We start from the raw sequence: 57,671 nt of genomic DNA, 5'->3' as shown, positions 1-57,671 counted from the left end.
TACAGGCGACAGTTTTCCTAGGTACATGACTTCGCTTTTTGAAGTGAAAGATGTATGTAGGCAAAAGGAGGAATAAATAAAAATGGCAGACGAAAAAAACTTAGTCTTACATGCTAATCAAGATTTAGGAGAAATCGTGATTGCACCAGAAGTGATCGAAGTCATTATCGGTATTGCAGCTTCTAAAGTCGAAGGGGTCTACGGAATGCGTGGGACTTTTGCTAGCAATGTCACAGAATTGCTAGGTCGCGCAGCGCATGGTAAAGGTGTATATTTAGTCAATGACGAAGAAGGTTTGAAAGTTGACTTATATTGTTATTTAGAATATGGCGTATCAGTACCAAAAGTAGCGATGGAAATGCAGGATCGTGTTCACCAAGAAGTGCTTTTCATGACCGACATTGCATTAGCTGAAGTCAATATCCATGTCGTAGCAGTTGTACCAGGAAAATTGGAACAACCAGCAATCGATGAACTTTTTGAGGACGAAGAGGAAGAAAATGAATAAAGAGTTATCAAGACACGAGATCCGCGAGATGGCATTACAGGCATTGTTCCCATTAGATTTTAACACTGATCTGACAAAAGAAGATGCGATTTTCAATGCGATCGAGTTGGACCATCAAGAGATGATCAATGAAGAGCAATCAGAATTTGTTCCAGTATATCTAGACACACTAGTTGGTGGCGTCTGTGCAAAAAAAGCATCGTTAGACACGATCATCGAAAAGCATTTAAAAAATAATTGGCGGATCAACCGCATTTCCAAAATGGATCTGATTATTTTAAGAATCGCGATTTTCGAAATGATGTACGTGGATGACGTGCCTGCAACTGTTGCATTGAATGAAGCAATCGAGTTAGCTAAAACATTCAGTGACGACCGTTCACGTAAGTTTGTAAATGGTATGTTATCGAATGTGTTAAAAGAATTAGAAGCTGGGGCGTAAGTCCTAGCTTTTTTCTATGATAGTTAGTAAATCTGGTTATGTTATAAGTGGTTTATATGGTAGAATGAAAGCAAAAATATCTGGGAGTGATCGTATGTCAGAATTGATGAATGGAAAAGAATTAGCAGAAAAAATGCAAGCAGAACTTGCGTTGAAAGTAAAAGAGCTTAACGAACGACAGATCAATCCCGGATTAGTTGTTTTATTAGTTGGAGAAAATCCAGCAAGTCAGGTCTATGTTCGTAACAAAGAACGAGTTGCGAATCAATTAGGTATTTATTCAAAAGTCGAGCGTTATAGTCAAAAGATCTCCGAAGATGAGCTTCTAAATGAAATTGAAAAATATAACAATGATCCAAGCTTCCATGGGATCCTTGTGCAATTGCCTTTACCAAAACATATTGATGAAGAGAAAGTGTTATTAGCAATCGATCCTAAAAAAGATGTAGATGGGTTCCATCCTTTGAATCTAGGACGTTTATTTGCAGGGAATCCTGATAAGATCCCTTGTACGCCTTTTGGGATCATGAAGATGTTTGAGGCATATGATATTGATTTGGCTGGTAAGCGTGCAGTAGTGATCGGTCGCAGTAATATTGTCGGTAAACCAATGGCGCAACTTTTGTTGATGGCTGATGCGACGGTCACCATTGCTCATTCAAAAACGAAAGACCTTCCAGCGTTAACTCGTGAAGCAGATATACTCGTAGTAGCTATCGGGCGTGGTCATTTTGTAACAAAAGACTTCGTTAAACCAGGTGCGGTAGTTGTCGATGTGGGGATGAATCGGGATGAAAATGGAAAACTGATCGGCGATGTCAAATTCGATGAAGTCGCTCCTCTTACAAGCTATATCACGCCTGTCCCTAAAGGAGTAGGTCCAATGACGATCACGATGTTGATGGCACAAACGGTCCAATCAGCTGAAGCAGAGCGAGGAGAGTTATGACGCAAGAATATTTAACAGTTACCACCTTAACTAAATATTTGAAACGAAAATTTGAAGCAGACCCATATCTGGAAAGAGTTTATCTAACTGGCGAAATCTCGAATTTCCGTATGCGAGCGAATGCGCATCAATATTTCAGTTTAAAAGATGATCACGCAAAAATCTCTGCAATCATGTTCAAAGGTGCTTTCCAAAAGTTACGTTTTCAACCAAAAGAGGGCATGAAAGTGTTGGTGATCGGTCGGATATCCCTTTATGAAGCCAGCGGTTCTTATCAAATTTACGTTGAATACATGGAGCCTGATGGTGTTGGTGCGTTGTATCAAGAGTTAGAAGAACGAAAAGAGAAATTGATGAAAGAAGGGCTATTTGCTGGACCTAAAAAGGCATTGCCGAGATTTCCAAAACGCATCGCCGTTTTAACAAGTCCTAGTGGTGCGGTCATTCGTGATATTATCACGACGATCAAACGCCGGTACCCAATCGCGCAACTTGTTTTGTTTCCAACTGTTGTGCAAGGAAACCAAGCAGCAGATGATGTCGTCCGCAATATCCAACGCGTTGAAGCGTTAGGAAATTTCGATACAATGATCATCGGACGTGGTGGTGGGTCGATCGAGGATCTTTGGCCCTTCAATGAAGAACGGGTGGCTCGTGCGATTTATCTAGCAAAAACACCGAGTATCTCTTCTGTCGGTCATGAGACAGATACGACGATTGCTGACTTAGTGGCTGATGTTCGAGCAGCGACACCGACGGCAGCAGCTGAGTTGGCTGTTCCAGTATTATCGGAAGAGTTGATGCGGATCAAGGAAAGACAAGCCCGATTAGAGCAAGGGTTTTTACGCCAAATCCAACGAAAACAAGAGCGGTTTGCCCGCTCAAGACAATCCTATGTCTTTCGCCAACCTGAACGTCTCTACGAGGGACAAACAATCAAACTAGATCAATTGCGGCAACGCTTGTATCAAGCAACGCAACAAATCTACTATGCAAAAGAAAAACAAACCATGACCTTAAGTCATCAGTTGCAACAAGTTGCACCAATTTATCGAGTGAAATCAGCCAAGCAAGAAACAAGCTACTTAGAAAAACGACTAGAAGAAAAAATGTACCAATATATGCAGCAACAGCAACAAAAGTTTCAACAGACGGTTCAGTCACTTGATTTACTTAGTCCTTTAAAAATCATGGGTAGAGGGTATAGCTACACCACGTTACATGATCAGGTGGCAAAAAGTGTCGATGAGATCCAAGTCGGTGATGAGTTAGTCATTCATTATGCAGATGGACAGGTCAAAGGCAAAGTGGAACAGATCAAAAAGGAGACAGAATAAGATGGCAAATCCAACATTTGAAGAATCATTGCAAGAATTAGAAAAAATCGTCATACAATTAGAGCAAGGAGACGTTCCTTTAGAATCAGCGTTAGATGCGTTCAAAAGAGGAATGGAATTAAGTAAGCAATGTCAAGATACTCTTTCTAAAGCAGAAGAAACCCTTACAAAAATGATGACTGAGACGAATGAAGAGATCACTTTTGACGAGAAAGAGGGGACACAATGAAACTAACCGAATTTTCTGCGACTCACCTTCCTTTGGTAGAAGAAGAAATGGTTTCTTTCATTACGGAATATACTTCGGATGAACGCTTGAAAGAAAGCATGATCTATTCGATCCATGCAGGAGGAAAGAGAATCCGTCCACTTGCTTTATTAGCAACCGTGGCTTCCTTTGATGCCAAGATCGATGCTTCTGCTTATCAAGTAGCAGCAGCATTAGAGATGATCCATACGTATTCATTGATCCATGATGATCTTCCAGCAATGGATAACGATGACTTGCGTCGAGGAAAACCAACCAACCATAAAGTTTATGGGGAAGCAATCGCAATTTTAGCAGGGGATGGATTATTGACGGGTGCCTTCCAGTTGATCAGCATGACCCACTTAGCGAACTCACCAAAATTGTTATTATTGCAACAATTGGCTGTTAGTGCTGGGACACAAGGCATGGTTGCAGGACAAGCGGCAGATATCCAAGGGGAAACGAAAGATTTGACGCTAGAAGAACTAGCATTGATCCATGAACGAAAGACTGGGCGTTTGATACGTTATGCTTTGCTGGCAGGTGGGATTTTAGCAGAACAACCAGAAGAAGTTTTGGTACAATTACAACAAATTGCCGCTCATCTGGGATTAGCTTTTCAGATCCGTGATGATTTATTGGATGTGACTAGTACGACAGAAGCATTAGGAAAAACAGCTGGCAAGGATGAACAAGCGGATAAAAATACGTATCCACGCTTATTAGGGGTCGAGCAAACAAGAGCTGCGTTGCAACGAGAAATCCATTCCGCCCATAGGATCATTGCCGAGTTAGAACAAGAAGTTTGTTCATTTGATGGAGAGATTCTTCGTCAGTTGGTCAAACGATTTGATGAGAAGTGAGGAAGAGGATGGAAAAAGAACGAGTAGATGTATTAGCCGTCAAACAAGGGCTATTTGAAACAAGGGAACAAGCGAAACGTTCCGTGATGGCAGGATTGATCTATAATGAAAAAAATGAACGTTTTGATAAACCAGGAGAAAAAATCCCCGTTAGTAGTGAATTAAAAATCAAAGGGAAAAAATTACCGTATGTTTCTCGTGGTGGATTGAAACTAGAAAAAGCATTAAAACAATTTGATCTAACAGTCAAAGATAAAGTATTGCTTGATATTGGGGCATCCACAGGAGGCTTTACCGATGCTGCCTTGCAAAATGGAGCAAAAATGAGCTATGCCTTAGATGTAGGCTACAATCAGTTAGCATGGAAAATCAGACAAGATCCAAAAGTGGTCGTGATGGAACGTGTTAACTTTCGTTATGCAAAACCTGAAGACTTTGCTCAAGGTGAACCAGAAGTCGCTGTCATTGATGTATCATTCATCTCTTTGAAGCTGATACTACCGCCATTACATGCAATTTTGAAGCCAGAGGGTGAAGTAATTGCATTGATCAAACCACAATTTGAAGCAGGTAGAGAAGCAGTCGGTAAAAATGGAATCGTTCGAGAAGCAACAACCCATCAACAAGTCATCGAACAAATTTTGACGTTTGCCACAGAGCAAGGGTTTGATGTATTAGATCTAAGTTACTCTCCTATTACAGGTGGAGAGGGAAATATTGAATTTTTAGCGCACTTAAAAAAAGTATCAGATAAAGGAACGATCTATGCGAACGTTGATCCAGCTCACATCGTTGAAATGGCTCATGAACAATTCACGCATAAGCGGTAGTCTAGAAATTGACAAAAAAGACTATGAGTTCTTCTTTATTAAGCGCTTAAAATAAGCTATCATTGAAAGAAGAAGGATTGGTGAAGGAGCGGATTGAGCATGAGAAAAAAAGATCGACATCGTTTGATTACTCGATTACTAAATGAACAAGATATACGTAAACAAGAAGAATTTGTTGAAATATTAAAAAATAAAGGGATTTCTGTTACACAAGCAACGATCTCAAGAGATATCAAAGAGCTTAAGTTGATCAAAGTTCCCGCAGTTGATGGTGGCTATCGTTATAGCCTGCCTGCTGAAACAAGTGAAGATGTGAGCACAAAGCTAGAAAAACTATTGAAAGACGCATTTGTAACAGTTGACCAGATGGAAAAATTTGTTATTTTAAAGACTTTGCCAGGCAATGCTTCTGCAGCTGCAAATTTAATCGATAAACGTTACAAAAAAGAATTATTCTCGATCATCAACGATGATGACAATGTGTTGATGATCACACGATTGGAAGAAGATGCTGTTCAATTAAAGAAAGATTTTCTGCATTACCTTTAATCTAAGGAGTGATTGCAATGCTACAAGAAATCAGTATCACCAATTTTGCGATTATTCCTGAATTGCGTTTGTCGTTTCATGAGGGAATGACAGCATTAACAGGAGAAACCGGAGCCGGTAAGTCAATTATTATTGATGCTTTGGGCTTATTAGCAGGTGGTCGCGGATCAAGTGATTATATTCGTCAAGGTGCCGATAAATGTATTCTGGAAGGGTTGTTTGAATGGCCTAAACAAGAAGGTTTTGAAGCTTTGATGGAAGAGTTAGGGATTGAGTCCGATGGTTCAAATCTGATCGTCCGTCGAGATATGTCTTTAGCAGGTAAGAATGTTTGTCGAGTGAATGGACATATCGTGACATTAGCGAATTTGCGACGCGTAGGTAGTTATTTAGTGGATATCCAAGGTCAAAATGAACATCAGGAACTATTGCAACCTGAATCACATCTTGTGTTACTTGATCGTTTTGGGGACTCGACATTCCAACAGAAAAAAAGAGCGTACCAAGAAGCCTATCAAGCGTATCGTGAACTTGAAAGAAAAGTGCGTAAAATCCAACAAAACGAAAAAAACTATGTCCAACGTATCGATATGTTGAATTTCCAACAAGAAGAAATCGCAGCTGCCCAATTAGAAGTTGGTGAAGAAGAAAAACTTCGAGAAGAGCGCGATAAATTAAGTAATTATCAAAAAATCGTTGATGGTTTAGCTACTGCTTATGGGGCGCTTAGTGAAGGCGAACAAAGCAGTCTTGATGGGGTGGGAACGGCTGTTTCCGAGATCCAAAGTATTGCCCATCTTGATTCAGAGTATGAAGCAATTTTTGATAATATCCAGAGTGCCTATTATTTATTGCAAGATGCAGTAGGGGACATGAGTAGACAAATCGATCTGCTTGAACTGGATGAGAATCGTTTGGAAGAAGTGACGCAACGCATGGAAACGATTCGTCAATTGAAGCGTAAATATGGCGATTCAGTTGAAGCTATATTAGCCTACTATGAAGAAATCACAGAAGAATTGGATTCATCTGATTTTACAGAAGGTCAACTTGATAAAATGAAGAATGAACTGACCCAAAAAGAAGAGTGGGCGTTTCAATGTGCAGAAGAACTCCATCAAGCAAGAAAAACGATCGCAAGTGACTTAGAACAGTCGATTATGCGTGAATTAAAGAGTCTTTATATGGAAAACACCGAATTTGAAGTTCGTTTTTCAACGCAAGCAAATGGACGCTTAGATGAGCAAGGTTTTGATATCGTTGAATTTTATATTACGACAAATCCAGGAGAACCATTGAAGCCTCTAGTCAAGGTAGCATCAGGTGGAGAATTGTCACGAGTATTACTTGCTCTGAAAACCATTTTTTCTTCTGGACAAGGTGTGACTAGTATCATTTTTGACGAAGTTGATACTGGTGTTAGTGGCAGAGTGGCACAAGCCATTGCGGATAAGATATTGAAAATATCCAAGTATTCCCAAGTACTTTGTATCACGCATCTCCCTCAAGTGGCTGCGGTAGCGGATTATCAATATTACATTGTAAAAGAAGTCGTCGGCGGAAGAACACAAACATCCGTCTCCGAATTAGCCGCAGCTGAAAGAGAAAATGAAATAGCACGAATGTTAGCGGGAAGTGAAATCACGCCTTTAACGATCGAACACGCCAAAGAGTTGTTACGTTTGGCGAAAAAATAAATAGAAAATAAAAATCACCCTTTGTCTAGATTGGCTAGGGTGATTTTATTTTGCTTTTTTAGGGAATAGGGGTAAAAAAACAGTTGAAATTTTTCCCAACAGAAAAAATAATTAGTTATTTTTATATTGTATTTTATTATACTTTTTTTATGATTTTGAGAGTAAGATTTTTAAATCCAAGAACTATCGATAGTTAGTCAATAGTTAATCCGATTACAAAGGCATATTTTTACTAATCATAAAAATTTTGGTCAATGATGAAAAGATAAATTCAGTACTAATGTTTTCCCATTTTTTGATTATGTTTGAAAAAAACACTACACATAAATTAGTTTGAACGTATGATTATTGAAAATAATTATTTTTTGAACACTAAGAATAGATACTTGAGGTTAGTAGGAAAATGATGTCATAAATAGTCTAAAGTATTTCTGTAGATAAACAAGGAAATTATAAAAGTTTTTTGTAAATGGGTGATTTAGGAACGTACACTTTTAGAAGCTTTTCTAAGAAAAAGGAATGGAATAAAACAAATACATAAAAATGCGAGGAGTGTAAGATATGGCAGGAATTGATTTCAGAGAAACAGGTGGAAAGTTTATTAATCGAATGCATGACGCTAATAAGACAAATACTCAAGAAGTTCTGAATAGATTAGCTATTCGCATAGGGAATGAATCACTAAATGTGAGAGCCAACCCAATTATTACTTATCTTTATTATCCGAAAGATATTCTTAAAAATACAACACTACAGCCGATTAATCAAAGGAATGATCGAGTTGTAGGAAATGCATGCACCTCATTTGGAGAAAGAAATCAAGAAAGTCCTTCGTAGATTTAAATACTACAGCAAATGCAACTCAAAGCTATCGTAATGTATTACAGAGAATTCCCCAAGCAGTATAGATCAAAACTTTCTAGCTTCAAATGGGCTAGCGAATGTGACAGGTACGGTTCCTAAACAATTTAGTAGTGAGTATGTTCCTAAAAAATTGAAATTTAAACGTAAAGAATCTAGTGAATATAAGGGCCATACATCTTGCAATACAAATGATGGATTGCAACAATCCCTAAACGGAAGTAGGCAAATTCATCCAAGATATCATCGTAGGCTCTCCAAGGAAGCTTCCTTTTTAATCAAGAAAGACACAAGTGCGTTACATGATCAGGTAGTAAAGAGTACGAATAGTACTCAAAAAGATGAAATCCCTCAGTCTGAAGTAAGATCATCCAGTCAGGAACAGACATTCCAAACAATAGAAAAACAAAATTCAGTTTTTGACTGGAGAAAAAAAGATAAACTAGCAAAGAATGTAGAAAAAAATCATCAATCTAAGGAGGCTTCATATTTAATTAAGAAAGATACAAGTGAATTACATGATCAGGAAGTAAAAAGTCTGAATACTATTCAAAAAGATGAGACTTCTTTTGCTTATGCAATCCCTAAGTTTGAAGCAAGACCATCCAAGCGAAATCAGGGAACAGACTCACGTAATCGAACAACCAATATGGAAAATGAGGAAATTTTAAAGGGATTTTTGGATGGATTACAGAAAGCCTCTTCATCCCAAACAAAAGATAATCCGAATTTAGAGGTCAGTTTTACAACTCATGGAGGAAAAGAAATTGACACAGTTAAACTGCGCAATCCCAATGATAATCCTGTATTTGAAGCAAAAAATGTAAGAGGTGAAAACGAAGAAAGCTTAACACACGGTGTAGTAGAAAGTCTAATTAAGTTCGGAGAGCAAACATACCCCTATCGTTTTAAGGCTGAAATATATCAACAGGCGATTCCTACTCAACCGTCTCACAGTAAATCACAGAATCTGTATAACAGCTTGGCGAATCAAAAAACTATTGATTTAAAAGATACGTCGACAGGTGAATATATTTTAAAAATGATAGAATCATCGGATGGACAGAATTTTCCCGCAGAATTGAAGGATTTTTTGAAAGATTTACAGCAAGTTCCTTCATCCCAGACGAAAGACATTCCAAATTTAGAGTTTAGATTGTGAGAAGAACAAGCGAATCAGTCCAAACAGTCAGTAGCCAGAGTTCAAAATGAAAATAAGAAAAGTTTTTCGATGCTAACAAGTGATGCGAGAGTAAAAGCCAACATAAAAATATATCGAATCAAGTAAGACAGCAACCAAGAACAAACAAAAAAGAGGTTAGTTTAAGTATGTAGTAACCAATGTGACAGACTCTTGATGATAATAATTAATAACAGGAAATGGAGGTTACGCCAAATTTGGCGCAACCTCCATTATTTTTACATGACACTGATTACAGCAGTTAGAACGACTGAGCCGATTGTCAAAATCAACATTGTCCAAATCACTAATTTTGTGACTTTCGCAAAAGTGCTTGTTTGTTTTTTTTCTCGCATCGTGATTACCTCGATTTATTATTGTTAAGTTGATTTTACATGCTTTTCATTGATTCTACAAGAGGGCATCTCTATAAAAACTTACCTTTTTTCAAATAATAAGTGGTCAGAAGTGAAATGATCACGGTCAATAGTATCAACCAAAGAAAAGCATCATCCCTTTCGGCAATTGGTAGTTTAATATTCATACCGTATATACTTCCAATGATTGTTGGAATCGTTAAGATAATCGTTAAAGAAGTTAAAATTTTCATAATATTATTTAAGTTGTTTGAAATGATGGCAGAGAATGTTTGGTTCATCTGTTCGACAAGCTTTAAGCGGATACGAGCGGTGGTCTTTGCTTGTTCTGTTTCGATAATCACGTCTCTGAGGTGATTCATCATCGCGTGATTATTTTTTACCGATTGGTTCTCGGCTAGTTGTTGTAACGCTTCAAGATTCGAGGCAGTCGCTTCTTTGAAATAAACTAAGCTTTTTTGGATATCCATGATTTGATACAATTGCTTATTTTCAGTTGAGACTTTTAGTTGTGTCTCCAACAGATCACATTGGGCAAGTAAGGTAGAAAGATAAGTGTTATAGGACTGAGTGATCTGCCAAAGTAACTGCATAAAAATATTTAGAGTGGTCGAAAGATCGTTTCTTTGAAACGTTTGATGAAAGACTTTTTTCAAAAAAAGTGGTTCGTGATTCGTAATTGTGATAAGCTTCTTTTTGGGCGTGAGAATAATCGAAAACGGATAAGTATCTACTTGGAAATATCCGCTAGGACTTGTTTTTGGAAAAGGATATTGTAATAATACCAATGCTGGTTTTGTCAGCTTTTCTTGATTAAATTCTTCTACTCGGGAGTTTTCTGCATCGTCTAAGACAGACGTGAGGTAATCTTTAGGTATTTGGAACTGTTTGATCAATTGATTGATTTCTTCTTCTGTGGGTCGCTCGACACAATACCAAATGGTTTCAGCCGTTTCTTCCATTGAATCAACCAATTTCTGGTCTTCAAGTGTAAAATACTTTATCATTGGGAACCTCCTCAATACTTCTTTCTTCTATTATAACCAATTCTTGAAAAGAACACATTGAAAGAGACTACCCACTGATCATCAATCTTGATTTGTCAAAAAACGGCTGCAACAACATAATAAAACAGTATAAATTTAAACTAAATGAAATCGTTGTGTAAACTAAATTACGTATACTGAACGCAACGATAAAAAAGGAGATTTGTCGAATGGGCAGTTTTTCACCACTTGTATTGTTTTGGTACATCTTTCCGGCAATCGTGATTTTTGGTTGTCAATTTCTAGTAAAAATATTTGCATTGACTCGGCGTTTCAAAGTCAAAGCACCTGATTTAGCCGTTCCTTTTTTGTGGGGAGGCATCCATGCATTGTCTCGTAATACCGATACGTCTTCATTTTTGCCCTTTTTATTGATCACCATCCTTTTAATGGCAATCTGTATCGCGTTATTCCAAGCTTATTATTATGACGAACTTGTGTATTCACGTTATTTCAAAATGACTTGGCGTCTTACTTTTTTGGTAACCTTAGTCATGTATATCGTTTTGATCGTCCTAAACATCCTTTCGTTTCTCTAGTATGGCGCAATCAGGCTGTTAAAAGACTTTAAAAAATCTTTTATCAGCTTGATTGTTAAAATTTTTTTTACTAATCAAAAAGTTATTCTCAGATTTCCCATAAAAGGTGGTAGAAAGTGGGGGATTGTGGTAGACTGATTTTAGTTAGTGGAGGATTGGGGGTAGTTTCGATGTTAATGGGCGAATTTCGGCATAATATTGATGCAAAAGGTCGCTTGATCGTGCCTTCAAAACTGCGTGAAGAACTAGGCGAACAATTCGTGTTGACTCGTGGATTAGATGGTTGTCTTTTTGGCTATCCGATGAGCGAATGGAACGCATTAGAGTCGAAACTCAATGATATGCCTCTAGCAAAGAAAGATGCTAGAACCTTTGTCCGTTTTTTCTACTCAGCAGCTACAGAATGTGAGTTGGACAAGCAAGGACGTATCAATATCCCTAATACATTAAGAAACTACGCAACTATAACGAAAGAGTGTGTCATTGTTGGAGTGTCAAACCGGATCGAAATTTGGGATGAAGCCAAATGGCAAGAATTTTCAGAAGCTGCGGAAGAAAACTTTAATGAAATCGCTGAAAATATGATTGATTTCGGATTATAAGAAATAGGAAGAGGCTGACCAATGACTGAAACATTTCAACACTATACAGTCATGTTAAAAGAAACGGTAGATGGACTTGCAATCAAACCGAACGGAATTTATGTGGACTGTACACTCGGCGGAGCCGGACATAGCGAATACTTATTAAGCCAATTGAATACAGAGGGTCATCTTTATGCATTTGATCAAGATCAGATCGCAATCGATTACGCAAAAATCCGTTTGGCTGAGTATGTCGAAAAAGGTATGGTCACTTTTATCAAAGCAAATTTCCGTGAGCTTGAAGAGCGCTTGACTGAATACGTACCTAAGGTCGATGGGATACTTTACGACTTAGGCGTATCTTCGCCACAGTTAGACGAAGCAGAACGTGGATTCAGTTATCATCAAGATGCGCCTTTGGATATGCGAATGGATCAATCGGCACCTTTGTCAGCATATCATGTGATCAACGAATATCCTTACAACGAATTAGTAAAGATCTTCTTTCGTTATGGAGAAGAAAAATTTTCAAAACAAATTGCCAGAGAAATTGAACGGGTGAGAAAAGATCATCCGATTGAAACAACCGGGGAATTAGTAGAAATCATCAAACAGGTGATTCCTGCCCCAGCAAGACGAAAAGGCGGTCATCCTGCAAAACGCATTTTTCAAGCTGTGCGAATTGCAGTCAATGATGAGCTAGGTGCGGAGCAAGCCTCCTTAGAGCAAGCAATCCGCTTATTGAAGGTCGGTGGCCGGCTCAGTGTGATCACTTTCCACTCATTAGAAGATCGGATCGTCAAAAACATGTTCAAAGAATATAGTACGATCAAAGATTTACCACCAGGGTTGCCGGTCGTACCTGATGAGTTTCAACCTGAATTAAAAGTGATAACGAGAAAACCGATGTTACCATCTGAAGAAGAAGTGGCAGAAAACAATCGTTCTCGTAGTGCAAAATTGCGTATCGCTGAAAAAATACGAGAGAAAGAGGAGTAGAAGAATGGCAGAACTAAAGAAAGTCCAACAATATCCATATGATTTACAAGAAATTGAACTACCAGAGCAACCTCTGCCAGATTCACCCTCAGAGAAAGAAATTGTTCTTCCTCAATCTCCAGCAAAACGTTTGAAGCAAATCTCTATTTTCGAAAAGCTTGCCGTAGTGTGTATTGCTTTTTCTGTCATCGCACTTTGCGTATTAACAGTGATGTTACGAACCAATATTAGTGGTATGGAAAAGCAAATCGGGGCGCTACAGGTTGAATATAATGAAAAAAATCAAGAAAAAATCAGTTTGGAGCAAGAGAAAAGTGAACTTTCTCGTACCGAGCGTGTTAAAAAAATCGCAGAAGAAAAAGGGTTGTCAATCAATGACGACAATTTAAGGAAAGTGAAGTAAATGAGTCTTAAAAATAAATTCCGGCGGTTTATGGAAAAGAAAAATCTAAATCCGATGAACAATCGCAAAAAAGTAGGTATCATTTTATTTGCTACGAGTATTGGATTGTTCTTTTTATTTGCCGTTCGTTTTGCATACATCGTGATCGGTGGACATGTGGCTGGCACATCACTAGAAGAAAAAACGAACCAGCTTTATCAAGGTAGTGAAGAGGTCAAGGCAAAACGAGGCACGATCTTTGACCGTAATGGGGTGGCACTAGCAGAAGATGCCACGTCTTACTCGATCAAAGCAATTCTTTCCGAAACATACACGACTGGAAACAAAAAATTATATGCACAAGAAAAAGATTTCGATACACTTGCGGATATTATCAGCAAAAACCTTTCAATGGAAAAAAGTAAAGCCTTGAAGGTACTACGCGATGGAGCCGAACAAAATCTCTACCAAGTAGAATTTGGGAATTATGGACGTAATATCACCCAAGAGACGAAACAAAACATCGAAGCAGAGATGAAAGCGGCTGATGTTAATGGGCTTTATTTCGATAATCATCCTGCACGTATGTATCCTAGTGGGATATTTTCTTCCCATTTTATTGGCTATGCGGTACCGGATGAAGAAGAAAATGGTCTGGTTGGCCGACTTGGGATCGAATCTGCTTATAATGATATTTTGAGTGGACAAAACGGAAAGATCTACTATCAAAAAGATAATTTCCAAAATCCATTACCAGGTACTGTAGCAGAAGAAGAAAAGGCAACAGACGGTAAAGATGTGTATACGACTCTTGATAGTCGTCTGCAGAGTTACTTAGAAACATTGATGGATCAAGTCAATGAAGAATATCAACCTGAAGAATTGACTGCGATATTGATGGAAGCTAAAACTGGTGAGATCACTGCGATGAGCCAACGCCCGACGTTCAATCCTGAGACGATGGAAGGGTTGACTGGTGAAGATGCTGTGTGGCGTAACATCCTTGTACAAGATTCTTATGAACCAGGTTCAACAATGAAAATCTTCACGACAGCAGCAGCGATCGAAGAAGGTAAATTCGATGAAAATGAGACTTTCCTATCTGGACAGATCAAAGTAGCTGATGCCACGATCAATGACCATGACTTTGGTAAAAAAGGAATGCTGACCATGCGCCAAGCTCTTTCATGGTCTAGTAACGTGGGTATGGTAATGCTGGAACAGCGTTTAGGTGGCAAGTGGTTTAACTATTTGCAAAAACTAGGATTTGGGCAAAGTACCCACTCTGGTTTAGATGATGAAGTTGCGGGTGCTTTACCAACTGCTAATATCGTTGACCAAGCGATGAGTGCGTATGGTCAAGCGATTGGTGTCACGAATTTCCAAATGATGAAAGCTTTCAGTGCGATCGCCAACAACGGCACTATGATCCAACCACGTTACATTAGTAAGATCGTTGATCCAAATACTGGAGAAGAAGTCTCTACTGAAACGGAAGTGTTAGGACAGCCATTTTCGAAAGAAACGACAGAAAAAGTTCGTGAGTATATGCGAGATGTCATAGAAGATGAAAATTACGGTAGTGCTTACGGAGTATATAATGTTCCGGGATACAATATTGCAGCTAAAACAGGAACAGCCCAGATTGCTTCTGATACAGGAGGTTATCTAACAGGTGATACCGCGTATCTGTATTCGATCGTCGAAATGGTACCAGCTGAGGATCCCGAATATGTCCTTTATCTGACAATGAAACATCCTAAGACATATGACCGCACGGCTTTAGCAAAAATTGCGAACCCCTTACTGAAACGAGCAATGGATTTCAAAGAAGCTGAAACAGCTACGCCAGAAGAGAAAAAGACGGAAAATATCACTGTTTCTGACTATCGTAATTTAAATCCTGATATTGCCGCTGCTGATGCACAAAAGAGCGGTTTGCAACCAGTAGTCATTGGCGATGGAAATAAGGTAGAAGCGCAATCCACAGCAAATGGGGATGAGCTGATATCGGGAGAAAAATTGATTCTATATAGTGGTGGTACTGCATTGATGCCTGATGTGACAGGTTGGTCAAAGGCGGATATCATGAAATTAGGAAAAATACTTGGTGTCGAAGTGACATTCCACGGTGATGGTTACTGTACAGAACAAAGCCTCGCACCTTATGAAAAAATATCTGACGAAACATTAAGTTTCCATCTAAAAGAATAATAGGAGAGAAGAGAGCATGGATTTGACACAAACATTAATTCCCATTGCGAGTAGTTGTGCAATGACGATTGCAACAATGCCGTTATTTATTGGTTATTTTCAAATGAAAAAACAAGGCCAAGCCATTCGTGAGGAAGGACCTAAATGGCATAATGTAAAAGCCGGAACTCCAACGATGGGGGGATTGGTGTTTTTAATCAGTGCGCTCTTGACTGGTATCTGGGTAGGCGCTTGGCAACAACAGTTAACGCCTACTCTTTTCATCCTACTTTTTGTACTTGCCCTATATGGAGCAATTGGTTTTTTGGATGATTTCATCAAAATCTTCAAGAAAAGAAATATGGGATTGAACTCAAAGCAAAAATTGATTGGCCAAATTGTTGGGGGAATCATCTTTTATCTCGTTTATCGTGGTGAAGGATACCCTGGAACACTGAATTTTTTTGGAATTGCTCTTCCATTAAGTTGGTTGTACGGATTATTCGCGATTTTCTGGTTAGTTGGCTTTTCCAATGCTGTTAACTTAACAGATGGTATTGATGGCTTAGTAGCTGGATTAGGAAGTATTTCTTTTCTGACCTACGCAGTTATCGCTTGGCACCAACAGCAGTATGATGTCTTAATTATCTGCTTGAGTGTTTTAGGTGGTTTACTAGGATTTTTCGTCTATAATCGCAAGCCTGCCAAAATATTCATGGGGGATGTCGGTTCCTTAGCATTAGGAGGATTGTTAGCAGCAATCTCGATCATGCTCAATCAGGAATGGACATTACTATTGATCGGTCTGATGTATGTCATCGAAACAGCTAGCGTGATGTTACAAGTATCTTCTTTCAAATTGACTGGTAAAAGAATCTTTAAAATGTCACCGATCCATCATCATTTCGAGATGAGTGGTTGGTCTGAATGGAAGATAGATACTGTCTTTTGGATAACAAGTGTAATTACTTCATTGATCACATTGTGGATCGTATGGTAGGAGATGACGAGAATGAAAAAAATAACAACTTATGAAAATAAAAAAGTCCTTGTATTAGGATTAGCAAAAAGTGGATTTAGTGCGGCCAAGTTATTACATGAACTGGGCGCACTTGTCACCGTTAATGACGGAAAACCGTTTGATGAAAATCCTGAAGCCCAAGAATTGCTTTCTTTAGGGATCAAAGTAGTGACTGGTAGTCACCCAATTGAATTATTAGATGAAAAATTTTTAATGCTGGTCAAAAATCCAGGTATTCCTTATACACATCCATTAGTTGCAAAAGCTCAAGAAATGGGTATTCCGGTAATTACGGAAGTTGAACTGGCTTACGAAGTAGCGGAATGCCCAATTATCGGCATAACAGGCACCAACGGAAAAACGACGACAACAACAATGACTGGGTTATTGTTGAATGCGGGGAAATCAGCAGGTATCACTCGTTTAGCTGGTAATATTGGCTTTCCTGCAAGTAGTGTGGCACAAGAAGCTAATCCGGAAGACAAGATTGTTATGGAACTTTCAAGTTTTCAATTGATGGGAATTACTGATCTTCGTCCCCATATTGCAGTGATCACGAATATCTATGAAGCACACATCGACTATCATGGCTCTCGCCCAGCCTATGTCAAAGCTAAATGGCATTTGCAAAAAAACATGACGTCAGAGGATTATCTTGTACTGAATTGGAATCAGAAAGAATTACAGGAACTAAGTAAAAAAACAAAAGCGAAAGTGTTACCTTTTGCGACAGATCAAGTCTTAGCGACAGGTGCTTATTCTTTTGAGGGAGTTATTTATTACGACAAAGAAAAAGTCATGGAGATCTCAGAAATAGGTGTTCCAGGGGCGCACAATGTTGAAAATGCGTTAGCAGCTATTACTGTTGCAAAACAATATAATGTCTCAAATGAAGAAATAAAAGAAACATTGAGTCATTTTCATGGCGTACCACATCGTACACAATATGTTGGAGAGGTGCAAGGACGTAAATTTTACAATGATTCGAAAGCCACAAATATCTTAGCAACTAAGATGGCATTAAGCGGATTTCAACCAGAAAAATTGATTTTGATCGCCGGTGGACTTGATCGGGGCAATAGCTTTAATGAACTCATTCCATCACTTGAAGGAGTGAAGGGATTGATCACTTTTGGTGAAACTAAAGAGAAATTAAAGGATGCTGGTGAAAAAGCGGGCATACCAACGATCTGCACAGCAGAGTCTGTGGAAGCTGCGGTTCCTGTAGCTTTAGAAAATAGCGAACCAGGAGATGTGGTTTTATTATCACCAGCCAATGCAAGTTGGGATCAATATCCTAATTTTGAGATCCGTGGTGATCGCTTTATGGAAGCCTTTAGAAAATTAAAAATAGAAAAGTAGAAACGAGCGATAATAACTATGAAAATTTTGGTAACAGGTGGAGGAACCGGTGGACATATCTATCCCGCGCTAGCCTTCGTCAATTATGTGAAAACACAAGAGCCGAACGCCGAGTTTATGTATGTAGGTGCAAAACGTGGTTTGGAAAACAAAATCGTTCCAACCACTGGGATTCCTTTTCATACCTTAGAGATCCAAGGATTTCAGCGAAAGTTTTCACTAGCTAATGTCAAAACGATCCAATTATTCTTAAAAAGTATCCATCAAGCGAAAAAAATACTAAAAGAATTTCAACCAGATATCGTGATCGGAACCGGTGGTTATGTTTCTGGGGCAGTTGTGTATGCTTCTGCTAAGTTAGGGATTCCGACAATCATCCATGAACAAAATAGTGTACCGGGGATGACAAATAAATTTTTGAGTCGTTATGTGAATCGAATCGCGCTTTCTTTTAAAGATGCAGCAACCTTTTTCCCAGAGGACAAATCAGTTTTGATCGGTAACCCGCGAGCACAAGAAGTTGCAGATACGATGAAAACAGATATTCTAAAAAAATTTGATCTCGATCCTAAGAAGAAAACAGTCTTGATTTTTGGAGGAAGCCAAGGGGCATTAAAAATCAATCAAGCTGTTACTTCTTATTTGGATACATTTGAAGCGACGGATTATCAGATCCTTTATGCATCAGGAGAACGTTATTATCAAAGTATTAAGGAAAAGTTAGGAGAAACAAAAGCAAATATCAGTATTCAACCTTACATCAATGAAATGGCAGCGGTGATGGCGGCAAGTGATCTATTGGTCGGACGAGCAGGGGCGACCTCCATTGCTGAGTTGACCGCACTTGGGTTACCTGCGATCCTTATCCCAAGTCCTTATGTGACAAACGATCATCAGACAAAAAACGCGATGAGTCTCGTTCGAGTTGGGGCGGCTAAGATGATTGCGGATGGAGAGTTGGATGGTGATTCCTTGGGTGCCACGATAAATGAGATCATGACAGATGAAACACTACAACAAAATATGTCAACTGCCTCTAAAACATTAGGTATCCCGGATGCGTCTGAGCGTTTGTATCAACTAGCAAAATCGTTAATCATAGAATAAGGTGGTGGTCATAGATGAGTAAGAAAAAAGAAACAAAAAAAACGCCTGAGAAGTCAAACGATGAAAACTCGCTGACGCCTTGGCAAATGGCCAACCGAAAATACTTAGAAGAACATAAAGAACACACAGATCATCAGACAGGAACAAGTGAAAAAAGCGAGCATAAAGAAGAACAAAAAGAACCTACACCTCCTAAAAAAGAAGAACTACTTGTTGAAGAAGATGATTTATTAGACTATGAAGAAATCGAACATAAGAAAGACGGGGGACCGTATAATGGTTCGTTTATTGATCGCTTGCCTAATTTAAAAAATTATCGAAACAAAGTTTTATACAAAAGGCTGAGTTTAATCATTTCCATTCTTTTGATTCCTTTGTTATTTTTGATTTATTATGTTTCCCCGTTGAGCAAATTAGAGGGCGTTTCTGTTTCCGGAAATGAAGTTGTTTCGAAAGAAGAAATATTGAAGGATACGCAATTAGCATTGAATCAGCATATTTGGGGACAGTATTGGCAGCGCCAAAGTTACATCGATCATTTGAAAAAAGAGCAGCCTCGAATAAAATCTGCTACGATCGGTTTTAGTAGTGTCAATACATTTGATCTGTCTGTCACTGAATATAAAGAGATTGCTTTGATTTTAACGGACGGAAAATATAGTCCTGTGATCGAAGATGGAACAGTGTTGGATGAGATAGTTGAAAGTCCAACAAAAAATCTTCCGATCCTAGAAGGATTTACTGACTCAACAAAAATCAAAGATTTAGCAAAAGAATATAATAAACTATCGCCAGAGTTACAAAAAGCCATTTCGGAAATCAAATATACGCCACGTAATACGAATCAGAATTTGATCCAGCTGAATATGAACGATGGGAACCAAGTGATCGTCAATATTACTAACTTAGCAACGCAAATGAATTTTTATGCGCAAGTAGCTAGCGAAATGGAAGAAAATGGTGTCATCGACATGGAAGTAGGGATTTTTTCTTACCCTTACTCAAATAATAGCGAAGAAGCGCAAGAAGAAGGATCAGAAGAAAGTACAGAGGCAAGTGCGCAAAGTACGGATCAAACTTCTACTTCAGAAACGGGCGTTGATGAGCCTCAAATAAGTGAGAATCAAGGCGAAATGAATCCAACAAATGAAAATACGACCCCATCTTCGTCAAGTTTAGATGAAAATTAAGAAAACCACTGTAAAATGTGATAATCTACTTTCTAAAAACTGGTAATTTATGGTAAAATTGGAAACAGTGAATATATCTATTAAGTATATTTTTAAAACGGACGTTATTGGTTCGCATGTATATGGAATAGTTAAGTAGGAGGGAATCCCATTCATGGCAAAAACAGGAATGTACGTAGGCCTTGATATTGGAACGACATCTGTCAAAGTTGTCGTGGCTGAATATATCGACAGCCAAATGAATATTATTGGAGTAGGGAACGCAAAATCAGAAGGGATTAACCGAGGCATCATCGTTGATATCGATAAAACAGTACAAGCGATACAGCGAGCAGTGCGTCAGGCAGAAGAAAAAGCCGGCATTCAAATCAAAAGTGTAAGCGTGGGTCTACCAGCAAACATGCTTGAAGTAGAAAACTGCCAAGGGATGATTGCAGTAAACGGAGATTCAAAAGAAATCACCGATGAAGATGTCCGCAATGTGGCTTCAGCTGCACTGGTTCGTTCAATACCTCCTGAACGTCAAATCGTGTCAATTTTACCACAGGACTTTACGGTAGATGGATTCGAAGGCATCAAAGATCCTCGTGGGATGATCGGTGTCAGATTAGAAATGTATGGTCTATTATTTACTGGACCAAAAACAATCATTCATAACATTCGTAAATGTGTTGAAAATGCGGGATTGATCGTCAATGAATTAGTGATCACACCTTTAGCGTTGACTGAATCAATTCTTTCGGATGGAGAAAAAGATTTTGGTACAATCGTTATCGATATGGGTGGCGGACAAACAACAACAGCTGTCATGCATGACAAACAGTTGAAATTCACGAGCCTAGATCAAGAAGGTGGCGAATTTGTCACAAAAGATATCTCCATTGTTTTAAATACTTCCTTCAACAATGCAGAAGCATTAAAAATAAATTACGGGGATGCATATCCAGAACGTACCTCAGAGCAAGAAGTATTTCCGGTAGATGTGATCGGCCAAACAGAACCTGTTCGAGTCGATGAACATTACCTATCAGAAGTAATCTCTGCTCGGATGGAACAAATCTTCAATAAAGCAAAAGAAGCGTTAGATCAAATCGAAGCGTTAGAGCTGCCTGGCGGTATTGTCTTAACTGGTGGGGCAGCAAGCCTTCCAGGTGTCGTTGATTTGGCACAGGAAATATTTGGCGTAAATGTGAAGCTTTATGTACCAAATCAAATGGGTCTAAGAAATCCAGTATTTACAAACGTGATCAGTATCGTTGATTACTCTGCGAATTTAAGTGAAGTATACCAATTAGCTAAAATCGCTGTTATGGGGGAATCAGCACCTGTTCATTATACAACCAATGAGCCGGAAGCTCACACATCTTATGAACAATACGATGTGGCAGAAGAAACAACGTATAACGAAGAACCAGAAGAAAAAAATTCTGGCGAAAACGTAACAAGTAAAATCAAAGGATTTTTTACCAATATATTTGATTAATCATCGTGGGAGGAAAAAAACATGGAATTCTCAATTGATAATAACATCAATGACGGCGCAGTCATCAAAGTAATCGGCGTCGGTGGCGGAGGCGGAAACGCTGTAAACCGTATGATTGAAGAAAACGTTAAAGGTGTTGAGTTTATCACTGCCAACACAGACGTCCAAGCATTAAAAAATTCAAAAGCTGAAACAGTGATCCAATTAGGACCTAAATACACACGTGGTTTAGGTGCAGGTTCACAACCAGAAGTTGGCCAAAAAGCAGCTGAAGAGAGTGAACAATCTCTACGTGAAGCATTAGAAGGCGCAGACATGATCTTCATCACTGCTGGTATGGGTGGTGGAACTGGTACTGGTGCTGCACCGATCGTTGCTGGAATTGCTAGAGAATTGGGTGCATTGACAGTAGGTGTTGTCACTCGTCCATTTACATTTGAAGGACCAAAACGTGGCCGTTTTGCTGCGGAAGGTATCGCACGTTTGAAAGAAAACGTAGATACATTATTGATCATCTCAAACAACCGACTTCTTGAAGTCGTTGATAAAAAGACACCAATGCTTGAAGCATTCCGCGAGGCAGATAATGTCTTACGCCAAGGTGTGCAAGGTATCTCTGATTTAATCACTGCACCAGGTTACGTAAACTTGGATTTTGCTGATGTGAAAACAGTGATGGCAAACCAAGGTACTGCTTTGATGGGTATCGGAGTAGCAAGTGGTGAAGAACGTGTGATTGAAGCAACGAAGAAAGCAATCTCTTCTCCATTATTAGAAACATCGATCGATGGGGCAGAACAAGTCCTATTGAACATCACTGGTGGCTTGGATATGACGTTATTCGAAGCACAAGATGCTTCAGATATCGTAGCAAATGCAGCAACTGGCGATGTAAATATCATCTTAGGGACATCGATCAATGAAGAAATGGGCGATGAAATCCGTGTAACGGTCATTGCTACAGGTATTGATGAAACAAAAAAGGAACGGAAGTCTAGTCGTCCAGCTAGACAAACGTCAACTCAAACGCAATCTTCTGCTCAAAGCAATCGATTAGACATGGACCAAGCAAAACCAATTACTGCTGAGGATGAAAGCAGTTTTGGTGATTGGGACATCCGCCGCGAACAAAATGTTCGTCCAAAAGTGGATGAGTCTAATTACGAAACTATTGAGAAAAAAGAATTTGATACATTCAATCGTGAAGAAACAAAAACAAAAGGTGACGACGAATTGAATACACCGCCGTTTTTCCGTCGTAAAAAATAAAAGGAGGAAGAGCACATGATTGCTGACAACTTGCAGAATATCAAGCAAGACATTCAGGATTCGTGTGCTCTTGTTCATCGTGACCCGAAAGAAGTGACATTAGTAGCTGTTACAAAATCTGTAGAGTCACTCCAATCTGAAGAATTAATCAATGCTGGAGTCACACATTGTGCAGAAAATCGTGTCGATAAATTGTTGCAAAAAAAACAAGATTTGCTTAAATATTCTGAAGTGAAGTGGCATTTAATTGGTAATTTACAACGCAGAAAGGTAAAATTGATTGTAAATGAAATTGATTACTTTCATGCGTTAGACAGTTTGAAATTAGCAGAAGAAATCCAAAAAAGATTAGAAAAACAGCTAGCTTGTTTTGTGGAAGTCAATGTGTCTGGTGAAGTATCGAAACACGGTATCTCACCAGCGGAGCTTCTACCTTTCTTAGAATCTTTAGCAGCCTATCCAAATATACAGGTAGTGGGACTTATGACTATGGCACCGAAGGACGCTTCTGCTGAACAAATTCATAAAGTATTTGAAACGCTGAGAGAATTGCGTGATCTTGCCCAATCAAAACAATACACACATGCACCATGTACCGAACTGAGCATGGGGATGAGCCAAGATTTTCAACTTGCAATTGAAGAAGGAGCTACATTTATCCGTGTAGGAACAGCGCTATTCAAAGACGAGGAGGAAGAATAATGCCACTTTTAAACAGGGGAGCAATTGCTAATTTTTTCGGATTAGCGGATGAAGAAGAGTACGAATACGAAGATTATCCTGAACAACAACAGGTTGCCAAGCAACCAACTAAATCAAACACACAGCATCAACAACATTCTCCAGCTGTTTCACAGCCGATTGAAAAAAAACAACGTCCAGCGATGACATCTCGTCCGGTTGGTCGTGAGAATGCGCCGATGAACGAAACAAAAAAAGTCATTGAATTACATCAAACTTCTACAAAAAATACGCAAAAAGACCAACGACAAACGAGACCATCTGTTCAACCTAACACACAGTTAGCAGGAAAAATCACAGTGATGGAACCTCGTGCCTACTCTGAAGCGATGACGATTGCTAAAAGGATCATTGCGGGAGAAGCAACATTAGTCAATTTTCGATTAGTAGAAGAAAAGCAGGCTCGACGTATCGTGGATTTCCTAACAGGGACAGTCTATGCGTTAGACGGCGATATTAAACGAGTAGGTGATGAGATTTTCCTTTGCACACCTGCTGGTCTGGAAATCGATAGTTCAACGGCTCAATCTTTCGCAGATGGCAGTATGTTTGATCTGTAAAGAGGAGGAGTAAACATTTATATTCTTTTTATGTTACTTAATTTAATTTCACGTGCTGCATACTTTTACAGCATGATTCTAGTAGTTTATGCGTTACTATCTTGGTTTCCTGGAGGGTACCAATCTAGTCTTGGACGTATATTAGCAAAGATTTGTGAACCATATATCAGCCTATTTGATCGTTTGCCGTTAAGATTTGGACCAATTGATTTTACGATCTTAGCATCGATTTTGATTTTGAATCTTGCCGTACAAGGATTGCAGCATATCGTTTTATGGATGATTACGTTCGCTATTTAGCGTAGAATAAACAGGGAGTTAGGAGGGGATCAAGTGGATGCGAATGTATATCAACATTTCCGAGTAGATGAACGTTCTTTTATCGACTCTGTCGGAGATTGGATTGAACAGGTCCAGAGTCAGTATGCACCATATCTGACAGAATTTCTTGATCCGAGACAGTGCTACATCTTAGAGACCCTGATACGTCAAAATAGTGACTTGCGTTTTCAGTTATATGGTGGGTATGAGCAAGCGGAACGGAAAAGATGCTTGATTTTCCCAGACTATTATGAGCCTGTTGATGAAGATTTTGAAATGTCATTATATGAAGTCCATTATCCCAGTAAATTTGCCAGTTTAAGCCATGGGAAGATCCTAGGTACACTAGTTGGTACAGGGATAAAACGTTCATATTTTGGTGATATTATTTCAGATGATGAACGATGGCAAGTTTTCATTGCAAATGAAGTCGACCACTTTGTCGTTAATCAAGTGACTAAGATCGGAAAAGTAGCTGTACGCTTAGAGGAAATCAAGTATACAGATATGGTCTTGCCAAAAGATAGCTGGATGCAAGAAAGAGGAACGGTCACTTCACTTAGACTGGACACTGTGATATCGGAAATCTATAATATATCCAGACAACGTTCGAAGCAATTGATCGAAGCAGGTAAAGTAAAAGTCAATTGGACAGAAAATACAAAACCGGACTTTCTACTTGAGTTATTGGACATTGTTTCGATCAGAGGGTATGGTAGAATACAGATCCAAGACCTTGAGGGGAAAACGAAAAAAGACAAGTGCAGGGTGTTGTTTGGTGTATTACGTAAATAAAACAAGAAGGTGGTTTACTCATGGCTTTAACTCCATTAGATATTCAAAATAAAACATTCCCAACAAAAATGCGGGGATACAATCAAGACGAAGTAGATGATTTCTTAGATTTAGTTGTTCGTGATTACGAAGAAGTAACACAAAGAAATCGTGAATTAGAAAAAGCAGTAAAGCATTCGGAAGAAAAACTTGAGTACTTCAATGAATTGAAAGATGCGTTGAATCAATCGATCATTGTGGCACAAGATACAGCTGACAAAGTAAAAACAAGTGCAAGCAAAGAATCAGAAGTGATTGTTACTTCTGCACAAAACAAAGCGGACGAAATGGTCGCAAATGCTGAAAAACGTGCGCACCAATTAACTACAGATGCTGAAGAAAAAGCACGTCGTATCTTGACAGATGCGACTGAAAAAGCAAGACAATTAGCGACAGAAACAGAGGACTTGAAGAAGAAAACTCGTGTATTCCATCAACGAATCAGCTTGATGTTGGAATCTCAACTTGAACAAGTAAAAAGTCCAGAATGGGATGAGATCCTACAACCATTTTCTAGTTATGTAACAGATAGCCATGAAGTAATCAAAGAAGTTTTGGCAAAACAGCTTGACAATGAAAATGAAAGTGATGTACACTCTGAAACAGGAGTATACGAGTCTCCAGTGACTGCTTTTGATACGCAAGCAATCGATCTTTCGATCATTCCTGGAGAATACGAAGAAGAGTAGAACAGAAAAGCATTTTGACATTCTTAAAGCGAGCCAATGACAGTGTAAGATTGGTAAGACCCTGCAAAGTGAAAGATCCTCTACTTGATTTATTTCTGAACACTAGTAAGAAATAGCGGTTGACCTCGTTATCGGTCTTTGAGAGTTACGATCGTAACTAAATTTGGGTGGTACCACGGCATGTTCGTCCCTAGGATGAGCATGCTTTTTTGCGTTCTGTAAACTATAGTTAAGGAGTGTTTGTATGAAAATGAAAGAAACCTTACAACTAGGAAAAACAAGTTTTCCTATGCGTGGGAATTTGCCAAACCGTGAAGGTGAATGGCAAAAAGAATGGGAAGAAAATCAAATCTATCAACAAAGACAAGCGTTGAATGAAGGCAAACCAAGCTTTATTCTTCATGATGGTCCTCCATATGCAAATGGAAATATTCATTTAGGTCATTCGTTAAACAAAATCAGTAAAGATATTATCATCCGTTCAAAATCAATGTCTGGTTTTCGTGCGCCGTACGTTCCTGGCTGGGACACACATGGCTTGCCAATTGAGCAAGTGTTGACGAACAAGGGAATCAAGAGAAAAGAAATGACGATGGCTGAATACTTGGAAAAATGTCGTGAATATGCCCTTTCACAAGTAGACAAACAGCGAGAAGACTTTAAACGTCTAGGCGTTGCTGGTGATTGGGAAAATCCTTATGTCACTTTAGATCCTTCCTATGAAGCTGCACAGATCCGTGTGTTTGGTAAAATGGCTGAAAAAGGATATATCTATAAAGGATTAAAACCAATTTACTGGTCACCATCTAGTGAATCCTCATTAGCTGAAGCTGAAATTGAATATAAAGATGTAAAATCTCCGTCAATCTATGTCGCTTTTACTGTGAAAGATGGCAAAGGTCTTTTGGAAGAAGATACTGCTTTCGTTATTTGGACAACTACACCATGGACATTGCCAGCTAACCAAGGGATTGCTGTAAATCCAACATTTACGTATGTCTTAGTAGAAGCTGATGGTCGCAAATTTGTCGTTGCCAAAGATTTGATGGAAACGGTACAACAAGCAATTGGCTGGGAAGCAGTCCAAGTCTTAAAAGAATTTGCAGGACAAGAGATGGAATACATGACAGCGACACATCCATTCTATGATCGTGAATCTTTAGTGATCTTAGGAGATCACGTGACGCTGGATGCCGGTACTGGATTAGTTCACACTGCACCTGGACACGGGGAAGATGACTATATTGCAGGAAATCGTTACAAATTACCTGTTGTTTCTCCCGTTGATTCTAAAGGTGTATTTACTGATGAAGCTCCTGGATTCGAAGGAATCTTTTATGACAAAGCAAATCCAATGATCACGGATCTATTAAAAGAAAAAGGTGCCTTGTTGAAATTGGATTTCTTCACCCATAGTTACCCACATGACTGGCGTACTAAAAAACCTGTCATTTATCGTGCAACACCACAATGGTTTGCTTCAATCAATGATTTCCGCCAAAACATTCTTGATGAAGTGGAAAAAGTTGATTGGATCATTCCATGGGGAAAAACACGTCTTTACAATATGGTACGTGATCGCGGCGATTGGGTCATCTCACGCCAACGTGCTTGGGGCGTCCCACTACCAATCTTTTATGCTGAAAATGGTGAAGCAATCATTACACCTGAGACGATTGAACATGTCGCTGAATTATTTGCGGCCCATGGCTCAATCATTTGGTTTGAAAAAGAAGCGAAGGACTTACTACCTGAAGGCTTTACGCATCCAGGATCACCAAATGGCGAATTTACTAAAGAAACAGATATCATGGACGTATGGTTTGATTCAGGTTCTTCTCATGAAGCAGTTTTACGTCAACGCCCTGAGTTATCTTTCCCAGCAGATATGTACCTTGAAGGCTCCGATCAATACCGTGGTTGGTTCAACTCAAGTATCACAACAAGTGTCGCGATCAATGGTGTTGCGCCATACAAAGCAGTTCTATCACAAGGGTTCACGTTAGATGGCGAAGGTCGAAAAATGAGTAAATCATTAGGCAATACGATCGTTCCAGATAAAGTGATCAAACAATTTGGTGCGGATATTCTACGTCTATGGGTATCTAGTGTGGACTACGAAGCAGATGTTCGTGTGTCTATGGATATTTTAGGTCAAGTTGCTGAAGTTTATCGAAAAATCCGAAATACGATGCGTTTCCTATTAGCAAATACGGATGATTTTGACCCTAAGAAAGATGCAGTAGCGTATGAAGATCGTCGTTCAGTTGATAAATATATGACAGTTCGTTTAAATCAAGTCATCAAAGAAATCCGTGAAGAAGGATATGATAAGTATAACTTTATGCAAATCTATCGCACAGTGATGAATTTCTTAACAGTTGATCTTTCTTCTTTCTATCTTGATTTTGCAAAAGATGTTGTTTATATTGAAGCAGAAAATGATCATCAACGTCGTTGTATGCAAACTGTTTTTTATGAAACAGCTGTTTCATTAACAAAATTACTGACACCGATCATTCCTCACACAACAGAGGAAATCTGGTCCTTCTTAAAAGAAGAGGAAGCTTATGTTCAATTAAGTGAGTTACCAGGATATGTTGAATATCCTAACCAAGATGAGTTATTAGATACATGGGCGGCCTTCATGGATTTCCGTGATAAAGTCTTAAAAGCACTAGAAGAAGCAAGAAATAGTAAATTGATCGGAAAATCATTAGAAGCAAAATTAACGATCTATCCAAATCAACAGGTGAATCAATTATTGACAGCAGTTGCTGCTGACATTCCTCAATTATTGATCGTCTCACCAGACTACTTTACGGTTATGCCAGAAAACACTGAAGCGCCTGAAAATGCTTTAGTCTTTGATGATGTAGCGATTTTAGTCGAAAAAGCAGAAGGTGAAACATGTGATCGTTGCCGTCAAATCCGTAAAGATGTTGGAACTGATGAAAAATTACCACACTTATGCGGACGTTGCGCACAGCTTGTTGAAGAATTCTATCCAGAAGCAGTCGTAGAAGGTTTTGAATAGAAGTTAGTAAAAAACAACCAAACACATCTTGTGTTTGGTTGTTTTTATTACATCAAAGAGTATTTTTAAGCGAATAGCAAGTGATTGGTCACTAATCCAATTTACCACGTTCACGGTACCAATGATCTGGTTGCCAGATCCATTCGAACCCGTCTTTTTCTAAAAGCTCGAATGCTGCTTCAGGACCCATAGAACCAGCTTTATAATTCGGGAAATCCGGTTGTACTTGATCCCAAACTTGGCGGATCACGTCAACGATATGCCAAGATTGTGCGACTTCTTCCCAATGAGAGAAGTTTGTACTATCACCGTTCAATGCATCTAACATAAGCTTTTCATACGCTTCAGGACTATTTTCGACCATTTCAGCACTATTGCGATATTCCAGTTTGATTGGATCGGTGGCGAAGCCTTGACCAACTTTTTTTCCATTTAATGTAAATGAAAAACCTTCTGTTGGTTGAATATAGATAGTCAAAACATTTGGTGGTAACGTTGGATCATTACAAGGTTCGTCGATCGATGTTTTAAATACATTGACAGGTACTTGTTTAAAGACGATATTGATTCGTGTACCTTTTTCAGTAAGACGTTTCCCAGTCCGTACATAAAACGGTACGCCAGACCAACGGAAGTTATCGATCGTGAATTTTCCAGCAACAAATGTTTCAGTTGTTGATTCTGGATCAACGTTGTCTTCTTCACGATAGCCTTTGAATGTCTGATCATCTAATTGACCTGCAGCATATTGCCCACGTACAAAATTTTCTAAGACTTCTTTTTTTTCATAAATACGAATAGCTTTTAACGCTTTGATTTTTTCTGATCGGATTTCTTTTTCGGAAAAGGCAACTGGTGGTTCCATCGCAAGTAAAGCTAATACTTGAAGGATATGATTTTGGACCATATCTTTTAACGCACCACTGTGGTCATAATAGCCGCCACGATCTTCAACACCTAAACTCTCACCAAAAGTGATTTGGATGTTGTCGATGTAACGATTGTTCCATTGAGACTCAAAAATATTATTGGCAAAGCGAATCGCAGAGATATTTTGGATCATTTCTTTACCTAAATAATGGTCAATACGGAAAATATCATCTTCTGGAAAGACTTGTCGAATTTTTTCATTCAATTCAAAGGCAGAATGGAAATCAGAACCAAAAGGTTTTTCGATAATCAATCGGTTGAAGCCAGCTTCAGTGATGATTTTCTGAGATTTCAAATGTGAAACGATCGTACCGAAAAATTGTGGAGCCATGGCTAAATAGTACATTCGATTACCATTCAAGTGGTATTTTTCATCTAAACGATCAGATAATTCTTTTAATGTTTGGTAATGAGAAGAATCATTGACATCATGGGATTGATAATAAAAATGGCTGGCAAATCGTTCGGCTTCTTCGGCAGAAGGATTCAATGTTTTGATTGTTCCTTTAACCACTTCACGATAGTGTTCATCGCTCCAAGGACGACGTGCTGTACCGATCACAGCAAAATGTTCGCTCAAGTTGCCCTTTTTGTATAAACGAAAAAGGGAAGGATACAATTTACGTTGTGCTAAATCTCCTGTACCGCCAAATATAGTAAATAATACGTTTTTTTCATTCATTATTTGGGTAATCTCCTTTACAGTTTATCAACAAAAATTGTACTGGCGGCTTTAAAGCTGACAGGAATTTTTTTAGTTTTATTTTGGATGGTGATTGGTCCTTCATAGGCCGCTACATCAGTAATTTCATAAGTTTCATCAATATTGACATCGATTGTGACTAAATAGTCTAATAATTCCTTTTCATCAAGGACACGAGCAATCCGGATTTTGGTACCGACTGGGTAGGATTCAAGTGTTTGACGACGTTCTTCATGGACAACCTGTTCCTTTTTAGGAATAATGCCTCCATGTGGGCAGTGTTTAGGATGATTTAAATAACTTTCTAAATGATCCGCAAGCTGTTCAGAAGTCACATGCTCAAGGACCTCAGCATCGTCATGAACCTCATTCCAGTTGTAATCTAAATGTTCGACTAAAAAAACTTCCCATAATCGATGTTTACGTATCAGGCTACTTGCTTTTATCAGTCCGCTATCAGTCAATTGTACACCTTGGTAAGGAGAGTGTTCGACTAGTTTTTCTTTAACGAGTTTAGAAATCATTTCGCTTACTGAAGCAGGTGACACTGCTAGGCTAGAAACGATTTGTTTATTGTTGACTTTTGTTGTGTCACCGCCTAATTCCAGAATGATTTTTAAATAATCTTCTCGGTTTGGTGTCATATGCGATCATCCTTTCATGGTAAGAAACCATCACTTGTAAGTGTAACAAAAAAAACACAAATTGACTATTTTATGAGAAAAAAATAGGACGGAAATGTCGGTTTTTTTATTTTTCGTATTCCATCGTTCGTTCATCTTTCTAAGTAGTTGTTTGAGATGTGCAGTGATCAAATAGTCGCTAGTTGAAAAGTACTTTGCTCTTATCATAGCATAATTTGTTCGATCGTTGTGACCTAGAGGAAGTTGCATGGATGAAACTTGTAAAACGAGACAAAAGGTTTAGAAAACGGCAATTTTCTAAACCTTTTGTCTCGTTTTTATAAAAAAGAAGTACGTTAATGAAGTGATCGGCAGTGTATCATCTACTAAGCTAGGATAATCATGATTTTTTTGATAATAAATAAGCGGAATCATTTGCTTCATCGTACAGTAACATGTCGTTGTAAGAAAACGTTAGGAAAAAGCCGTATTGATCTCTAACTATCAATTTTTCGGAGGTAACTTCGACTAATAGTGTTCCTAAAGAACGGTCATCAAGCCAAAAAGAATAATCAGAATGGATGGTCAGTTCATGGTGTGTTTGGCTGGTATCCGTAAATGACCAAGTTCCACAGTATTTATTCAAATGATCGACCTGTGCTTCTTTCTTTTTATGATCGAGTACTTTTTTTCCAGCAAGTGTTGCGATACCGGCAAGTAGGATATAGATGATTCTTTTTTTCATTTTTCCACTCCTTTGTCTTGATTTATGATAAAAGCATATTTTGCTTATTGTTCCTTTTCTTATAGTTTACTAAAAAAAGTGCACGATTTCTCTAAGACTTTCGACTGGTTTTTCAAGTGTTTTTAGTAAAAATATGGTAGGATACAGTAGTAGGGAGACAGGTGATGACTATTGGACTACCAAGATGTTGAAATTGCTTACTTCATTGAACGACCAAATCGCTTTATTGCTTTTTGTTTGAACAAAAAAGGAGAAGTAGTCAAAACTCATGTTAAGAATACAGGTAGAGGCAAAGAGTTGTTGCTTCCTGGTGCAGAGGTGGCGTTAGTACACATTCCTGGAACAAAACGTAAAACTGCCTATGATCTGATTGCTGTAAAAAAAGAGCAGCAGTGGTTCAATATCGATAGTCAGTTACCAAACCGATTAGCGATTGATGGAATTTTAGATGGGACGATCCACTTACCAAATTTAAATAGTGATATTGAGTTCTACAAACGTGAAGTGACCTTTGGAAAGTCTAAATTTGATATTTATTTAGAAACAAGTTGCGGTCAAAAAGCATTTGTAGAAGTCAAAGGGATGACCCTGGAAAACAAAGCAATAGGTGCTTTTCCCGATGCACCGACCATTCGTGGGCTTAAACACGTCAATGAATTGATCGGCGCGCATCAAGAAGGCTATGAGACCTATATTCTTTTTATTGCACAATTTGAACACTTGCATCAAGCAACGATCCATGAGCAGATGCAACCAGAATTAGCCACTGCTTTTCGTTTTGCTCAGCAAGCAGGTGTTCAAGTAATCGTATATAATTGTCAAGTAACAGAAAAACAAGTGGTATTGAAACAAGCAATCCCATTTGACCTAAATACAGTTTTTGAAGATCCTAATTTATAGAAAGAAGGCGTAAAGATGATCCATTTAGGTATAATCGGCACAAATTGGATTACTCATCAATTTGTTCAAGCAGCATTAGCGACACGTAAGTATGAATTAACAGCTGTTTATTCAAGACATTTAGAAAAAGCGCAACAATTTGGCGCAGAATATGAAGGCGATATCGCGTTCGCAACAGATTTAACTGTTTTTTTTGAGTTAGAACATATGGATACGGTCTATATTGCTTCGCCAAATAGTTTGCATTTTCAGCATGCGAAGCAAGCAATTTTGGCAGGAAAAAATGTGATTGTAGAAAAACCGGCATTTAGTACACCAAACGAAATGGAAGAGATCATTCATTTGGCAAACCAAGAGAAAGTCTTTTTCTTTGAAGCCGCGCGAAATATCCATGAAGCTGGGTTTAAAAAAATTGCAGAATTTTTACCTTTGAAAGATGAGATCATTGGCGCGAATTTCAGTTATATGAAATATTCTTCTCGTTATGATCAAGTGTTAGATGGGGAAGAACCGAATATTTTCTCTCCGCATTTTTCAGGTGGAGCAATGATGGATCTCGGCGTTTACCTCGTCTACGCAGCTGTAGGTTGGTTTGGCAAGCCGCAAGAAGTCCATTATTTCCCTAGAAAAATAGCTACAGGTGTTGATGGATTAGGTTGGGGGATCTTGCGCTATGCTACTTTTGATGTAGCGATCCAACCGGGCAAAATCGGTGATTCATATCTACCTTCCGAGATTTATTTTGATAGCGGAACAGTGATCATGAATGGCGTCAATGCAATTGTGCAAGCAGAGTACCATGATCGTAACCACGAACAAATTGAAAAATTAGAGATCGTGGCTTCTGAAAATCCAATGAGTGAAGAGGCAGAAGATTTTGCAAATGTGATCATGAACCCTAAAGATCCACAATGGGGATTACAGTATGAAGAATGGGTCGAACTTGCACGAAACGTGAATCAAGTCGTTTATGATTTGCGAATCAGTGGTGGAATCGAATTCAATGCAGATAAAGAGGGAACTGAGTAATGACTGATTTTGTAAAACATTTTCCAACTAATTGGCAAAACAAATGGGAAGAAAAAGGGTTCACCGGCCCATCGTTTATCCAACAAGAAGTATTCACTGACTTAAAAGAAGGTAAAAGCTTGATTGCTGTTTCTCCAACCGGTTCTGGTAAGACCTTAGCTTATCTATGGCCTTTACTATTAAATGTGAAAAAAGGAGAGGCAAGTACCCTATTGATCCTTGCTTCTTCGCAAGAATTGGCGATCCAAGTTGCTGAGGTCACCCGTGAATGGGCAAAAGATTTAGCAATCTCTGTCCAATCTGTTGTGGGCGGCGCAAATGTTAAACGCCAAATCGAAGGACTAAAAAAGAAACCGGAAGTATTGGTAGGCACACCAGGTCGTGTATTAGAGTTGATGAAACAAAAAAAAATAAAGGCTCATCAAATCCAAACAATCGTATTTGACGAGGCAGATCAACTTTTTGATGAAGGAAATCGACCATTTATTGATCAAATCGTTCATCAAGCGCCAACGGACTACCAGCTAGCTTTCTTTTCAGCAACAGCCGATCGTTCCATCCAGCAAATCGAATCATTGACAAAACAATCGCTGAAAGTGGTCGACGTTACTAAAATGGATGATTCAAGGAAAGGACTTAGTCACTATTTTATACGTGTTCCTGCTCGAAAAACAGAGGACTATCTAAGACGATTAGCCCATGTGGAAGGTTTCCAAGGTCTTGTTTTTTTCAACCAGTTGAGTGAGTTAGGCATGATGGAAGAAAAAATGAGTTATCGAGGAATCCGCGTGGCGAGTTTAGCATCTGACCAAAACAAGCTGTTACGAAAAGCGGCATTGAATCAATTCAAAGAAGGCAAAATCAGCATGTTGTTATCAACGGATGTCGCTGCTCGTGGGCTAGATATCGCGGAACTGCCTTATGTTGTCAATGTTGAAGTTCCAATGACAGAAGAAACCTATTTGCATCGTGCAGGTAGAACTGGTCGAATGGGGCAAGAAGGACAAGTCATCACCTTTGTGAATGAACATACACTAAGAGACTTAAAAAAAATTGCTCGACAAACAGGAACAGAACTCACTGAATTATTTATTTATGGGGGAGGCTTACAGACAGAAGCTCCTGAAAAAGCCCCAACAAAAATGTTCCCAAAAAAGAAAGAATTAGGAAAAAAAGAAGCAAGTGAAACAGTTACAAAAAAAGTTGCTTCTTCTTCTAAAACAAAACACAAAAACAAGCATAAAAAAGATAAAAATAAAGGAGCAAGGCGCAAATAAGCGCCTTTTTGTGTTATTATATTGAAAATGGAAACAGGTCGTTTGGTTAAAGGAGAGTTAGCATGAACGAAAGACAGGAAGAAATCTTGGATTTACTTACGGAAAATCATAAAGGATTGACAGCAACGGATGTTGCGAAGCAATTAGAGATTGATCGTAGTAATGCAAGTCGTTATCTAAGTGATTTATATAAAGCGCATTACATCGTGAAAAGCACTGGCAGACCTGTAGTTTATTCTATGCCTCCCAAAAAAACAACTTCAGATAAAGTTCATGTGGACGCTTCTACACAAGTCACTTTTGAAACCTTAGTAGGGGAGAATGAATCATTAAAAGTAAGTATCCAACAGGCTAAAGCAGCGATTTTATATCCGCCAAGAGGATTGCATACGATTATTTTTGGGGAGACAGGAACAGGGAAATCGATGTTTGCTGAATGTATGTATCATTTTGCAATCGATTCGGAAATGCTTTCTCCAGATGCCCCATTTATTTCATTTAATTGTGCGGATTATGCGCAAAACCCACAGTTGTTGTTTGGACATATCTTTGGGATAAAAAAAGGTGCTTATACAGGTGCAACACAAGATAGCCAAGGTTTGATGGCTAAAGCAGATGGGGGGATCTTATTTTTAGATGAGATCCATCGCTTACCTCCAGAAGGCCAAGAGATGCTCTTCACATTTATCGACAAAGGGGTTTATCGCCCATTAGGGGAGAGCGCACAAGTCCATGAGGCGTCTGTTCAGATCATCGGAGCAACGACAGAATCATCTGAAAGTTTTTTGACGACATTTAACCGCAGGATACCGATGGCAATCACTTTGCCAAATCTGGCCTCTCGTTCATTAGATGAGCGGTATGAAATCATTTCCTTGTTTATCAAGCAAGAAGCCAATCGCTTGAATCAGCGGATCGATATTGAAAAAGAAGCGATTTTAGCTTTTATGCTATACGACGCAGAGGGAAATATCGGGCAAGTAAAACGTGACCTGAAATTAGTCTGTGCGAAGTCATTCCTTCATTATCGTATGCACCAAGAAGAAAAATTAGTCATTCGAAAAGAAGAGTTATCCCTGCAAGTCCAAAAAGGATTATTACGAATCAAAGAAGTCCCTGAACGATTAGATCGCTTTATGGATAGTAAGAGTCAATATTTGACGTTTGAGCCAGGATTTGCTGATGTGGTTTGGTCTCGGGACCCAGAAAGAAACATGCAAGTGTACAATGATATTGAAGAAAAGGTGATGTCGCTCTCTGAAACGGGTGGCGAAAATATTGATCTTGAGTCGTTGATCTCAAAAGATGTCGATGCCTATTTTCAAACGTATGTCAAAGAATTGACGAAAAGTACGATCCCTAAAGATTTACTCCCAGAAGACATCTGGCGTTTGACAAATGAGTTATACGATGTTGCTGAGAAACGACTAGACCGAATCTATAACCAAAAAGCACGCTTTGCGTTTGCCTTACATTTGCAAAGTACACTGGATCGTGTGAAAGATGGACATATGATCGTTCATCCAGATTTGAATAATATACGAAAGAAGTTCAAAAAAGAATTTCAAGTTGCAATCGATTTGTCTACGATCATTGAAGAAGATCAACAAGTAGAGATACCATTCGATGAAATTGGCTTTATCAGTATGTTCTTATCGATCAACCTCGGAGAAAGTGAACCAGTCAAAGAAAATAAAGTCGACGTGTTAGTCTTGATGCACGGGCGACAAACCGCTTCAAGTATGTTGGAGATGGCGCAAGCTTTACTCGGAACAACGATCGGACAAGCGTTCAATATGCCATTAGAGATGGAAGTTCAATCCATGTACGAAGAAGTATTGAAATATGTAAAGAATCGTCAAAGCAATTTAACAAATGGGTTGATTTTACTGACTGATATGGGTTCACTGAATACATTCAGCGATTTGATCTATGAAGAGACGGGGATACGTACAAAAGCAATCACGATGACCAGTACCATGATCGTCATCGAAGCAATCCGGATGGCAAATGTTGGTAGAAGCTTAGAAGATATCTACCAAAGTATCCAAATGTCTTTTGAATCGATTGTCAAAGATCAATTTAAAACCGAAAAGCAGGAAATGAACGAACGGAAAAAAGCAGTGATCGTGACTTGTTTTACTGGAGAAGGTGTGGCAGCAAAACTGTATCAACGAATTGTGCCCGTTATCAATCAGGATAAAGTTGAAGTGATCCAAATGCAGTTTTTGGAACGTGAATCATTTAAACGCCACATTGATGCGTTATTGGAAGAATATGAAATCAAGGCAATTGCCGGAACTGTTGAGGTAGATTATCAAAATATTCCATTCTTCTCTGCTTATGACGTATTCGATGATGAAAAACTCAATACATTGAAACGCATCGCAGATGACGAAGTTCCGACAGCAAAAATTGTTGATTCGTTAAAAGACTCATTGAATGCGATATCATCTGTTGAACGTTTGATTCAAGCTTTGCAAAAAGCGATCCAACAAATCCAAACAGACTTATCGATCATCGTTGAACCAGGTGTGGATACGGGGATCGTGATCCATGTTGCTTTTTTGATTGATGGTCTAATCAAACATGAAAAAATGCGTACATTTGATGATTTCCCCATTTTTGCAAAAATGTATCGCTTAGAAATGGATATCGTTCGAACGAATTTGATCGGGATCGAACGTAAATATGGTGTGAAAATCCCGGAACATGAAATTGCTTTTATCACACAAATGTTTATAGAAAATAAAATAAAAAAATGATTGAAATTACACAGTGTACACACTAACGATTAGTGTGTACACTGTTTTTACTTAATAAGCGTTATGAAAACGCTATTTTAGATGCTTAGTGTTTGGCATGCTTCTTGCATTATAGTTATAGTGTAAAACCAAATTTAAAGGGAGTGGAAAAAATGGAGAAAAAAACAATCATGTTAGTATGTTCTGCAGGAATGAGTACAAGTTTATTAGTAACAAAAATGCAAAAAGCAGCAGAAGAAAAAGGAATGGAAGCGGATATCTTTGCGGTTTCAGCTTCAGATGCTGACAATAACCTTGAATCAAAAAATGTAGATGTTCTATTATTAGGTCCACAAGTTCGCTTTATGAAAGCACAATTTGAACAAAAATTAGCACCAAAAGGAATTCCATTGGATGTTATCAATATGCAAGATTATGGCATGATGAACGGGGCAAAAGTGCTTGAACAAGCTGAAAAATTAATGAAATAATCAAACGTGAAGCTGGAGGTAGAATAGTGGAAGATCAACAAAATCTAGAAGCCATCATGGGATTGATCATGTATGGTGGAAATGCAAAAAGCGATGCAATGGAAGCGATTTCTGCGGCAAAAAAAGGAGATTTTGATTTAGCGGAGCAAAAAATCCGCGATGCTGAAGCCTCTCTGGTAGAAGCACATCATTCACAAACTCAAATGCTCACGCAAGAAGCACAAGGAAATCATATGCAAGTAACGCTGTTGACTGTGCATAGTCAAGATCACTTGATGACATCGATCGCATTTACAGACCTTGCAAAAGAAATCATTGATTTATATCGTAGAACTTACGTTGAATAACCAAAACACTTCTTTTTTGAACGGAAGAAGAAAAAAATTTTGAACGGATTTTTTTAATTTGATATAAGGAGTCATTCTTTATATAAAAACTTATAGGAGGAAGTAATAATGAATGGATTAACAAGTTGGATGGAAAAATACATCCTTCCAGTTGCCGGCAAAATCGGCGCGCAAAAGCACTTAGTGGCATTGCGTGACGCTTTTATCGGTACGATGCCTGCAACAATGGCTGGATCAGTAGCTGTAATGATCAATGCAATTATTCGTGATTTACCACAGCAATTTATTAGTACGTATGCTGACAGCTTAGCAGCAGACAAAGGTTTTTTTGCTGTATTGAATGTGATCATCGGCATCAATGGGTTCGTCTGGAATGGTACCTTAGCAATCGCCGGACTGATCTTTGCTTTTTCATGGGGATATAATTTAGCCCGTGCATATGGCGTCAATGACTTAGCAGGAGGGATCGTTGGGTTAGCAACACTGATTCAAGGAATCGCTTTTGGCCCGTCATTATCAGCTGCATTGAATGTCAATGTTCCACAAAATGTGGCAGATGCGATCAATGGCTCGGAAATTGGGGCAACGATTGCTGATGGCACTCTATCAGTTGGTTTGTGGGGATGGTTGAAATTAGATCATTTAAACGGTAACGCCTACTTTACAGTAATGATCATGGGTGCAATCTCTGTTATCATTTTCTGTAAATTGATGCTTGCCAATATCACGATCAAAATGCCTGACTCAGTCCCACCCGCAGTTTCTAAAGCATTTGCAGCAATCCTACCAGCAACGATTTCATTATATGTCATCGCTATCATTAATTATGTTGTTGGACGTGTGGCAGATGGTCAACTGATCATTGATTTAGTACAAAAATATATTGCAGAACCTTTCTTAGGCTTATCACAAGGGATTGGTGCTGTATTAATCGTTACGGTCTTCGTTCAGATTTTCTGGTTCTTTGGTATACATGGTCCGAACGTATTAGCACCAGTATTAGAAGGTATTTGGGGTCAAGCACAATTGATCAACATCGATATCTTCCAAAAAGGTTACAATGGCAAAACAGGAACACCTGCAGTATTAGATGCGATTGAAGATGGTAAAGCTTACATGTGGGTACGTGGCTCATTTGATGCGTTTGCATGGTTTGGTGGATCAGGTGGAACAATCGTTCTATTGATCGCTATCTTACTATTATCAAAACGTGCAGACTACTTGACTGTAGCAAAACTTTCGATTGGACCTGGTATCTTCAATATCAATGAACCAGTGATGTTTGGTTTACCAATCGTCTTGAATGCGATCATGTTTATCCCATTCTTGGTTGCGCCGGTTGTTGCAACAACAATTGGTTGGGTAGCTACTTATCTAGGATTAGTCGCACCGGTATCCCAACAAGTGACTTGGGTCGTCCCACCGTTCTTGCTATCGTTCCTTGCAACAGGGGCAGACTGGCGGGCGCCGATTGTCACATTAGTATGTATGGTCGTGACCTTCCTGATCTGGGCACCATTTGTGATGTCAGCAAATAAAATGGATCCAGCAGCAGGAGAACCTAAATAATCAGTTGAAGTAGGGGCTATGGGCGATGACGATCCGTCAAATCCCTAGCCCTCGCTTCATTCGAGTGAAACTAAAAGTAATCAATAAAAAAAGAAAAGAGGAGAACAAATGATTTCAATCGCTAGTGCTATGCAACAAGATGCAATCAAAGAATTATTAGAAGGATACAACGAAGAAGGCATGACCTTTACTTTCAAAGAAAAACAAGGAATCAAATTATTCTTTGAAACAAGTGCAGAAGATAAAGAAGCAGCTGCCAAAACAGCAAAAGAATTGATCAAAGCTCAACCATGGGGCACGGTATTATATTTCCAAGCAGCAGCAGTCTAAGAAACAAGATAAGGGTGGTTCAAATGATAAAAAATGGATTGTTTTTGTGTAGTATTGGTTCACTGATCATACTATATAGTTTAAATCCGGGAACACAACAATATGACATTTATAGTATGGTCACTGGGTTGTTTTTTGCAGGACTAGGGATTTACTTCTTTTTAAAAGGTAAGAAAAAAGAAGAAGCAAAGGAGAAAAAGAACTAATGGAAATAATTAAAACACTAAACATTCCGGCATCGTTTTTCTATGATAAAGTGATGGATTCTGTTCTTTTTGATGTCCGCAAAGCCACTGGGAAATCAGTGACACGCAAACAATTAAAGAATCTTGAATACGTCAAACAATTCTCTCAAAATAATCGTGCACGCATTATCATTGAGGAAGTCATTGATAACCAATCTTATAAATTTCGTACCTCAACGACTAAAAATGATTTTGTCGTTCATTATCAAATCAAACCAATTGATGAACAATCGTGTGAAGTCCATTATACGGAACAAATGGAATCACATGGTATGTTGCAGAAAATGAATGATATGATCTTAGGAACGATGTTGATGTATTTTAAAAAGAGACGTTTTAAAAAGATGCTAGGGATGATTGAAGAATCCTATTAAAAGAGGATGGTAAATCAAATCGTCCATCCAAGAGGATAACTAATGATCAAAATAAGAATAAGTTGTGGAAACAACGTTTGGATCAAAAAACGAAGCGCTAAAAACCAAAATCGTTTGTTCTATTTTGGCTTTTTAGCGCTATTTTTTGTAAATCATTTTTTGAGAGATACTACTTTGTGAAAGTAATGAAGGTCCGCTTGCTATTATAAAGAAAATAATAGTACAATTGGTATAGATATTTAAAGGGAGAAGGGAAAGTATGACGAATGTTATAAAAGAATTAGGGAACCAAGCGCTAGAAGAAATGTACGCTTTAGCAACCTATGCTTTTAATTCACAAGATACAAACGAACGACGTGAACGATTTAAAATGATTGTTGAGAATTCATGGAACTACGGCTTTTTAGATCCAGAGGGCCATTTGACAAGTCAAGTAATGGCCACACCTTTTTCAGTGGATTTCTATGGAAAAAATTACTTGATGGCTGGGATTGGCTACGTTGCTTCCTATCCTGAAGCGCGAGGACAGGGCGGTATCAATCGGATCATGGAAAAAATCCTTGAAGACTGTCGAGAAAGAAATGTCACGTTGTCTTATCTAGCACCATTTTCTTATCCTTTTTATCGTCGCTATGGCTACGAACAATTATTTGATCGAATCAGCTATGAATTAGCGAGCCGTGATATGCCAGCTGTAAAAAAAACAACTGGGTATATGAAACGGACAAGTTTTAAAGAATCAGTGGATGCCATACGATCCATTTATACAAATATGCCGGAGAGTACGCGAGGTGGTTTGGTCCGAGAAGAATGGTGGTATTCCTACAAGTTCAAACAACGAAAAGAAAATCAATATGCACTGTATTACGACCGTGAAGGAAATGTTACAGGATATGTCGTTTATAAATTAGCCACACCTACATTTATAATCGTCGAAATGGGTTATCTGAATCATGAAGCATTGAAAGGATTGATGCGTTTCATTGGTTCACATAGTGGCGCATTTGATTCGTTTGAGTATACATGTGGTTTTTCTGGCTATAGTAAAAATTATTTATTGGATAATCCATTTGCTAAAACCACGATCACGCCTTACATGATGGGGAGAATCGTAGATGTTGAGAAATTTATGCAGACTTATCCATTCCGACATGCAATCAACTTTTCTATCCATGTGACAGAAGATCCGTATGCAAAATGGAACGAAGGATTTTTTGATATTTCTTATGTCAATGGAGTACTTGAAGTAAAGAAAGTCCAACAGACAGAATTACCTGTGGTCAGTGGAACGATTCAAAGCTTGACACAATTATTGTTAGGATATCAAACAGTCGAAGAGCTTGATTTCTATGAAAAAATCAAAGTAGAAGGCGCATTGGTGGCTGAACTTAGTCAATCACTGCCTAACCAACAACCAATTCTTAATGATTATTTCTGAGTGAAGACAATCAGATGATAGGAGGATCATAGAAATTTAAGCAATGACGTATTGTCAAAGTTGTGGGATGCCACTTGATTCAGTTGAGATTTTAGGGACAAACAAAAACAATAGCAAGAGTGAAGAATATTGCATTTACTGCTACAAAGAAGGCGCATTTTTAACTGATTGTACAATGGATGAAATGATTGAAGAGAGTGCCAAGCACATGAATGAATCAGGCATGCTGAAAGAACAAGGCAAGACAAAGGAAGAAGCACGTGAATTCATGCATCACTTTTTCCCAGATTTAAAAAGGCGGAAATATCAATAAAGTTTATTCCAATAGCAAAAAATGGATGCTACTTCATTATCGAATAAAATGACTTCGCATAATGTATTTGGTAATAAGTTGAAAAATGGGATTTTACTTTTGTTGCTATTTTTTCAAAAGAGCAGAAATATAATAGGGGATTGTGACCTGTGGCATTTCATAATTCTTAAAACTGAATAAACAGTGTCCATAAGAAACAGGCCCGCTCCCCAAAATACAAGAACGAATTTCTGGGGAGTGGGCTTATTTCTCGTAGCTGAACATCACTATTACAAAATCGTGATAAGTTCTAAGACGTTCCTGACTGGAATCGAACCAGCGACCTATCGCTTAGGAGGCGATCGCTCTATCCTACTGAGCTACAGGAACAAACATCAATACTATTATTTTAGCGCTTTGAAGGCATACATGCAAGCTGATTTTTAGAGCAAAACGTTTCCAATAAAGGAATCCTGAGTGGTAGAATGAAGGTGATAAAGGGGGTTTTGATTATGTCTGATAAGCCAAAAGAAGAAGTAATTGCAGAACGTTTAGATGAAGCAAAAAGAGAACGTGAAGAAATTACGAAAGAGGCAATCCAAAAACACGAAGAAGAAAAACCTGTAGAAAAAGAAAGTCGCAAATTTACGTTTACTAAAAAAGAAGATTTATTATAAGCATATCGATGAAAAACAAAAAAAGATCTGGGATTTCCAGATCTTTTTTTGTTTTATTATTACGCCCAGTCGCCATTTCTGAAGATCGGTACGCGTGAACCATCTTCGCGAATACCATCAATATCCATTTTATCTGAACCAACCATGAAATCTACATGTGTCTGGCTTCGATTCAAGCCTGCAGCTGCCAATTCATCATCAGTCATTTCTGTTCCACCTTGCACACTAAACGCATAGGCTGAACCAAGTGCTAAATGGTTTGAAGCATTTTCGTCGAATAATGTGTTATAGAAAATGATACCAGATTGTGAAATCGGTGAAGGATCAGGAACTAGAGCAACTTCGCCTAAACGACGTGCACCTTCATCGGTATCTAATAGTTTTGCCAAGACTTCTTGTCCTTGTTCCGCTGAAAAATCAACGACTTTACCGTCTTTAAATGTAAATTTCATTCCAGTAATGGTCGTTCCTGCATAACTTAAAGGTTTCGTACTTGAGATATACCCATCAACGCGATGACTATCAGGCGCGGTGAAGACTTCTTCTGTTGGCATGTTTGCCATGAATTTTTCATCACGAGCATTATAGCTTCCAGCGCCTTCCCACAAGTGATTTTTTGGCAAGCCAATTACGATATCTGTTCCTGGGGCAGTATAATGTAAAGCTGTAAATTGTTCTTTGTTCAATTCTTCTGCTTTTGTCGCTAGTTTTTCATCGTGATTTTTCCAAGCAATTACAGGATCAGATTCATAAATGCGAGTCGTTTTGAAAATCTCATCCCATAATGCATCGACTTGTTCTTCCTCTGGTAGATCAGGGAATACTTTTGCTGCCCACTGTTTCCCAGCAGCTGCGACAACTGTCCAACTTACTTTGTTTGATTGTGTCGCTTTTCTTAGATTCATCAATGCTTTTCCAACTGTTGATTGATAAGTGGCTACACGATCATTGTCAACTCCTGCGAATGCATCTGGATCAGAAGAAACAACGCTGATTCTGCTCGCACCTTTTTCAATCCAATCATCTGCTTGATCAATTTTATATTGTGGAACTGTAGAGATTCGATCATCTGCTGCATGAGTCAAGAATTCTTTTTGAATGATGTCATCTGTCCATTGAACGATTACCTCATCTGCACCTAATTGGTAAGCCTCTTTCGTGATCAATCGAGCTAATTCCGCTTGCTCTACATTGATTTGTAAGACTACTGTGTGCCCTTTCGATACATTGACCCCTGTTTCTGCAATTAAACGGGCGTATTTTTTTAAATTAACATTAAAATCAGCTAACATAATTAAATTCCTCCTCATCGTATTTTTTGTAATTCCTCATTGTATGATAACATTTTATTAGAAATGAAACAAATAAACATCTGATAAAATAATCATTTGTTTTTAATTAGAAAACACAAAAAAGCGCTGATATTCGAGAGTATAATGACAGAAAAATTTGTAAAAAATAAAAAAACAAGTTTTGCTTATTGAAAAAAAATGGTACAATAGTATTAATCAATGGTGGAAGCGTTATAAAAAATTTCAAGGAGATTAGAAAATTATGGCAAGAAAAAAAACGATAACAAAGGAGCAGATTTTGGCAGCGGCCTATGAAGTTGCTGCCAATGAAGGATTTTCGAAATTCACTGCGAGAAACATTGCAAATAAAATGAACTGTTCTACTCAACCAATCTATCTAGAGTTTAAAAATATGGATGATTTGAAACACGCGCTATTTGAGCAAATCTACGATTATCTAAAATACGAAGTCTTTCCTGTAGAACATACCGGCAATACGATTGTCGATTTAGCGTTGAATTACATCCATTTCGCAAATCGTGAAAAGAAATTATATAGCTCACTTTACTTGGAAGAGTATGGTGGCGGAAGAGAGATGCAAAATTTCTCCTATAATTACTTTATGGACGTAGTGAAAGAAGATCCAAAATACATGGACTTGTCAGGTGATAAACTAGTCTCGCTGCACAATGGGACGTGGATCATTGCAACAGGTATCGCTGCTTTGATGTCATCGAATATCATCCATCCGACGGATACACAAATCGAAAAGATGATCCAAGACAGCATCAATGCCATTTTGAGCTTAAAAGATCCGATTGAAGTAGACTGATCTGCTTATTTGAAAAATTGATCGACCCCATTTGATAGTAATGCCTTGATTTACAAAACGTAATGCTTCTAAAAAAAGAAGGATGTGGTAAACACATCCTTCTTTTTGTGATTAAGATAACATGGATACAAGAGATTTTGCGAACGCTTCAAGATTTTCAATATCTTCTTCCTCAGCGTTTAAATCAACTTTCACACTTTCGGCACCTTTAACAGCACCAGTTTTTGCAAAGGCAACATCAAAATCGTCCACTGACTTACAAAACTCATCATAGAAAGTATCTCCAGAGCCACACACACCGTAGATTTTTCCAGGTAATTCAAGTTCTTGTAAATCTTCATAAAAATCCACGATTTCGTCCGGTAGATCACCGTCATCGTATGTATAAGTAGCAACTACGCAAATATCTGCTTCTTGAAAGTCTTCAGCATCTACTTGTGTGCATTCATTGTTTTCAACATCGATATCCATATTTTCCAGAGCCTCTGCAACAATATCGGCGATTTCTTCCGTGTTACCAGTCATACTTGCATAAACGATTTTTGCTAAAGCCATAAGGCGCCTCCTAAATTTTAATGAATAGCATTTCAACAACTACCAATTATACCAAAAGTTTGAGAAAAAGGAAGCGAGATTTATAAAGGTACTATGGGATTTGGCTAAATACTTCCTACTATGTTAAAATAAAAAGGATTTGTAAAAAGGAGACGAGAATAGATGATAACATTAAAATCAGCACGTGAGATCGAAGCAATGGCAGAGTCTGGTGCATTATTAGCAGATGTCCATAAAAATCTGCGAGATTTCATTAAACCAGGAATAACTAGTTGGGATATCGAAGTATTCGTACGTAATTATATCGAAAGTCATGGCGGAGTCGCTGCCCAAATTGGATTTGAAGGATATGAATATGCGACGTGTATCAGTATCAATGATGAGATCTGTCATGGTTTTCCTAGAAAAAAACCACTTAAAAGTGGCGACTTAGTGAAAGTGGATATGTGTATTGATTTAAAAGGCGGAATCTCTGATTCTTGCTGGGCATATGTGGTCGGTGAATCTACACCTGAAATTGATCGATTGATGGAAGTGACAAAAAAAGCACTATATATCGGCATTGAGCAAGCGCAAGTCGGTAATCGTATTGGGGATATTGGTCATGCGATCCAAACGTACGTCGAAGGAGAAAATCTAGGAATCGTACGAGACTTTGTTGGACATGGGGTAGGACCAACGATCCATGAAGAACCAACTATTCCTCATTATGGTGAACCAGGTAAAGGATTACGTTTAAAAGAAGGTATGGTCATTACGATCGAACCAATGGTCAATACAGGAACATGGAAAATGAAAATGGATCCAAATGGTTGGACTGCTTATACCAGAGATGGTGGATTATCTTGTCAATATGAACACACATTGGCTATCACCAAAGATGGTCCAAGAATCTTGACTTCTCAAGGTGAGGAAGGAACTTACTGAGTGCTTCTTTCAACGAACAGTTTTCAAACTGTTTAATTAAATGAAGCAAGTTGTGGATGACCTTCTTCTTCAAATAATGGATAAAAGTTGTAGGAAAGCTAGTAACTAAGATAGTAGGGTGGCAATTGGAAAAATATGTCTATTATTTTCTGGTTTGCCATCCTTTTCCTCAGTGTTATTAGTTTTTTTACAATCTAGATAAACGGTGTTCGAAAAGCTGACCTTCAACATTAAGCTAAAAAATCAAAAAATATGGGGAGCTATTTTCTCAAATTTTGCCTTAATACTTGGAGCTAAGCAGCTTTTTCACAACCTAGATAAACGGTGTTCAAGAAGCAACACTTCAATAATAAGTCAGAAAAAACCAAAATGAAAAAGCCATTTTCGATTTTTCTGACTTATTCCTCAGTGCAGACCGCTTCTTTCACAACCTTGAACAGGAGATTTCTATGAATATTTTGAATAAAATAAAACAACATAAGAATTTAATGCGTTTTATTGAGACGACGCAAAAGAGGATCGTTGATTCTGAAATGGGAACGACTTCAGTAGTTGTGGCTTATTATTTACTCTTATCTTTGTTTCCATTGATTATTGCGCTTGGAAATATTCTACCGTATCTTCAAATCGATCAAGAAACTGTCTTGACTTATATTCGCCAAGTGATTCCTGAAACGATCTATCAGTTTATTGGACCGGCGGTAAAAAATTTGTTGACACAAAGTTCTGGTAGTTTGTTGTCATTGTCAGCTATTGCAGCTTTATGGTCAGCTAGTCAGAGTATCAATGCATTACAGATTGCCATGAATAAAGCGTATGGAGTTGAAAATAGAAAAAATTTCATCATTGTCCGTTTCTTTTCCTTAATAGTTATCATCTTGTTTATGGTTGCGATTAGTGGTGTCACTTTAGTACTTGGATTAGGACAAATGATTTTAGAGGCGATTCAACCGATCTTTAAAATACCTGTAAACTTTATTGACCAATTCCAAACATTGAAATGGCCGATTACTTTGGTGGCTTTATTTATGATCATGTTTATGATTTATTGGATTGTACCAAATGCGCAATTGAAATTTAAAGCAGTGATTCCTGGGGCTGTATTTGCAACGACTGGTTGGATGTTGTTGTCACAAGTTTTTGGAATTTATGCTCGTTATTTTGCAACGCGTGTGAGCGGTTATCAAATCATCGGAAGTTTTATCGTTTTGATGCTTTGGTTAAACTTTGCTGCGACGATCATTATTCTTGGTGGAATCATCAATGCTGTTGTGCAAGAGTACATAACAGGAAACGAAATAAAAGAACGAAAAAGCATCACATCAACATGGCTTGGTAAACTAAAAAATAAATTTTCTCAAAAAAAGAATTAGAAACACGAGTTCTTATTGTAAAATAGCGACAGTGTTTTATAATTATTAATGACTCTTTAAATAAAGTAGGTGCCCGTATGCTGGTTTCTTTTAGTATTGTAATAAGGATTTTTTTGACAATTTTATTGTCTTTGATATTGACCCCCATTTTTAAAATAATTTCAGTTCAAACTGGAATGGTCGATAAACCGAATGAACGACGAATAAACAAAGTGCCGATGCCTTCAGCTGGTGGCTTACCTATCTTTGTTTCCTTCGTGATATCTAGTTTGTTTTTATTCAAAGATATCATTCCTAAATTTTATATTCTACCTATATTGTTGGCTGCATCCGTCATCGTGCTGACCGGATTACTTGATGATAAATATGAACTTTCACCTAAGCAAAAAAGTATTGGTATTTTATTAGCGGCTTTGATCATCTATTTTGTCGCTGATATCAGGATTGATTCTTTTACCTTACCATTCTTAGGATATATCCAATTAGGTTGGCTTAGTTTTCCTGTCACCATTTTTTGGATTTTTGGGATCACTAATGCAGTCAATTTGATTGATGGCTTAGATGGCTTAGCAGCAGGGATATCTTTGATTGGCTTGATGACCATTGGTATTATTGGCTACTTTTTTTTACATGCCTCAACAGTATATATACCTATAGTTATTTTTTGTTTAGTTGCAAGTATCATCGGCTTTTTTCCTTACAATTTTTATCCAGCAAAAATTTATTTAGGGGATACAGGTGCACTTTTCTTAGGCTTTATGATGGCGGTGTTATCATTGCAAGGTTTAAAGAATGTTACTTTCGTTTCATCGATTTCTTTGTTGATCATCATGGGTGTACCTGTTACAGATACTTTTTTTGCCATCATTCGTAGAAAAGCAAATCGAGTATCATTTTCTACGGCAGATAAGAAGCATTTGCATCATCGATTGCTCGCTTTAGGCTTTACCCATAAAGGAGCTGTTTTGACGATCTACTCCATCGCTTTGATGTTTTCATTTACTGCAATGATCATGAATTATACGGGAAGTCTTGGAACGATCGCTTTGTTCTTAGTGATGCTGTTTGCTGCTATTTTATTATTTGAATTGATCGGATTGATCAATGAAAAATACCAATTTATTCTAAAAACATTACGGTTTTTAGGGAATAAAGAATACCGTACACAAGTGATGCAGAAATACTTTAAGAAATGGAAAAGACCTTAATGGAGAACAATAAAAAAAAGCCGATTTTAATTAGCATTGTGACAGCAAATAGTAAAAAAATATTCCAGACATTAGATACGATCATTGCGACGATCGGTGAAGAACCGGCAATTGAATTTCAAATTTTTGATAATAACTCGACACCTGAATACCAAGAACGATTACGCGAATATTTAAAATATCCGTTCATGAATATTTATTTCAATAATGAAAACCGAGGCTTTGGATTTGGTCATAACCATACCTTGCTCCAAAGCGCTGCAAAATATGCGGTGATTTTTAATCCAGATATTTTAGTAGATGAGCAGACGGTGATCGACCTGGTTGCGCTCTTAGAAACGCGTCCTGAATGTGCGATGTTGGCACCTAAAATCTTGAATGAAGATGGGACGACTCAATACTTGATTAGACAGCGTTTAGCTCTATTCGACTATGTACTACGTTTCATTCCTTTCAAATTTGTCAAAAAAATGTTTGATCGGCGATTGAATCGCTTTGAATGTCGTGATTTGCCAGAGGATCGTGATTCTTATGTGCGCATGATTTCTGGTAGTTTTATGGTAGTAGATGTTGCGAAATTTAAATCAATCAATGGGTTTGATACTCGCTACTTTATGTATTTTGAAGATAATGATCTTTGTTTAAGTTTTGAAAAAGCAAACGAAAAGATCCTTTATACGCCACGTTATAGTGCCATCCATCTATATGGAAAAGGGGCGCATCGTAACTTCAAACTTTTTCGAATATTTTTAAATTCAATGATGAAATTCTTCCATAAGTGGGGGTGGACTTTCTTCTAATGACACCAGAAATAGCAGTAGTGATCGTATTGTATCACCAAAAAATCAACCAATCGCCTTCTTACGATTATTTAAAAGCAGCTACCCAAGCTGGGACAGTGGAGTTAGTTATTTTTGATAATAGTCCTGTTGCACATGCTGATGTGCTTTATTCAGAAAAGAACGTCCATTATCATCATGATCCAGCAAATCCAGGCCTAGCGGTTGCTTACAATTATGCAATTGACCACATTTCAGATACGGTACAGACACTTGTAACATTAGATCAGGACACTCAGTTAGGTACTGATTATTTGGAAACTGTAGCCGAACTCACTTGGACAAAGGAGCGAGTAGCTGCGGTCCCCTTAGTATTTTCTGGTACAAAACAAATCTCTCCGGTGTGGGCAGACCACTATATCAATCGCCACTTCGAAGTGATCGAAGAGCCAGTAGTAACACGTCAACGGATTATGGCAATCAATTCTGGCGCGGCATTCTCGCTCACATTTTTAAGAGAGATCAATGGCTATAATACAGTGTTCCCACTCGATTTTTTAGATCATTGGCTTTTTTGGCAAATCAAACAATTAAACAAAGAAATTGTAGTTTTAGCCACTAGCATGACTCATGATCTCTCAGTATTAGATGATAAAAAAGTCAACGTAACACGCTATCAGTCGATATTGGCTGCTGAGTCGCTCTTTTACCAAGAATACGACCGTCAGCATTTAAGGCAACATCGGAAGCAGTTAGTATTAAGAATGACAAAGCAATTTTTGACTGTCAAGAATCGTCAAATCTGGCGAATGACTTTACGTTCGTTTGTTGATAATTGGAAGGTGTGAAATGATGCGATCGGTTTGTATAGCAACCTTTAATGGTGGCGCGTATTTAAAAGAACAATTGGATAGTATCTTAAAGCAACTTTCTCCAGAAGATGAAGTGATTATTTCGGATGATGGTTCAGTCGATGATACTTGGTCGATCTTAACAGAATATGCACATAATGATCCACGTATCAAACTTTTTGAAGGTCCTAAACAAGGTTTGATCAAAAATTTTGGCTTTGCGATTGAACAATCTCAGGGAGACCTGATATTTTTAGCAGATCAAGATGATGTATGGTTAGATGGGAAAGTAGAGAAAATCACACAATACTTTAGCCTTCATCCAAAACAACTAGTAGTTATTTCAGATTTAGTGATCGTAGATAGCCAGTTGAATGAGCTCCATTCCTCATACTTTACCTTTAGGAGATCCAAAGAAGGCTGGTTGACGAATTTGATTCGTAGTAACTATATCGGTGCAGGGATGGCTTTTCGCTCTTCATTAAAAGAGACGATCTTACCGATACCTGACAATGTACCGATGCATGATATGTGGATCGGTTTGCTGGCGGGGAATCATGCGGGCTTTATTCGAGAACCGCTGACTCTTTATCGGCGACACGATTTTAATGCAAGTGAAATTGAAACGAAGAGTAGTTGGCGCCAGAAAATCACTTGGCGGATTCATTTGATCCAAGCACTCATTCAGCGGAAATGGAAAAAATATCTCTAAAAGATATTGTTAAATTCTCAAGAAATCCATGACAAATAGTAGGATTGATGAGATAATAACGAAAGTGAAAATTTAAAGAAAAAGGAGCGCTTATATTCATGAAAGGAATCATCCTTGCGGGAGGAAGCGGAACACGCTTGTACCCACTAACAAAGGCAACCTCGAAACAGTTGATGCCAGTCTACGACAAACCAATGATCTATTATCCAATGTCTATTTTGATGTTGGCAGGTATCAAGGAGATATTGATTATTTCAACACCTCAAGATACCCCGCGCTTTAAAGAATTATTTGGAAATGGGCATGATCTAGGTATCCACCTTGAATATGCGGTTCAAGAGAGTCCCGATGGCTTAGCTCAAGCTTTTATCATTGGGGAAGAATTTATTGGCGATGATAGTGTTTGTCTTGTTTTAGGAGATAATATCTACTATGGTGGCGGACTATCAAAAATGTTGCAACGTGCTGCCTCTAGAGAAAGTGGAGCGACCGTTTTCGGGTATCATGTTAATGATCCGGAACGTTTTGGTGTGGTCGAATTTGATGAAAATATGCAAGCTCTCTCTATTGAAGAGAAACCAACAGAACCAAAATCAAACTATGCTGTCACAGGACTTTATTTCTACGACAACGATGTGATTTCAATTGCAAAAGAAATCAAACCATCTGAGCGTGGCGAACTAGAGATCACTGACGTCAACAAAGCATATTTAGAAAGAGGAAAACTTTCTGTAGAGATTATGGGACGTGGTTTTGCATGGTTAGATACAGGCACGCATGAATCTTTACTTGAAGCTTCTACATTTATTGAAACGATTGAAAAGCGTCAAAACTTAAAAGTTGCTTGTTTAGAAGAGGTGGCTTATCGAATGGGCTATATCGACAAACAACAATTAGCTGTTTTGGCAGAACCACTGAAAAAAAATCAATATGGTCAATACTTATTAAGATTGGCTGCTGAATAAGGAGTTTTTAGTGATGAAAGTGACGGATACTAAATTAACAGATGTTAAAATTATCGAAATGGATGTTTTTGGGGACCATCGTGGTTTCTTTACAGAAAGCTATTCAAAAGCAAAATTTGCGGAACATGGATTAGATTTTGATTTTGTTCAAGACAATCACTCTCTATCTGCTGAAGCAGGAGTGATTCGTGGTTTGCATTTTCAAAAAGGAGCATCTGCTCAAACAAAATTGATCCGTGTCACTTCAGGAGCAGTCTTAGATGTGATCGTCGATATTCGTAAAGGTAGTCCGACCTATGGACAGTGGGAAAGTTATATCTTATCTGAATATAATCATCGTCAATTACTTGTACCCAAGGGATACGCGCATGGTTTCGTGACGTTGACACCAAATGTGAATTTCCTTTATAAATGCGATAATTATTATGATGCCGCAGCAGACGGTGGGATCGCATTTGACGATCCAGAGTTAGCGATTGATTGGCCGATCGATCTTTCAAAAGCGATCATGTCTGAAAAAGACCATAATCATCCTACACTAAAAGAATTTGAAGCAGAAAACCCATTTGTTTATGGTGAAATCTAACATTTGATGAGGAGAAATATTAAATGAAAAATATCATTGTTACTGGTGGAGCAGGCTTCATTGGATCAAATTTTGTACATTATGTTGTACAAAACCACCCAGAAGTACATGTGACAGTCTTAGATAAATTAACTTATGCAGGAAATAAAGAAAATCTAGCAGGATTGCCAACTGATCGTGTGGAGCTGGTTGTCGGAGATATCGCAGATGCAGAATTAGTCGATCGATTAGTGGAAAAAGCAGATGCAGTGGTTCATTATGCTGCTGAATCACATAATGATAATTCACTTAAAGATCCGTTTCCGTTTGTACACACTAACATCATTGGTACGTATACATTGCTAGAAGCTTGCCGTAAGTACGATGTTCGTTATCATCATGTTTCTACGGATGAAGTCTATGGTGACCTACCATTACGTGAGGATTTACCAGGTCATGGCGAGGGTGAAGGTGAGAAGTTCACTGCGGAAACACCTTACAACCCGTCCAGCCCCTATTCTTCAACAAAAGCTGGTTCTGATTTATTAGTGAAAGCTTGGGTTCGTTCATTTGGACTAAAGGCGACAATCTCAAATTGTTCCAATAACTATGGACCTTATCAACACATTGAAAAATTCATTCCACGTCAAATCACCAATATTTTAAGTGGTATCCAACCTAAGTTATATGGAGAAGGAAAAAATGTTCGTGATTGGATCCATACGAATGACCACTCTTCTGCCGTATGGTTGATCCTAACCAAAGGGAATATTGGGGAAACTTATTTGATTGGCGCTGATGGCGAGGAAGATAACAAAACCGTGTTGGAAATGATCTTAGAAATGATGGGTCAGCCTAAAGATGCCTATGAACATGTCAAAGATCGTGCTGGCCATGATTTGCGTTATGCGATCGACTCAACCAAGCTTCGACAAGAACTTGGTTGGCAGCCAGAGTTCACTAATTTCCGTGATGGTTTAGCAGAAACCATCAAGTGGTACGAAGAGAACCAAGAATGGTGGCAAAAAGAGAAAGAAGCAGTTGAAGCAGCTTACGCTAGAAATGGACAATAAGAAGCGAGAAATCGACTCCCTCGCACAAGCTGCCTAGATAAGAGTCAGAGACTTCCTCTTATCAGATGTTTTTCTTGCTTGAATAGATAGCTTGAGAGACTCAACCTCTTTTTAAATAGTCATTGAAGGGGCACTGCGTTTAACTGACGCTGCCCCTTTTTTCATGAAAAAGTTTTTAAGAGCGCTTGATGGATGCTCATCCTCTCGAAAAGCGAGAACCGATATGGTAGAATAAGCTTGATTCTTAGAACGTGGTTGGCACATAAGTGTTCTGCCGTTGTTTGGGGATAAGGGGGAGATAATGAGACCGTTATTTTTGTCCCATACTCCGAACAAACAGTTGAATGAATCGAATTTCAAAGATAAAGCGTTCATTAAAGACAACATGATAGCTAATGATATTTTTACAAAAACAGTTTAAAAATAAATAAATCAAGGAGCGATTGCGTTATGTTTTTATTAACAGGTGGAAATGGTCAACTTGGTACCGAGTTACGTCATTTATTAGATGAGAAAGGATTAGATTATGTTTCGACTGACGCCCAAGAACTAGATATCACAGATGCAGAAAAAACAATGGCTTATATCACAGACTTAAAGCCTGAAGTCATCTTCCATTGTGCAGCCTATACTGCTGTCGATAAAGCTGAAGACGAAGGAAAAGAATTAGATGAAAAAATCAATGTAGACGGAACGAGAAATGTTGCATTGGCAGCAAAAGCAGTAAATGCGAAATTGATTTATATCAGTACCGATTATGTCTTTGATGGTAAAAAAGAAGCTGAAGAATATCTAGAAGATGATGCAACCAATCCATTGAATGAATATGGTCGTACAAAATTACTAGGCGAACAAGCAGTGCAGGAAATTTTAGAAGATTATTATATTATTCGTACATCATGGGTATTTGGTGTATATGGTCATAACTTTGTTTATACGATGCAACGTTTGGCACAAACCCATGATCGATTAACAGTGGTCAATGACCAATTTGGACGTCCAACATGGACACGCACACTGGCTGAATTTATGGTCTATGTAATCGAAGAAAAAGTACCATATGGTGTCTATCATCTATCAAACGAGAATAGTTGTTCATGGTATGAATTCGCAAAAGAAATCTTAAAAGATACAGCAGTAGAAGTAGCTCCTGTTACTTCAGCCGAATATCCACAAAAAGCGATACGTCCACAATATTCAGTGATGAGCCTGAAAAAAACGGAAGATCTTGGTTTTGTTATTCCAACGTGGCAAGAAGCACTTGAACAAATGTTACAAGTTTCTGAAAAATTAAACAAATAAGGTTTTTCCTTAGAAAAAAGAAACAACGAAGAAATTGGAGAATTTTATGGAAAAACAAACAAGAAGTGCAAGGCGAGATAAACCACGACAAACGGAAACAGAACTGACGCATCCATTGTTAGATATCCTATTGAAATTGCGTTATGTGATTGGTTTACTAGTGATCGTTATTGTTGTGACCTTCAACTTGAATGGTAGTTCGATCGGTAGCTGGGATAACTATGTATCCCAAAGAGATGATGGGAAAAAGACGGATGTGATTTTTGGTCAAAATCGAGAAGTTCGTTCAGATGAATGGCTGGTCCAAACACCTTTTTATTTCTCTCAAGCAGAATCGGGGTATCCGGTCATCAACGAAGATTATTCATTGAATGGTCAAAATATGATTATTGCCTACAATTCACCAGTGAAAGATATCACTGTTATCGGTAAGCCATTTAACTGGGGATTCTTCTTTTTAGGAAGGGATCGAGGATTATCCTTTTATTGGGCAATGAAATTGGTAGTCATGGTCCTGTTAGGATTTGAACTCCTGATGATCTTAACGAAAAGAAACAAGCCACTTTCGTTGATTGGGTCATTTGCATTGACCTTCTCACCAGCTGTTCAATGGTGGTTCATGCAACACGTTGGCGATTTGATTTTCTTTACAATTGGTTTAATGGTCGCCTTTTATCATTATTTTTATCACCATGAAAAAAAGTGGCTGCGCGCATTGATGATGTTACTAGTGGTCATATTCGGTCTCGGATTTATCTTAGTCATCTATCCGGCCCATCAAGTGATGCTCGCCTATCTATTAGTTTTTTATTTTGTCGGTTTACTGATCTATTACCGCAAAAAAATACAATGGGATTGGTTTGACGCTGTATTGATTACTGCTGCGTTGTTGTTTATTGGTATTGTCATGTGGCATTTTTGGTCAATTTCTAAAGATGCGTTACTCGCCTCTTTGAATACGTTGTATCCTGGGAATCGAGTAAGTACAGGTGGTAAATGGAAATTTAGTGAATTCTTCTATTTCTTAACGAACTGGAAAATCCCATTCGAGGATATCAATTTCTCAAATAACTCAGAAGTAGCACTCTTTTACCATTTCTTCCCAACTGTCTTTTTAGCAAGTCCATTTGTCTTGTTTGGAAAAAAAAACGACGATCAAAAAATTATTGGTCGGATCTTAATGCTCTTTTGTCTCTTCGCAATTTTTTGGATCACCATTGGCTTACCTAGAACGATGGCTCAATTGACCTTGTTATCATTTGTCCCACCATTTCGTGCGATCTTAACTTTCAGCTTTGCTGCCTTTCTATTATCGATTTGGTT

The 57,671-nt window shown here is 38.3% G+C and carries 60 protein-coding genes and 1 tRNA gene (1 of these 61 cut by a window edge); 53 read left to right on the top strand and 8 right to left on the bottom strand.

The features are described 5' to 3' along the window. Positions 1 to 82: 82 nt before the first annotated feature. The 11 genes from P3R27_RS07505 (at position 83) to P3R27_RS07455 (ending at position 9,448) form a co-directional block, all read left to right on the top strand. Complete coding sequence (locus P3R27_RS07505; RefSeq protein ID WP_301356548.1) at positions 83 to 508, top strand: Asp23/Gls24 family envelope stress response protein; 426 nt, start codon at positions 83 to 85, stop codon at positions 506 to 508. After that, positions 501 to 950, top strand: coding sequence for a transcription antitermination factor NusB (nusB, locus tag P3R27_RS07500; protein WP_010736001.1), 450 nt, complete (start codon positions 501 to 503; stop codon positions 948 to 950). The genes P3R27_RS07505 and nusB overlap by 8 nt, the downstream gene beginning before the upstream one ends. A 94-nt stretch (positions 951 to 1,044) precedes the next feature. Continuing rightward, the gene (locus P3R27_RS07495; protein WP_034689878.1) at positions 1,045 to 1,899 is read left to right on the top strand and encodes a bifunctional methylenetetrahydrofolate dehydrogenase/methenyltetrahydrofolate cyclohydrolase; all 855 of its coding nucleotides are present in this window, start codon (positions 1,045 to 1,047) and stop codon (positions 1,897 to 1,899) included. Continuing rightward, entirely contained in the window at positions 1,896 to 3,236 is a 1,341-nt protein-coding gene (gene xseA / locus P3R27_RS07490; protein WP_301356544.1) for an exodeoxyribonuclease VII large subunit, read from the top strand. The genes P3R27_RS07495 and xseA overlap by 4 nt, the downstream gene beginning before the upstream one ends. Before the next feature lies 1 nt (position 3,237). Next, on the top strand, positions 3,238 to 3,465 hold the full coding sequence (locus P3R27_RS07485) for an exodeoxyribonuclease VII small subunit (protein WP_034689874.1): 228 nt from the start codon (positions 3,238 to 3,240) through the stop codon (positions 3,463 to 3,465). Next, complete coding sequence (locus tag P3R27_RS07480; RefSeq protein WP_034689871.1) at positions 3,462 to 4,349, top strand: polyprenyl synthetase family protein; 888 nt, start codon at positions 3,462 to 3,464, stop codon at positions 4,347 to 4,349. Before P3R27_RS07485 ends, P3R27_RS07480 begins: the two co-directional genes overlap by 4 nt. 8 nt (positions 4,350 to 4,357) lie before the next feature. Then, positions 4,358 to 5,179, top strand: a complete 822-nt coding sequence (locus tag P3R27_RS07475) for a TlyA family RNA methyltransferase (protein WP_034689869.1) — start codon at positions 4,358 to 4,360, stop codon at positions 5,177 to 5,179. A gap of 99 nt (positions 5,180 to 5,278) precedes the next feature. Next, positions 5,279 to 5,728, top strand: coding sequence for an arginine repressor (locus P3R27_RS07470; protein ID WP_301356543.1), 450 nt, complete (start codon positions 5,279 to 5,281; stop codon positions 5,726 to 5,728). 17 nt (positions 5,729 to 5,745) lie between these two features. After that, positions 5,746 to 7,425: a DNA repair protein RecN gene (recN, locus tag P3R27_RS07465; RefSeq protein WP_034689867.1), complete on the top strand. Its 1,680-nt coding sequence runs from the start codon at positions 5,746 to 5,748 to the stop codon at positions 7,423 to 7,425. A gap of 561 nt (positions 7,426 to 7,986) precedes the next feature. After that, positions 7,987 to 8,262, top strand: a complete 276-nt coding sequence (locus tag P3R27_RS07460) for a hypothetical protein (RefSeq protein ID WP_034689865.1) — start codon at positions 7,987 to 7,989, stop codon at positions 8,260 to 8,262. A 106-nt stretch (positions 8,263 to 8,368) separates the two neighbouring features. Next, positions 8,369 to 9,448 (top strand): hypothetical protein, encoded by a 1,080-nt coding sequence (locus P3R27_RS07455; protein ID WP_034689863.1) that lies wholly within the window; start codon positions 8,369 to 8,371, stop codon positions 9,446 to 9,448. 257 nt (positions 9,449 to 9,705) lie between these two features. Here the strand turns inward: P3R27_RS07455 and P3R27_RS07450 are convergent, their stop codons facing one another. Both P3R27_RS07450 and P3R27_RS07445 read right to left on the bottom strand, forming a co-directional pair. Then, on the bottom strand, positions 9,706 to 9,822 hold the full coding sequence (locus tag P3R27_RS07450; protein ID WP_010735989.1) for a DUF4044 domain-containing protein: 117 nt from the start codon (positions 9,820 to 9,822) through the stop codon (positions 9,706 to 9,708). Positions 9,823 to 9,893: 71 nt separating this feature from the next. After that, a complete protein-coding gene (locus P3R27_RS07445; RefSeq protein ID WP_010735988.1) occupies positions 9,894 to 10,850 on the bottom strand; it encodes a magnesium transporter CorA family protein in 957 nt (318 codons plus the stop codon). A 209-nt stretch (positions 10,851 to 11,059) separates the two neighbouring features. Here P3R27_RS07445 and P3R27_RS07440 point away from each other — a divergent pair, with 209 nt between their 5' ends. From P3R27_RS07440 to ileS, 17 genes are all read left to right on the top strand, one after another. Continuing rightward, complete coding sequence (locus P3R27_RS07440; RefSeq protein ID WP_010735987.1) at positions 11,060 to 11,428, top strand: DUF3397 domain-containing protein; 369 nt, start codon at positions 11,060 to 11,062, stop codon at positions 11,426 to 11,428. Between the two features lie 170 nt (positions 11,429 to 11,598). Continuing rightward, positions 11,599 to 12,030, top strand: a complete 432-nt coding sequence (gene mraZ / locus P3R27_RS07435; protein WP_034689889.1) for a division/cell wall cluster transcriptional repressor MraZ — start codon at positions 11,599 to 11,601, stop codon at positions 12,028 to 12,030. Positions 12,031 to 12,051: 21 nt separating this feature from the next. Continuing rightward, a complete protein-coding gene (gene rsmH / locus P3R27_RS07430) occupies positions 12,052 to 13,011 on the top strand; it encodes a 16S rRNA (cytosine(1402)-N(4))-methyltransferase RsmH (protein WP_034689861.1) in 960 nt (319 codons plus the stop codon). A 4-nt stretch (positions 13,012 to 13,015) separates the two neighbouring features. Next, positions 13,016 to 13,414, top strand: coding sequence for a cell division protein FtsL (gene ftsL, locus P3R27_RS07425; protein WP_010735984.1), 399 nt, complete (start codon positions 13,016 to 13,018; stop codon positions 13,412 to 13,414). Further along, positions 13,415 to 15,607, top strand: coding sequence for a penicillin-binding transpeptidase domain-containing protein (locus tag P3R27_RS07420; protein ID WP_034689858.1), 2,193 nt, complete (start codon positions 13,415 to 13,417; stop codon positions 15,605 to 15,607). 16 nt (positions 15,608 to 15,623) lie between these two features. Next, on the top strand, positions 15,624 to 16,586 hold the full coding sequence (gene mraY, locus P3R27_RS07415; protein WP_034689855.1) for a phospho-N-acetylmuramoyl-pentapeptide-transferase: 963 nt from the start codon (positions 15,624 to 15,626) through the stop codon (positions 16,584 to 16,586). A gap of 12 nt (positions 16,587 to 16,598) precedes the next feature. Beyond that, positions 16,599 to 17,969 carry a UDP-N-acetylmuramoyl-L-alanine--D-glutamate ligase gene (gene murD / locus P3R27_RS07410; RefSeq protein WP_034689853.1) on the top strand — a complete coding sequence of 457 codons (1,371 nt, stop codon included), beginning with the start codon at positions 16,599 to 16,601 and terminating at the stop codon, positions 17,967 to 17,969. An 18-nt stretch (positions 17,970 to 17,987) separates the two neighbouring features. Beyond that, positions 17,988 to 19,076: an undecaprenyldiphospho-muramoylpentapeptide beta-N-acetylglucosaminyltransferase gene (murG, locus tag P3R27_RS07405; protein WP_034689851.1), complete on the top strand. Its 1,089-nt coding sequence runs from the start codon at positions 17,988 to 17,990 to the stop codon at positions 19,074 to 19,076. 14 nt (positions 19,077 to 19,090) lie between these two features. Next, positions 19,091 to 20,266, top strand: coding sequence for a cell division protein FtsQ/DivIB (locus P3R27_RS07400; RefSeq protein ID WP_034689849.1), 1,176 nt, complete (start codon positions 19,091 to 19,093; stop codon positions 20,264 to 20,266). A 154-nt stretch (positions 20,267 to 20,420) separates the two neighbouring features. Next, positions 20,421 to 21,749, top strand: a complete 1,329-nt coding sequence (gene ftsA, locus P3R27_RS07395; RefSeq protein WP_034689847.1) for a cell division protein FtsA — start codon at positions 20,421 to 20,423, stop codon at positions 21,747 to 21,749. A 21-nt stretch (positions 21,750 to 21,770) separates the two neighbouring features. Further along, complete coding sequence (gene ftsZ / locus P3R27_RS07390; RefSeq protein WP_010735977.1) at positions 21,771 to 23,018, top strand: cell division protein FtsZ; 1,248 nt, start codon at positions 21,771 to 21,773, stop codon at positions 23,016 to 23,018. Between the two features lie 15 nt (positions 23,019 to 23,033). Further along, a complete protein-coding gene (locus P3R27_RS07385) occupies positions 23,034 to 23,720 on the top strand; it encodes a YggS family pyridoxal phosphate-dependent enzyme (RefSeq protein ID WP_034689845.1) in 687 nt (228 codons plus the stop codon). Continuing rightward, a complete protein-coding gene (locus tag P3R27_RS07380) occupies positions 23,720 to 24,319 on the top strand; it encodes a cell division protein SepF (protein ID WP_034689844.1) in 600 nt (199 codons plus the stop codon). Before P3R27_RS07385 ends, P3R27_RS07380 begins: the two co-directional genes overlap by 1 nt. 30 nt (positions 24,320 to 24,349) lie before the next feature. Then, the gene (locus P3R27_RS07375) at positions 24,350 to 24,619 is read left to right on the top strand and encodes a YggT family protein (RefSeq protein WP_010735974.1); all 270 of its coding nucleotides are present in this window, start codon (positions 24,350 to 24,352) and stop codon (positions 24,617 to 24,619) included. A 33-nt stretch (positions 24,620 to 24,652) separates the two neighbouring features. After that, complete coding sequence (locus P3R27_RS07370; protein ID WP_034689841.1) at positions 24,653 to 25,435, top strand: YlmH family RNA-binding protein; 783 nt, start codon at positions 24,653 to 24,655, stop codon at positions 25,433 to 25,435. A gap of 20 nt (positions 25,436 to 25,455) precedes the next feature. Continuing rightward, on the top strand, positions 25,456 to 26,163 hold the full coding sequence (locus P3R27_RS07365; RefSeq protein WP_010735972.1) for a DivIVA domain-containing protein: 708 nt from the start codon (positions 25,456 to 25,458) through the stop codon (positions 26,161 to 26,163). A 244-nt stretch (positions 26,164 to 26,407) separates the two neighbouring features. Then, on the top strand, positions 26,408 to 29,200 hold the full coding sequence (ileS, locus tag P3R27_RS07360) for an isoleucine--tRNA ligase (RefSeq protein ID WP_034689839.1): 2,793 nt from the start codon (positions 26,408 to 26,410) through the stop codon (positions 29,198 to 29,200). Between the two features lie 91 nt (positions 29,201 to 29,291). On the opposite strand, the gene zwf is transcribed toward ileS, so the two are convergent. The 3 genes from zwf to P3R27_RS07345 form a co-directional block, all read right to left on the bottom strand. Next, positions 29,292 to 30,815 carry a glucose-6-phosphate dehydrogenase gene (gene zwf / locus P3R27_RS07355; protein ID WP_200868972.1) on the bottom strand — a complete coding sequence of 508 codons (1,524 nt, stop codon included), beginning with the start codon at positions 30,813 to 30,815 and terminating at the stop codon, positions 29,292 to 29,294. Between the two features lie 14 nt (positions 30,816 to 30,829). Next, the gene (efaR, locus tag P3R27_RS07350) at positions 30,830 to 31,477 is read right to left on the bottom strand and encodes a transcriptional regulator EfaR (RefSeq protein ID WP_010735969.1); all 648 of its coding nucleotides are present in this window, start codon (positions 31,475 to 31,477) and stop codon (positions 30,830 to 30,832) included. A gap of 379 nt (positions 31,478 to 31,856) precedes the next feature. Beyond that, positions 31,857 to 32,201, bottom strand: coding sequence for a DUF4828 domain-containing protein (locus P3R27_RS07345; RefSeq protein WP_034689822.1), 345 nt, complete (start codon positions 32,199 to 32,201; stop codon positions 31,857 to 31,859). Between the two features lie 171 nt (positions 32,202 to 32,372). On the opposite strand from P3R27_RS07345, the gene sfsA reads away from it, so the two are divergent. From sfsA to P3R27_RS07285, 12 genes are all read left to right on the top strand, one after another. Beyond that, positions 32,373 to 33,101 carry a DNA/RNA nuclease SfsA gene (gene sfsA, locus P3R27_RS07340; RefSeq protein WP_034689819.1) on the top strand — a complete coding sequence of 243 codons (729 nt, stop codon included), beginning with the start codon at positions 32,373 to 32,375 and terminating at the stop codon, positions 33,099 to 33,101. 15 nt (positions 33,102 to 33,116) lie between these two features. Then, positions 33,117 to 34,130: a Gfo/Idh/MocA family protein gene (locus tag P3R27_RS07335; protein ID WP_034689816.1), complete on the top strand. Its 1,014-nt coding sequence runs from the start codon at positions 33,117 to 33,119 to the stop codon at positions 34,128 to 34,130. Further along, on the top strand, positions 34,130 to 35,407 hold the full coding sequence (locus P3R27_RS07330; protein WP_034689814.1) for a DEAD/DEAH box helicase: 1,278 nt from the start codon (positions 34,130 to 34,132) through the stop codon (positions 35,405 to 35,407). The genes P3R27_RS07335 and P3R27_RS07330 overlap by 1 nt, the downstream gene beginning before the upstream one ends. A gap of 62 nt (positions 35,408 to 35,469) precedes the next feature. Beyond that, positions 35,470 to 38,172, top strand: a complete 2,703-nt coding sequence (locus tag P3R27_RS07325) for a sigma-54-dependent transcriptional regulator (RefSeq protein WP_034689811.1) — start codon at positions 35,470 to 35,472, stop codon at positions 38,170 to 38,172. 104 nt (positions 38,173 to 38,276) lie between these two features. Then, on the top strand, positions 38,277 to 38,642 hold the full coding sequence (locus P3R27_RS07320) for a PTS sugar transporter subunit IIB (protein WP_268745031.1): 366 nt from the start codon (positions 38,277 to 38,279) through the stop codon (positions 38,640 to 38,642). Positions 38,643 to 38,668: 26 nt separating this feature from the next. Next, entirely contained in the window at positions 38,669 to 38,989 is a 321-nt protein-coding gene (locus P3R27_RS07315; RefSeq protein WP_010735962.1) for a PTS lactose/cellobiose transporter subunit IIA, read from the top strand. A 108-nt stretch (positions 38,990 to 39,097) separates the two neighbouring features. Beyond that, complete coding sequence (locus tag P3R27_RS07310) at positions 39,098 to 40,558, top strand: PTS sugar transporter subunit IIC (protein ID WP_034689809.1); 1,461 nt, start codon at positions 39,098 to 39,100, stop codon at positions 40,556 to 40,558. Positions 40,559 to 40,666: 108 nt separating this feature from the next. After that, positions 40,667 to 40,888 (top strand): hypothetical protein, encoded by a 222-nt coding sequence (locus P3R27_RS07305; RefSeq protein ID WP_010735960.1) that lies wholly within the window; start codon positions 40,667 to 40,669, stop codon positions 40,886 to 40,888. Positions 40,889 to 40,911: 23 nt separating this feature from the next. Further along, the gene (locus tag P3R27_RS07300; protein WP_010735959.1) at positions 40,912 to 41,094 is read left to right on the top strand and encodes a DUF3188 domain-containing protein; all 183 of its coding nucleotides are present in this window, start codon (positions 40,912 to 40,914) and stop codon (positions 41,092 to 41,094) included. Further along, positions 41,094 to 41,507 (top strand): DUF3284 domain-containing protein, encoded by a 414-nt coding sequence (locus tag P3R27_RS07295; RefSeq protein WP_034689808.1) that lies wholly within the window; start codon positions 41,094 to 41,096, stop codon positions 41,505 to 41,507. The genes P3R27_RS07300 and P3R27_RS07295 overlap by 1 nt, the downstream gene beginning before the upstream one ends. 259 nt (positions 41,508 to 41,766) lie before the next feature. Then, positions 41,767 to 42,945 (top strand): GNAT family N-acetyltransferase, encoded by a 1,179-nt coding sequence (locus tag P3R27_RS07290; RefSeq protein WP_034689806.1) that lies wholly within the window; start codon positions 41,767 to 41,769, stop codon positions 42,943 to 42,945. Positions 42,946 to 42,988: 43 nt separating this feature from the next. Next, a complete protein-coding gene (locus P3R27_RS07285; protein WP_034689805.1) occupies positions 42,989 to 43,258 on the top strand; it encodes a zinc ribbon domain-containing protein in 270 nt (89 codons plus the stop codon). A gap of 295 nt (positions 43,259 to 43,553) precedes the next feature. On the opposite strand, the gene P3R27_RS07280 is transcribed toward P3R27_RS07285, so the two are convergent. Further along, a tRNA-Arg gene (locus P3R27_RS07280) sits at positions 43,554 to 43,627 on the bottom strand. A 122-nt stretch (positions 43,628 to 43,749) separates the two neighbouring features. On the opposite strand from P3R27_RS07280, the gene P3R27_RS07275 reads away from it, so the two are divergent. Next, complete coding sequence (locus P3R27_RS07275; RefSeq protein ID WP_010735955.1) at positions 43,750 to 43,914, top strand: hypothetical protein; 165 nt, start codon at positions 43,750 to 43,752, stop codon at positions 43,912 to 43,914. Positions 43,915 to 43,973: 59 nt separating this feature from the next. On the opposite strand, the gene P3R27_RS07270 is transcribed toward P3R27_RS07275, so the two are convergent. Beyond that, the gene (locus P3R27_RS07270) at positions 43,974 to 45,206 is read right to left on the bottom strand and encodes an aminopeptidase (protein WP_126133991.1); all 1,233 of its coding nucleotides are present in this window, start codon (positions 45,204 to 45,206) and stop codon (positions 43,974 to 43,976) included. A 262-nt stretch (positions 45,207 to 45,468) separates the two neighbouring features. Here P3R27_RS07270 and P3R27_RS07265 point away from each other — a divergent pair, with 262 nt between their 5' ends. Then, positions 45,469 to 46,038: a TetR/AcrR family transcriptional regulator gene (locus P3R27_RS07265; RefSeq protein WP_126133992.1), complete on the top strand. Its 570-nt coding sequence runs from the start codon at positions 45,469 to 45,471 to the stop codon at positions 46,036 to 46,038. A 111-nt stretch (positions 46,039 to 46,149) separates the two neighbouring features. Here P3R27_RS07265 and P3R27_RS07260 read toward each other — a convergent pair whose 3' ends face one another. Further along, a complete protein-coding gene (locus tag P3R27_RS07260; RefSeq protein ID WP_034688539.1) occupies positions 46,150 to 46,593 on the bottom strand; it encodes a flavodoxin in 444 nt (147 codons plus the stop codon). Between the two features lie 162 nt (positions 46,594 to 46,755). Here P3R27_RS07260 and map point away from each other — a divergent pair, with 162 nt between their 5' ends. The 11 genes from map to P3R27_RS07205 form a co-directional block, all read left to right on the top strand. Beyond that, positions 46,756 to 47,520: a type I methionyl aminopeptidase gene (map, locus tag P3R27_RS07255; RefSeq protein WP_034688538.1), complete on the top strand. Its 765-nt coding sequence runs from the start codon at positions 46,756 to 46,758 to the stop codon at positions 47,518 to 47,520. A 449-nt stretch (positions 47,521 to 47,969) separates the two neighbouring features. Further along, positions 47,970 to 48,893, top strand: coding sequence for a YihY/virulence factor BrkB family protein (locus P3R27_RS07250; protein WP_034688536.1), 924 nt, complete (start codon positions 47,970 to 47,972; stop codon positions 48,891 to 48,893). A 77-nt stretch (positions 48,894 to 48,970) separates the two neighbouring features. Then, positions 48,971 to 50,101 (top strand): MraY family glycosyltransferase, encoded by a 1,131-nt coding sequence (locus tag P3R27_RS07245; RefSeq protein WP_034688534.1) that lies wholly within the window; start codon positions 48,971 to 48,973, stop codon positions 50,099 to 50,101. Beyond that, the gene (locus tag P3R27_RS07240; RefSeq protein ID WP_034688532.1) at positions 50,101 to 50,901 is read left to right on the top strand and encodes a glycosyltransferase; all 801 of its coding nucleotides are present in this window, start codon (positions 50,101 to 50,103) and stop codon (positions 50,899 to 50,901) included. Before P3R27_RS07245 ends, P3R27_RS07240 begins: the two co-directional genes overlap by 1 nt. Then, positions 50,901 to 51,728 (top strand): glycosyltransferase, encoded by an 828-nt coding sequence (locus tag P3R27_RS07235; RefSeq protein WP_034688531.1) that lies wholly within the window; start codon positions 50,901 to 50,903, stop codon positions 51,726 to 51,728. Before P3R27_RS07240 ends, P3R27_RS07235 begins: the two co-directional genes overlap by 1 nt. 4 nt (positions 51,729 to 51,732) lie before the next feature. Then, positions 51,733 to 52,443, top strand: coding sequence for a glycosyltransferase family 2 protein (locus P3R27_RS07230; RefSeq protein WP_034688550.1), 711 nt, complete (start codon positions 51,733 to 51,735; stop codon positions 52,441 to 52,443). 98 nt (positions 52,444 to 52,541) lie between these two features. Further along, a complete protein-coding gene (gene rfbA / locus P3R27_RS07225) occupies positions 52,542 to 53,408 on the top strand; it encodes a glucose-1-phosphate thymidylyltransferase RfbA (RefSeq protein ID WP_010735945.1) in 867 nt (288 codons plus the stop codon). A gap of 13 nt (positions 53,409 to 53,421) precedes the next feature. After that, positions 53,422 to 53,994: a dTDP-4-dehydrorhamnose 3,5-epimerase gene (rfbC, locus tag P3R27_RS07220; RefSeq protein WP_126133996.1), complete on the top strand. Its 573-nt coding sequence runs from the start codon at positions 53,422 to 53,424 to the stop codon at positions 53,992 to 53,994. A gap of 23 nt (positions 53,995 to 54,017) precedes the next feature. Next, positions 54,018 to 55,046: a dTDP-glucose 4,6-dehydratase gene (gene rfbB, locus P3R27_RS07215; RefSeq protein ID WP_034688524.1), complete on the top strand. Its 1,029-nt coding sequence runs from the start codon at positions 54,018 to 54,020 to the stop codon at positions 55,044 to 55,046. 450 nt (positions 55,047 to 55,496) lie between these two features. Further along, positions 55,497 to 56,348, top strand: a complete 852-nt coding sequence (gene rfbD, locus P3R27_RS07210; protein WP_034688522.1) for a dTDP-4-dehydrorhamnose reductase — start codon at positions 55,497 to 55,499, stop codon at positions 56,346 to 56,348. Between the two features lie 46 nt (positions 56,349 to 56,394). After that, positions 56,395 to 57,671: the 5' portion of a DUF7657 domain-containing protein gene (locus P3R27_RS07205; protein WP_034688520.1), read on the top strand. 736 nt of this gene lie beyond the right edge of the window; the window shows 1,277 of its 2,013 coding nt (coding positions 1-1,277); its start codon is at positions 56,395 to 56,397; its stop codon lies off the right edge, out of view.

This window comes from Enterococcus spodopteracolus, from assembly GCF_030441955.1.
In the GTDB taxonomy this organism is placed as follows: Bacteria; Bacillota; Bacilli; order Lactobacillales; family Enterococcaceae; genus Enterococcus_B; species Enterococcus_B spodopteracolus.
The sequence above is the reverse complement of the archived record's forward strand: the minus strand, read 5'-3'. Positions and strand labels throughout refer to the sequence as shown.

Coding starts and splice junctions, on each gene's coding strand:
- P3R27_RS07505 (WP_301356548.1), top strand. CDS start 83: ATGGCAGACGAAAAAAACTTAGTCTTACATGCTAATCAAGATTTAGGA.
- nusB (WP_010736001.1), top strand. CDS start 501: ATGAATAAAGAGTTATCAAGACACGAGATCCGCGAGATGGCATTACAG.
- P3R27_RS07495 (WP_034689878.1), top strand. CDS start 1,045: ATGTCAGAATTGATGAATGGAAAAGAATTAGCAGAAAAAATGCAAGCA.
- xseA (WP_301356544.1), top strand. CDS start 1,896: ATGACGCAAGAATATTTAACAGTTACCACCTTAACTAAATATTTGAAA.
- P3R27_RS07485 (WP_034689874.1), top strand. CDS start 3,238: ATGGCAAATCCAACATTTGAAGAATCATTGCAAGAATTAGAAAAAATC.
- P3R27_RS07480 (WP_034689871.1), top strand. CDS start 3,462: ATGAAACTAACCGAATTTTCTGCGACTCACCTTCCTTTGGTAGAAGAA.
- P3R27_RS07475 (WP_034689869.1), top strand. CDS start 4,358: ATGGAAAAAGAACGAGTAGATGTATTAGCCGTCAAACAAGGGCTATTT.
- P3R27_RS07470 (WP_301356543.1), top strand. CDS start 5,279: ATGAGAAAAAAAGATCGACATCGTTTGATTACTCGATTACTAAATGAA.
- recN (WP_034689867.1), top strand. CDS start 5,746: ATGCTACAAGAAATCAGTATCACCAATTTTGCGATTATTCCTGAATTG.
- P3R27_RS07460 (WP_034689865.1), top strand. CDS start 7,987: ATGGCAGGAATTGATTTCAGAGAAACAGGTGGAAAGTTTATTAATCGA.
- P3R27_RS07450 (WP_010735989.1), bottom strand. CDS start 9,822: ATGCGAGAAAAAAAACAAACAAGCACTTTTGCGAAAGTCACAAAATTA.
- P3R27_RS07445 (WP_010735988.1), bottom strand. CDS start 10,850: ATGATAAAGTATTTTACACTTGAAGACCAGAAATTGGTTGATTCAATG.
- P3R27_RS07440 (WP_010735987.1), top strand. CDS start 11,060: ATGGGCAGTTTTTCACCACTTGTATTGTTTTGGTACATCTTTCCGGCA.
- mraZ (WP_034689889.1), top strand. CDS start 11,599: ATGTTAATGGGCGAATTTCGGCATAATATTGATGCAAAAGGTCGCTTG.
- rsmH (WP_034689861.1), top strand. CDS start 12,052: ATGACTGAAACATTTCAACACTATACAGTCATGTTAAAAGAAACGGTA.
- ftsL (WP_010735984.1), top strand. CDS start 13,016: ATGGCAGAACTAAAGAAAGTCCAACAATATCCATATGATTTACAAGAA.
- P3R27_RS07420 (WP_034689858.1), top strand. CDS start 13,415: ATGAGTCTTAAAAATAAATTCCGGCGGTTTATGGAAAAGAAAAATCTA.
- mraY (WP_034689855.1), top strand. CDS start 15,624: ATGGATTTGACACAAACATTAATTCCCATTGCGAGTAGTTGTGCAATG.
- murD (WP_034689853.1), top strand. CDS start 16,599: ATGAAAAAAATAACAACTTATGAAAATAAAAAAGTCCTTGTATTAGGA.
- murG (WP_034689851.1), top strand. CDS start 17,988: ATGAAAATTTTGGTAACAGGTGGAGGAACCGGTGGACATATCTATCCC.
- P3R27_RS07400 (WP_034689849.1), top strand. CDS start 19,091: ATGAGTAAGAAAAAAGAAACAAAAAAAACGCCTGAGAAGTCAAACGAT.
- ftsA (WP_034689847.1), top strand. CDS start 20,421: ATGGCAAAAACAGGAATGTACGTAGGCCTTGATATTGGAACGACATCT.
- ftsZ (WP_010735977.1), top strand. CDS start 21,771: ATGGAATTCTCAATTGATAATAACATCAATGACGGCGCAGTCATCAAA.
- P3R27_RS07385 (WP_034689845.1), top strand. CDS start 23,034: ATGATTGCTGACAACTTGCAGAATATCAAGCAAGACATTCAGGATTCG.
- P3R27_RS07380 (WP_034689844.1), top strand. CDS start 23,720: ATGCCACTTTTAAACAGGGGAGCAATTGCTAATTTTTTCGGATTAGCG.
- P3R27_RS07375 (WP_010735974.1), top strand. CDS start 24,350: ATGTTACTTAATTTAATTTCACGTGCTGCATACTTTTACAGCATGATT.
- P3R27_RS07365 (WP_010735972.1), top strand. CDS start 25,456: ATGGCTTTAACTCCATTAGATATTCAAAATAAAACATTCCCAACAAAA.
- ileS (WP_034689839.1), top strand. CDS start 26,408: ATGAAAATGAAAGAAACCTTACAACTAGGAAAAACAAGTTTTCCTATG.
- efaR (WP_010735969.1), bottom strand. CDS start 31,477: ATGACACCAAACCGAGAAGATTATTTAAAAATCATTCTGGAATTAGGC.
- P3R27_RS07345 (WP_034689822.1), bottom strand. CDS start 32,201: ATGAAAAAAAGAATCATCTATATCCTACTTGCCGGTATCGCAACACTT.
- P3R27_RS07335 (WP_034689816.1), top strand. CDS start 33,117: ATGATCCATTTAGGTATAATCGGCACAAATTGGATTACTCATCAATTT.
- P3R27_RS07330 (WP_034689814.1), top strand. CDS start 34,130: ATGACTGATTTTGTAAAACATTTTCCAACTAATTGGCAAAACAAATGG.
- P3R27_RS07325 (WP_034689811.1), top strand. CDS start 35,470: ATGAACGAAAGACAGGAAGAAATCTTGGATTTACTTACGGAAAATCAT.
- P3R27_RS07310 (WP_034689809.1), top strand. CDS start 39,098: ATGAATGGATTAACAAGTTGGATGGAAAAATACATCCTTCCAGTTGCC.
- P3R27_RS07305 (WP_010735960.1), top strand. CDS start 40,667: ATGATTTCAATCGCTAGTGCTATGCAACAAGATGCAATCAAAGAATTA.
- P3R27_RS07300 (WP_010735959.1), top strand. CDS start 40,912: ATGATAAAAAATGGATTGTTTTTGTGTAGTATTGGTTCACTGATCATA.
- P3R27_RS07295 (WP_034689808.1), top strand. CDS start 41,094: ATGGAAATAATTAAAACACTAAACATTCCGGCATCGTTTTTCTATGAT.
- P3R27_RS07290 (WP_034689806.1), top strand. CDS start 41,767: ATGACGAATGTTATAAAAGAATTAGGGAACCAAGCGCTAGAAGAAATG.
- P3R27_RS07285 (WP_034689805.1), top strand. CDS start 42,989: ATGACGTATTGTCAAAGTTGTGGGATGCCACTTGATTCAGTTGAGATT.
- P3R27_RS07275 (WP_010735955.1), top strand. CDS start 43,750: ATGTCTGATAAGCCAAAAGAAGAAGTAATTGCAGAACGTTTAGATGAA.
- P3R27_RS07270 (WP_126133991.1), bottom strand. CDS start 45,206: ATGTTAGCTGATTTTAATGTTAATTTAAAAAAATACGCCCGTTTAATT.
- P3R27_RS07265 (WP_126133992.1), top strand. CDS start 45,469: ATGGCAAGAAAAAAAACGATAACAAAGGAGCAGATTTTGGCAGCGGCC.
- P3R27_RS07260 (WP_034688539.1), bottom strand. CDS start 46,593: ATGGCTTTAGCAAAAATCGTTTATGCAAGTATGACTGGTAACACGGAA.
- map (WP_034688538.1), top strand. CDS start 46,756: ATGATAACATTAAAATCAGCACGTGAGATCGAAGCAATGGCAGAGTCT.
- P3R27_RS07250 (WP_034688536.1), top strand. CDS start 47,970: ATGAATATTTTGAATAAAATAAAACAACATAAGAATTTAATGCGTTTT.
- P3R27_RS07245 (WP_034688534.1), top strand. CDS start 48,971: ATGCTGGTTTCTTTTAGTATTGTAATAAGGATTTTTTTGACAATTTTA.
- P3R27_RS07240 (WP_034688532.1), top strand. CDS start 50,101: ATGGAGAACAATAAAAAAAAGCCGATTTTAATTAGCATTGTGACAGCA.
- P3R27_RS07235 (WP_034688531.1), top strand. CDS start 50,901: ATGACACCAGAAATAGCAGTAGTGATCGTATTGTATCACCAAAAAATC.
- P3R27_RS07230 (WP_034688550.1), top strand. CDS start 51,733: ATGCGATCGGTTTGTATAGCAACCTTTAATGGTGGCGCGTATTTAAAA.
- rfbA (WP_010735945.1), top strand. CDS start 52,542: ATGAAAGGAATCATCCTTGCGGGAGGAAGCGGAACACGCTTGTACCCA.
- rfbC (WP_126133996.1), top strand. CDS start 53,422: ATGAAAGTGACGGATACTAAATTAACAGATGTTAAAATTATCGAAATG.
- rfbB (WP_034688524.1), top strand. CDS start 54,018: ATGAAAAATATCATTGTTACTGGTGGAGCAGGCTTCATTGGATCAAAT.
- rfbD (WP_034688522.1), top strand. CDS start 55,497: ATGTTTTTATTAACAGGTGGAAATGGTCAACTTGGTACCGAGTTACGT.